Source organism: Dysgonomonas sp. 520 (genome assembly GCF_010501095.1).
Lineage (GTDB): Bacteria > Bacteroidota > Bacteroidia > Bacteroidales > Dysgonomonadaceae > QVMP01.
The window spans coordinates 1-57,671 of record NZ_QVMP01000016.1; the positions used below are offsets into that span (position 1 = coordinate 1).

General features: G+C 38.5%; 55 protein-coding genes (1 of these 55 running past the window's edge). 22 read left to right on the forward strand and 33 right to left on the reverse strand.

Features of this window, described 5'->3' with window-relative positions:
* Positions 1–147 precede the first annotated feature (147 nt).
* From D0T56_RS10395 to D0T56_RS10405, 3 genes are read left to right on the forward strand one after another with little or no spacing between them, the layout of a single operon-like run.
* Complete coding sequence (locus D0T56_RS10395; RefSeq protein ID WP_163320088.1) at positions 148–723, forward strand: hypothetical protein; 576 nt, start codon at positions 148–150, stop codon at positions 721–723.
* Positions 632–1,303: a hypothetical protein gene (locus D0T56_RS10400; RefSeq protein ID WP_163320089.1), complete on the forward strand. Its 672-nt coding sequence runs from the start codon at positions 632–634 to the stop codon at positions 1,301–1,303. Before D0T56_RS10395 ends, D0T56_RS10400 begins: the two co-directional genes overlap by 92 nt.
* Positions 1,304–1,324: 21 nt before the next feature.
* The gene (locus D0T56_RS10405; RefSeq protein ID WP_163320090.1) at positions 1,325–2,146 is read left to right on the forward strand and encodes a phosphatase PAP2 family protein; all 822 of its coding nucleotides are present in this window, start codon (positions 1,325–1,327) and stop codon (positions 2,144–2,146) included.
* 9 nt (positions 2,147–2,155) lie between these two features.
* Here the strand turns inward: D0T56_RS10405 and D0T56_RS10410 are convergent, their stop codons facing one another.
* Entirely contained in the window at positions 2,156–3,313 is a 1,158-nt protein-coding gene (locus tag D0T56_RS10410; RefSeq protein WP_163320091.1) for a hypothetical protein, read from the reverse strand.
* Between the two features lie 233 nt (positions 3,314–3,546).
* Between D0T56_RS10410 and D0T56_RS10415 the strand changes: the two genes are divergently transcribed.
* Complete coding sequence (locus tag D0T56_RS10415) at positions 3,547–4,680, forward strand: hypothetical protein (protein ID WP_163320092.1); 1,134 nt, start codon at positions 3,547–3,549, stop codon at positions 4,678–4,680.
* Between the two features lie 83 nt (positions 4,681–4,763).
* Here D0T56_RS10415 and D0T56_RS10420 read toward each other — a convergent pair whose 3' ends face one another.
* Together D0T56_RS10420 and D0T56_RS10425 are read right to left on the reverse strand one after the other, a co-directional pair.
* Positions 4,764–5,000 carry a hypothetical protein gene (locus tag D0T56_RS10420; RefSeq protein ID WP_163320093.1) on the reverse strand — a complete coding sequence of 79 codons (237 nt, stop codon included), beginning with the start codon at positions 4,998–5,000 and terminating at the stop codon, positions 4,764–4,766.
* A gap of 230 nt (positions 5,001–5,230) precedes the next feature.
* On the reverse strand, positions 5,231–5,581 hold the full coding sequence (locus D0T56_RS10425) for a hypothetical protein (RefSeq protein WP_163320094.1): 351 nt from the start codon (positions 5,579–5,581) through the stop codon (positions 5,231–5,233).
* Between the two features lie 354 nt (positions 5,582–5,935).
* Here D0T56_RS10425 and D0T56_RS10430 point away from each other — a divergent pair, with 354 nt between their 5' ends.
* The gene (locus D0T56_RS10430; RefSeq protein WP_163320095.1) at positions 5,936–6,187 is read left to right on the forward strand and encodes a hypothetical protein; all 252 of its coding nucleotides are present in this window, start codon (positions 5,936–5,938) and stop codon (positions 6,185–6,187) included.
* Between the two features lie 65 nt (positions 6,188–6,252).
* On the opposite strand, the gene D0T56_RS10435 is transcribed toward D0T56_RS10430, so the two are convergent.
* Positions 6,253–6,465 carry a hypothetical protein gene (locus D0T56_RS10435; protein WP_163320096.1) on the reverse strand — a complete coding sequence of 71 codons (213 nt, stop codon included), beginning with the start codon at positions 6,463–6,465 and terminating at the stop codon, positions 6,253–6,255.
* A 175-nt stretch (positions 6,466–6,640) separates the two neighbouring features.
* Between D0T56_RS10435 and D0T56_RS10440 the strand changes: the two genes are divergently transcribed.
* The 3 genes from D0T56_RS10440 to D0T56_RS10450 are packed head-to-tail and all read left to right on the forward strand — an operon-like array spanning position 6,641 to position 8,136.
* Complete coding sequence (locus D0T56_RS10440) at positions 6,641–7,348, forward strand: S24 family peptidase (RefSeq protein WP_163320097.1); 708 nt, start codon at positions 6,641–6,643, stop codon at positions 7,346–7,348.
* Positions 7,345–7,719 (forward strand): hypothetical protein, encoded by a 375-nt coding sequence (locus D0T56_RS10445; RefSeq protein WP_163320098.1) that lies wholly within the window; start codon positions 7,345–7,347, stop codon positions 7,717–7,719. Before D0T56_RS10440 ends, D0T56_RS10445 begins: the two co-directional genes overlap by 4 nt.
* Before the next feature lie 15 nt (positions 7,720–7,734).
* A complete protein-coding gene (locus D0T56_RS10450; protein WP_163320099.1) occupies positions 7,735–8,136 on the forward strand; it encodes a hypothetical protein in 402 nt (133 codons plus the stop codon).
* Between the two features lie 89 nt (positions 8,137–8,225).
* Here D0T56_RS10450 and D0T56_RS10455 read toward each other — a convergent pair whose 3' ends face one another.
* Positions 8,226–9,872, reverse strand: coding sequence for a DUF4139 domain-containing protein (locus D0T56_RS10455; RefSeq protein ID WP_163320100.1), 1,647 nt, complete (start codon positions 9,870–9,872; stop codon positions 8,226–8,228).
* A gap of 255 nt (positions 9,873–10,127) precedes the next feature.
* Here D0T56_RS10455 and D0T56_RS10460 point away from each other — a divergent pair, with 255 nt between their 5' ends.
* Positions 10,128–10,523 (forward strand): hypothetical protein, encoded by a 396-nt coding sequence (locus tag D0T56_RS10460; protein WP_163320101.1) that lies wholly within the window; start codon positions 10,128–10,130, stop codon positions 10,521–10,523.
* Between the two features lie 91 nt (positions 10,524–10,614).
* Here D0T56_RS10460 and D0T56_RS10465 read toward each other — a convergent pair whose 3' ends face one another.
* The 14 genes from D0T56_RS10465 to D0T56_RS10530 all read right to left on the reverse strand — a co-directional run bounded on the left by D0T56_RS10465 (position 10,615) and on the right by D0T56_RS10530 (position 25,069).
* A complete protein-coding gene (locus tag D0T56_RS10465) occupies positions 10,615–12,075 on the reverse strand; it encodes an MFS transporter (RefSeq protein WP_163320102.1) in 1,461 nt (486 codons plus the stop codon).
* Positions 12,076–12,096: 21 nt separating this feature from the next.
* Positions 12,097–12,765, reverse strand: coding sequence for a bifunctional 4-hydroxy-2-oxoglutarate aldolase/2-dehydro-3-deoxy-phosphogluconate aldolase (locus D0T56_RS10470; RefSeq protein ID WP_163320103.1), 669 nt, complete (start codon positions 12,763–12,765; stop codon positions 12,097–12,099).
* Positions 12,766–12,801: 36 nt separating this feature from the next.
* Positions 12,802–13,170, reverse strand: coding sequence for a four helix bundle protein (locus tag D0T56_RS10475; protein WP_163320104.1), 369 nt, complete (start codon positions 13,168–13,170; stop codon positions 12,802–12,804).
* 39 nt (positions 13,171–13,209) lie between these two features.
* Positions 13,210–14,001: a gluconate 5-dehydrogenase gene (locus tag D0T56_RS10480; protein ID WP_163320105.1), complete on the reverse strand. Its 792-nt coding sequence runs from the start codon at positions 13,999–14,001 to the stop codon at positions 13,210–13,212.
* Between the two features lie 80 nt (positions 14,002–14,081).
* Entirely contained in the window at positions 14,082–15,119 is a 1,038-nt protein-coding gene (locus tag D0T56_RS10485) for a sugar kinase (protein WP_163320106.1), read from the reverse strand.
* A 56-nt stretch (positions 15,120–15,175) separates the two neighbouring features.
* The gene (locus tag D0T56_RS10490) at positions 15,176–16,333 is read right to left on the reverse strand and encodes a DUF4861 family protein (protein WP_163320107.1); all 1,158 of its coding nucleotides are present in this window, start codon (positions 16,331–16,333) and stop codon (positions 15,176–15,178) included.
* 133 nt (positions 16,334–16,466) lie between these two features.
* Positions 16,467–17,309 (reverse strand): 5-dehydro-4-deoxy-D-glucuronate isomerase, encoded by an 843-nt coding sequence (gene kduI / locus D0T56_RS10495; RefSeq protein ID WP_163320108.1) that lies wholly within the window; start codon positions 17,307–17,309, stop codon positions 16,467–16,469.
* Positions 17,310–17,368: 59 nt separating this feature from the next.
* Positions 17,369–18,775: a glucuronate isomerase gene (uxaC, locus tag D0T56_RS10500; protein ID WP_163320109.1), complete on the reverse strand. Its 1,407-nt coding sequence runs from the start codon at positions 18,773–18,775 to the stop codon at positions 17,369–17,371.
* A gap of 127 nt (positions 18,776–18,902) precedes the next feature.
* A complete protein-coding gene (uxuA, locus tag D0T56_RS10505; RefSeq protein ID WP_163320110.1) occupies positions 18,903–20,075 on the reverse strand; it encodes a mannonate dehydratase in 1,173 nt (390 codons plus the stop codon).
* Between the two features lie 42 nt (positions 20,076–20,117).
* Positions 20,118–20,933 (reverse strand): SDR family oxidoreductase, encoded by an 816-nt coding sequence (locus tag D0T56_RS10510; RefSeq protein ID WP_163320111.1) that lies wholly within the window; start codon positions 20,931–20,933, stop codon positions 20,118–20,120.
* 8 nt (positions 20,934–20,941) lie between these two features.
* Positions 20,942–22,018, reverse strand: coding sequence for a substrate-binding domain-containing protein (locus D0T56_RS10515; protein ID WP_163320112.1), 1,077 nt, complete (start codon positions 22,016–22,018; stop codon positions 20,942–20,944).
* Positions 22,019–22,273: 255 nt separating this feature from the next.
* On the reverse strand, positions 22,274–22,576 hold the full coding sequence (locus D0T56_RS10520) for a hypothetical protein (protein WP_163320113.1): 303 nt from the start codon (positions 22,574–22,576) through the stop codon (positions 22,274–22,276).
* Positions 22,577–23,013: 437 nt separating this feature from the next.
* Positions 23,014–24,093, reverse strand: a complete 1,080-nt coding sequence (locus D0T56_RS10525) for a hypothetical protein (RefSeq protein ID WP_163320114.1) — start codon at positions 24,091–24,093, stop codon at positions 23,014–23,016.
* Between the two features lie 199 nt (positions 24,094–24,292).
* A complete protein-coding gene (locus tag D0T56_RS10530) occupies positions 24,293–25,069 on the reverse strand; it encodes a PEGA domain-containing protein (protein ID WP_163320115.1) in 777 nt (258 codons plus the stop codon).
* A gap of 314 nt (positions 25,070–25,383) precedes the next feature.
* Between D0T56_RS10530 and D0T56_RS10535 the strand changes: the two genes are divergently transcribed.
* Positions 25,384–25,605, forward strand: a complete 222-nt coding sequence (locus D0T56_RS10535; protein ID WP_163320116.1) for a helix-turn-helix domain-containing protein — start codon at positions 25,384–25,386, stop codon at positions 25,603–25,605.
* Positions 25,606–25,636: 31 nt separating this feature from the next.
* Entirely contained in the window at positions 25,637–26,860 is a 1,224-nt protein-coding gene (locus tag D0T56_RS10540) for a polymorphic toxin-type HINT domain-containing protein (RefSeq protein ID WP_163320117.1), read from the forward strand.
* A gap of 6 nt (positions 26,861–26,866) precedes the next feature.
* Here the strand turns inward: D0T56_RS10540 and dinB are convergent, their stop codons facing one another.
* The 7 genes from dinB to D0T56_RS10575 all read right to left on the reverse strand — a co-directional run bounded on the left by dinB (position 26,867) and on the right by D0T56_RS10575 (position 37,600).
* Positions 26,867–27,934 (reverse strand): DNA polymerase IV, encoded by a 1,068-nt coding sequence (gene dinB / locus D0T56_RS10545; protein ID WP_163320118.1) that lies wholly within the window; start codon positions 27,932–27,934, stop codon positions 26,867–26,869.
* 111 nt (positions 27,935–28,045) lie between these two features.
* Positions 28,046–28,933: a hypothetical protein gene (locus tag D0T56_RS10550; protein ID WP_255491154.1), complete on the reverse strand. Its 888-nt coding sequence runs from the start codon at positions 28,931–28,933 to the stop codon at positions 28,046–28,048.
* A 22-nt stretch (positions 28,934–28,955) separates the two neighbouring features.
* Entirely contained in the window at positions 28,956–30,626 is a 1,671-nt protein-coding gene (locus D0T56_RS10555) for a SusD/RagB family nutrient-binding outer membrane lipoprotein (protein WP_163320119.1), read from the reverse strand.
* A 12-nt stretch (positions 30,627–30,638) separates the two neighbouring features.
* Positions 30,639–33,818, reverse strand: coding sequence for a SusC/RagA family TonB-linked outer membrane protein (locus D0T56_RS10560; RefSeq protein WP_163320120.1), 3,180 nt, complete (start codon positions 33,816–33,818; stop codon positions 30,639–30,641).
* A 369-nt stretch (positions 33,819–34,187) separates the two neighbouring features.
* Positions 34,188–35,600, reverse strand: a complete 1,413-nt coding sequence (locus D0T56_RS10565; RefSeq protein ID WP_163320121.1) for a tetratricopeptide repeat protein — start codon at positions 35,598–35,600, stop codon at positions 34,188–34,190.
* Between the two features lie 15 nt (positions 35,601–35,615).
* The gene (locus D0T56_RS10570; RefSeq protein WP_163320122.1) at positions 35,616–37,310 is read right to left on the reverse strand and encodes a glutamine--tRNA ligase/YqeY domain fusion protein; all 1,695 of its coding nucleotides are present in this window, start codon (positions 37,308–37,310) and stop codon (positions 35,616–35,618) included.
* A gap of 23 nt (positions 37,311–37,333) precedes the next feature.
* Complete coding sequence (locus D0T56_RS10575; RefSeq protein WP_163320123.1) at positions 37,334–37,600, reverse strand: hypothetical protein; 267 nt, start codon at positions 37,598–37,600, stop codon at positions 37,334–37,336.
* 175 nt (positions 37,601–37,775) lie between these two features.
* Between D0T56_RS10575 and galE the strand changes: the two genes are divergently transcribed.
* A complete protein-coding gene (gene galE, locus D0T56_RS10580; RefSeq protein ID WP_163320124.1) occupies positions 37,776–38,810 on the forward strand; it encodes a UDP-glucose 4-epimerase GalE in 1,035 nt (344 codons plus the stop codon).
* Positions 38,811–38,900: 90 nt separating this feature from the next.
* Here galE and D0T56_RS10585 read toward each other — a convergent pair whose 3' ends face one another.
* From D0T56_RS10585 to D0T56_RS10595, 3 genes are all read right to left on the reverse strand, one after another.
* Positions 38,901–40,835, reverse strand: coding sequence for a nucleoside-diphosphate sugar epimerase/dehydratase (locus tag D0T56_RS10585; RefSeq protein ID WP_163320125.1), 1,935 nt, complete (start codon positions 40,833–40,835; stop codon positions 38,901–38,903).
* 425 nt (positions 40,836–41,260) lie between these two features.
* Complete coding sequence (locus D0T56_RS10590) at positions 41,261–41,818, reverse strand: C40 family peptidase (RefSeq protein ID WP_163320126.1); 558 nt, start codon at positions 41,816–41,818, stop codon at positions 41,261–41,263.
* 28 nt (positions 41,819–41,846) lie between these two features.
* Entirely contained in the window at positions 41,847–42,488 is a 642-nt protein-coding gene (locus D0T56_RS10595; RefSeq protein ID WP_163320127.1) for a C40 family peptidase, read from the reverse strand.
* A gap of 235 nt (positions 42,489–42,723) precedes the next feature.
* On the opposite strand from D0T56_RS10595, the gene D0T56_RS10600 reads away from it, so the two are divergent.
* From D0T56_RS10600 to D0T56_RS10635, 8 genes are all read left to right on the forward strand, one after another.
* Positions 42,724–43,077: a hypothetical protein gene (locus tag D0T56_RS10600; RefSeq protein WP_163320128.1), complete on the forward strand. Its 354-nt coding sequence runs from the start codon at positions 42,724–42,726 to the stop codon at positions 43,075–43,077.
* Positions 43,078–43,297: 220 nt separating this feature from the next.
* A complete protein-coding gene (gene tig / locus D0T56_RS10605) occupies positions 43,298–44,680 on the forward strand; it encodes a trigger factor (protein WP_163320129.1) in 1,383 nt (460 codons plus the stop codon).
* A 95-nt stretch (positions 44,681–44,775) separates the two neighbouring features.
* Positions 44,776–45,681 (forward strand): energy transducer TonB, encoded by a 906-nt coding sequence (locus tag D0T56_RS10610; protein WP_163320130.1) that lies wholly within the window; start codon positions 44,776–44,778, stop codon positions 45,679–45,681.
* Between the two features lie 202 nt (positions 45,682–45,883).
* A complete protein-coding gene (gene clpP, locus D0T56_RS10615; protein ID WP_163320131.1) occupies positions 45,884–46,552 on the forward strand; it encodes an ATP-dependent Clp endopeptidase proteolytic subunit ClpP in 669 nt (222 codons plus the stop codon).
* A 75-nt stretch (positions 46,553–46,627) separates the two neighbouring features.
* Positions 46,628–47,863, forward strand: coding sequence for an ATP-dependent Clp protease ATP-binding subunit ClpX (clpX, locus tag D0T56_RS10620; protein WP_163320132.1), 1,236 nt, complete (start codon positions 46,628–46,630; stop codon positions 47,861–47,863).
* 172 nt (positions 47,864–48,035) lie between these two features.
* Entirely contained in the window at positions 48,036–50,222 is a 2,187-nt protein-coding gene (gene recQ / locus D0T56_RS10625) for a DNA helicase RecQ (RefSeq protein WP_163320133.1), read from the forward strand.
* Between the two features lie 9 nt (positions 50,223–50,231).
* Entirely contained in the window at positions 50,232–50,690 is a 459-nt protein-coding gene (gene coaD / locus D0T56_RS10630) for a pantetheine-phosphate adenylyltransferase (protein WP_163320134.1), read from the forward strand.
* Between the two features lie 65 nt (positions 50,691–50,755).
* A complete protein-coding gene (locus tag D0T56_RS10635; protein ID WP_370458801.1) occupies positions 50,756–52,369 on the forward strand; it encodes a S41 family peptidase in 1,614 nt (537 codons plus the stop codon).
* Positions 52,370–52,428: 59 nt separating this feature from the next.
* Here the strand turns inward: D0T56_RS10635 and D0T56_RS10640 are convergent, their stop codons facing one another.
* The 3 genes from D0T56_RS10640 to D0T56_RS10650 form a co-directional block, all read right to left on the reverse strand.
* Complete coding sequence (locus tag D0T56_RS10640; RefSeq protein WP_163320135.1) at positions 52,429–52,908, reverse strand: hypothetical protein; 480 nt, start codon at positions 52,906–52,908, stop codon at positions 52,429–52,431.
* Positions 52,909–52,919: 11 nt separating this feature from the next.
* A complete protein-coding gene (locus D0T56_RS10645; RefSeq protein WP_163320136.1) occupies positions 52,920–53,066 on the reverse strand; it encodes a hypothetical protein in 147 nt (48 codons plus the stop codon).
* Positions 53,067–53,255: 189 nt separating this feature from the next.
* Entirely contained in the window at positions 53,256–55,934 is a 2,679-nt protein-coding gene (locus tag D0T56_RS10650; RefSeq protein ID WP_163320137.1) for a 4-alpha-glucanotransferase, read from the reverse strand.
* 218 nt (positions 55,935–56,152) lie between these two features.
* On the opposite strand from D0T56_RS10650, the gene queC reads away from it, so the two are divergent.
* Together queC and queF are read left to right on the forward strand one after the other, a co-directional pair.
* A complete protein-coding gene (gene queC / locus D0T56_RS10655) occupies positions 56,153–56,815 on the forward strand; it encodes a 7-cyano-7-deazaguanine synthase QueC (protein ID WP_163320138.1) in 663 nt (220 codons plus the stop codon).
* A 5-nt stretch (positions 56,816–56,820) separates the two neighbouring features.
* On the forward strand, positions 56,821–57,276 hold the full coding sequence (queF, locus tag D0T56_RS10660; RefSeq protein ID WP_163320139.1) for a preQ(1) synthase: 456 nt from the start codon (positions 56,821–56,823) through the stop codon (positions 57,274–57,276).
* 200 nt (positions 57,277–57,476) lie between these two features.
* On the opposite strand, the gene D0T56_RS10665 is transcribed toward queF, so the two are convergent.
* Positions 57,477–57,671 carry the 3' portion of an AraC family transcriptional regulator gene (locus D0T56_RS10665; protein ID WP_163320140.1) on the reverse strand. 621 nt of this gene lie beyond the right edge of the window, so only the last 195 of its 816 coding nucleotides appear in the window; its start codon lies off the right edge, out of view; it ends in the stop codon at positions 57,477–57,479.

Below are 57,671 nucleotides of genomic sequence, written 5' to 3' on the forward strand. Positions count from 1 at the left end.
TGGTTTTGACGATTTAGTCATGATTATTGCTTGCGGTCTGCATAATTTTAGAATTGCAAATTCATTGATTTTTAATCATATATAGTTTTATTGAATATAATGTCTATTGTATTTTATAAAAAATACAGAAAAAACGGAGACAAAATAATGAGAAAATTTCTTACTACTGTACTCTTGTTGATAGTTGCCATGTATATTTCGGCACAGATAGGCCTGCACGAAAGAATTGTGACGGTGAAACCTATGTGTACATCCGAAAATATAGAAATACCCGATGCGGAATCGGGTCAACTTATATCGGCTTCCGCAGAGCTGAAAGATGATTGTGTGAAGAGTAATTATACACCGGGAGGTGTGGACGATTTTCTACTGAAAAATGAAGATGATATATCGCAAAAAAAGAATAAGACTGCTCTGAAAAAACAAGTGGATTCCTTTGCTAAAGCAGTAGGGAAAGATTATAGGCAAGTGATGCCATATATATCGTCCGACTATGTGTCTCAGATTTCAGTGTCCGATTTCAATGATCTTGTGAATACTATCTCCGATAAAGCCAGAACAGATGTCGACAATCTTTTAAAAGACGGATATCCGTCTGAAATATGGGAAAAGTCCGATACAACTGTCTTCGATGGAAGATGTGAAAGAAAATCAGGCGCAGCCGTCTGTTGCTGTGATGATGACGCAAGAAGGAAAATATATACCCAGCGAATGGATTTTTGAACAAGGTGACTGGCGCATTAAGCAGTTGGCAGATGTAGGAGATAAAAACCTCGGCAAAAGAAAGGTAATTACACATCCTGATTATTCCAATTTGCTGCAATTAGATGTCAATATCCCGATTGGAAGCGACATAGAGGGTACTCAAATATCGGCAACATATAACCGAACTTTAAAAACGTTCTTCATATATGGGTTGAGATTGGGCGTGGGCAGCATGGACTTGCCGAAAGAAGTAATAACTGATAAGGGAGATTTCGGCGATCTTGTCAGTTCGAATAAAAAATATTTCTTTGCAGATGTTCAAGCCGGAGCGCAACTGCCACTCAAAATATCGTCTGTTTTCCTGATTCCGAATGCTAAAGGTATTTTCGGCGTGAATTGTGGCAATAAAACCAAGAGCCTGAACTGTGGTTTCTCGTTAGGTGCTCAGGTTGCATACAGGCTCAGCGGAAAAACTTACTTAATCGGAGGTATTGATTTCCAACGTAAATTCTTCTTGTCGCAAGACTATGACCTTTCCGATGATGACAAATTCCCTCCTTATAATATTTTAGGAATACATCTCGGTATAGCATGGTAAACAATATCAGCAAATTTTTCAATGCCTGTTAAAAAAGTAATATTATCTATATTTTTTGCCATCAGTACTTTTGCCTTTGCTATTGGGCAAAGCGACTCTCTTTGTTTGAAGGCTGATAGCATCGAAACACCTAACCTGATCAGTCGTTTAGGTTTAGACCGGTCTTTGCAGGGTGATGAACTCACGTCTTTCAAGGCAACACGGTTCATCGCTCCCGCTGCTCTTATAAGTTACGGCTTTGCATTGCATTATATTCCCGCCCTTAAAGATTTAGATAGGGATATAAGAAAAGGGGTTCAGAAAAATATTAATTTTAATACTCGTATAGATGATGTGTTGGTGCTGACTCCCGCAATGACGGTTTTTGCTCTCGATTGGTGTGGTGTACCTGCCCGACATAGCTTCAAAGATAGGGTTATTGTAACAGCATCTTCTTATGCTATGGGATTGACTTCTACTTTGTTGGCAAAAGAAATAACAGATCGTTGGCGTCCCGATATGAGTGAGGAAAACTCATTTCCTTCGGGTCATGCTATGTCGGTTTTTGCAGGAGCCCATTTGCTAATGAAAGAATATGGTCATATATCACCTTGGATCAGCGTATCAGGCTATGCGATGGCTTCGGGTGTGGGATTTCTTCGGATAGCCAATAATCGTCACTGGTTTAGCGATGTGATCGTGGGCGCCGGATTTGGTATTTTGAGCGTGGAACTCAGCTATTTGCTACTGCCTTATCTTTCAAAGACATTTACCATAAAACAGAAGAAAAAAATGTCGGAACTAACTGTCAATCCTGACTTTGGAAACAACTGGGCGGGAATGGGGTTCAGGTATTCTTTTTGAATTATCTGTTTACCACTCGTTAATCGCTTTCTTTATTAGTGTCCACTCACCATTCAGGCGAAGGAACACACCAAAACTGTAATCCGTTTTCTTTCTTTTCAGATCGGAATAGGATTCGGCGTGTATGCCAAACGCAAACATTCTTTTTAACTGGCGTTCGTATGCAAGTTTAAAAGTGACAACATTTCTGGTTGGCAGACGCTCTTCGGGGTGGAGGGGGTTGAACGATGCAAAAAGTTCTTCTCCTTCAAACGCATAGAATTTTCGGGCATGCCAATATCCGGCCATGAAATTAAGATATTTAGCTTCCATGTGAAACACGGGATATACGGCCCAGCCTTTGTCGTAAGGCCTTATTTCCGGATTCGGTTTTTTGTCATAATACCCTAAGCCATAAATGTTAAACCCTGCCGACTTGATGAACCCGTCTCCGATTTGGTAGTCAGAAACCAATCCGGTAGCAATGTTCCCAGCAACAACTAAAGGCGATTCACTTCGGTCTATTTGTCCGCCCTCATGATAAATAAGGGTTTGGAAAGGTATGGATAGTTGCAATCTTTTTTCGGGAGATGTCAGTTTTATAGAGCTAGACAAACCAAAGGTCAATACCTCCGGAACAGAGTCGCCCCGTTCTATATATCGTCTCCAATTGACCCATGTATCCACAAAAAAACGTTTGTTTTCGTAAGTTAGCTGTATTCCGCTTTCAGGCTTATTGGTCATGTGCAGCTCCCATCTGTAAAGCGGTTCTATCAGGCGATGGTTGACCCCTGCATAAAGATTGCCTAACACAAAATTAAGATTTGGCAAAGGCTGATATTGCAGACGTGCATGAACCCATTTGAAAAAATCCATCCCGTCTTTTTGCTGATCGCCCGAATAATAAAGACCTGTAGCTCCAATCTCTGCACTAAACTGGCTTCCAATCTGATATCTTAGTCGAGGGGTGAACATAGTGCCCGGAAATGTAGCACCTTTGGCAATAGGACTGGAATATTCATTGTTTTTGAAAAAACCGGTCATGTCTATTTTTAGCTGTAGTTTATCGCTGTTTTCACTCGATAGATGAGTAGACGATTTCAACCCGTCGGGCATCCATTGGGCATTTATTATTGAAGGGAATATAATAAAGATCAGGATAAACAGAGTCTTGTTTATTGGTTGCATCGGTTTCAAATTATAAAAAGGAATACAAATATATGATTTTTAGAGTATAATATCGCATTTGCCAAATGTTTTAAGCTAAAATTGCGGATAACTAATGTTCTTTTTTGTTTAAATGACCGATTTATGCTGCCGCATGATTGTCTATTCTAATGTAATCCGGTAGCCGTTTTGGTTGATTTTTCGAAAGCTATTTGTATATTTGTTTCAATATTTAACAATACACAACATACAAGATGAAACACAAATTGCTGCTTGTTGCGACTTTACTATTATTCGTTATTCCACAAACAATATTTGCACAAAAAAAATCGAAATACGATACAGATTCCGTTTACGTACTGAAAGCCGGAAGCGGTAAATATGAAGGTTATCTGAACGAAAAAGGACAAAGGCATGGACATGGCACGCTGTACCGAAAAGATGGGACAGAAATATATGACGGAAGATGGGTGAACGGGAAAAAGGATGGTCAAGGTACACTGTATAATGAAAAAGAAGAGCCTATTTATGATGGCGGGTGGAAAAACGACAAAAGGGATGGTGATGGTGTGTTATATTATAGCAACGGGGAGACTTGCTATGATGGTCATTGGAAAGAAAATAAGCGTCATGGCAGTGGGCAGCAATACGATTTAGACGGAGATGAAGTGTACGATGGCAACTGGATGAATGATAAACGTCATGGTCAGGGAACATCTTATAACAAAGATGGAGATGACGAATACGAAGGCAATTGGAAAAACGACAAGAAACATGGAATGGGCAAGTATTATTACGGAAAAGACCGTGACTATGAATATGAAGGAACATGGACGAATAGTAGACAAACCGGAACAGGAGAAATAAAACACAATGGTTATTTGATGTATAAGGGGATGGTGAAGAATGGTATTCCTCATGGCACAGGCATCAAATATGATCATGATAAAGATACAAGGTTTGTTGGTGTTTTCAGGAATGGAAAACTGAAAGGAAAAGGTTTTCTCTACAATGACGACGGTGAGATATTGGCAGAGGGGTATTGGGAAGATAGTATTTTGATAAAAGGCCGTGGAGTCCTTTTAAACGATAAGGAGGATATTGTTTACCGGGGAGAACTTTCTTTAGGAAAGAAAAATGGCAAAGGAGTTGAATATAACGAGTATGACGAAGTTGTGTATTATGGCGATTGGAAAGATGATAAAAGAGACGGCAAAGGTTCTCTGTGCGACGACGATGGTGAGGTTATAATCTACGAAGGCGATTGGAAAGATGGCAAACGACATGGTGAGGGTACTCTTTATGATGCAGACGGTCAGGGTATTATCCTTTATCAGGGGAAATGGGAAAACGATATGCCATTGGGGACAGTGAAAGAAATAGAATAATTTTTATCTGAAAAAAGATCCCCCTCCACTATCCTGCGTAAAGGAGAGAGTGGAAGGGGGAGAGCTTACAAGTAAAAAATGTGTTAAGAAAAAAAGTCTGACTCGTCTGTCATATAGTAGCGTTCCCGCCCTTGTTTTAAATTGTGGAGAACTTTCTTAATGTTTTTTCCTTCCGCAATTTCAACAGTCGTGTATTTGTTCACACGTACCCTGATCATTTTTGGCTGATTAGCCTTGATTTTATTTACCAGATCTTTCCATTGACGACGCAATTCCAGCATTTCCGATTCGCTTATATATTCGTATGTACCAGCACTCATATAGATTTATTTTTATTAGGTTTATAGTAATTGAAATAATATTGTCAAATGACATTTTGTATGTAATATTCATTCGTATTCAAAAGAACAAATACAGGAAGGGGCAACTCATCTTATACGACAAGGCAAAAGGTTTTCATTTCCATGACAACTGTTTAAATGTTAAATTATGGTTTTGTTATCGTTATTTTATGAATATATGTTAACTTTAGGGTATTTGATATGAATAGTTACGAAAATCGAAAATCGTTCTGGATTTGTCTTGATTGGCAGACTGATTCCGAAAGTAGTATTTCCATGTTTTCTAACTTTGATAATAATTCGTTATGTAATATATCTTCAAGATTATCAATGATATCAAGCTGTTTGTTTGTTATGTAAATATGATGTATATGTATTCCGTTTTCTCCTTTTTCGATACACAATTCGAAAAAAAGTCTCTGATCTTGAAACTCTATTGACTGAGTTGCACCATCCCAGCAATCGAGCGATGCTATTTCCGACTCGATGCGAGCCATTAAAGGCTCAAGGTATATGATACTATCAATCTCTTTAATATAAACAATATCAGTATTTTGCATGTTTATTTGGTTTCTGGTGTTGAAGAATCATAAACAACAAATTCGAAAAATTCCGTGTAATAAAGTTTCGGAAAAAGTGGCGGCAGTAAGCATAAAATGGCAAAAAGCGAACATTTAAGTTTATAAGTTATAATATAAATATTATTTAACACATAAATAGGTTTTAATCTATTGTGATTTCTCATATTTATCACTACCTTTACAATGTGAAGGTCATAAATAGGCCGGAATGGTCCCGAATCGAAGCGCAAGGCTTCGAAAGTCTCTAGGATATTTAATCAGCGATGTAATACTTAGTGATAAGTTTATATTCGCGTCGGTAAACATCTTCTAACTTATTTTAATAATACAATCATGAAACAACGTGTGATCACTCTGCTCACCGAATTGAGCACATCTGGTATTATTAGCATTAATAAAAAATATTTACCTGCGGGTTACAGAATCAAACAGATACTGTCAACACAACCCGAAACCAGTTGCGATATGAACGAAATGGGAAAAAAGAGGCGTTTTTTAACATCGTTGCTTATTGAACTGGATGACACAGATGACAATAAGGAAGATAGTAAAGAAATATCGATTCTATTCAACCCATATTATTAATTCAAAATTGCAGAACAGTAGCGTTTGAGGATATACCTCCGAGCGAATATTGATTGTTGTGTGTGTTAATATATATGTTCTACTTTGTGCGGGTAATGTATACCTTGAACGTCACTGTTCGAAAGCCTTGTCTGAGTACTATATAAGCGGTAATTTTTAGTTTTCTGGTCGTTCAAATAGACAATATCAAATGAACATTTATCGCTAATTGACAAGGCTTTCATTTTTTTCTCATATTTTCCTGCATAATTATCTTGCATAAAATCGTTTTTCTTCATAATTATTGTAATTTACAAGTATTTATACTAAATTTGCAGTCATCAACCTAACGAATGTCCCGGGTAGTTGAATATTTGATTAATGATTACAGAACAAAGATATATTCATTTGAACATATATACAAGTTTTTGAACATGTATTTTTCTGTTCATTTGAATATTTAACATTTATATTATGACCGAAGACCGAATTGTAGAGCGTATTTTGTTGATTAAAAAAGAATTAGGATATGATAGTGATGGTGCATTTGCAGACAGGCTGAATATCAACAGATCTAATTTTTCTCAAATGATGAGAGGCAACCGACCTATCGGTGAAAATATAATTAACAAAATAAGTATTCAAACGAACATAAATAAAGAGTGGTTGCTAACGGGGGAGGGAGAAATGTTTGTCCCGATACACAATACCGAACAGAGTACCTTTATATCAGATTCGAATATCAAATTTATACCTTTGGTTAGTCAGTATGCCTATGCCGGATACTTGAGCGGATATGCAGATAATGAATATCAGGAAACCTTGCCCAAAGTCCCGGTTTTGGTCGATCATGAATTGAAGGGCAGATATGTGATGTTTGAGGTAAAGGGCGATAGTATGAACGATGGGTCGGATCAAAGCATATTGGAAGGAGATAGGCTGCTGGGGCGGGAAATCCGTTCCGATCTTTGGAAATATAAATTGCATATCAACAAGTGGGATTTTATTATTGTGCACCGAACCGATGGAATCCTTGTAAAAAGAATAACGCATCACGATACCGAGCAATGTACAATAACCCTGCATTCACTCAACCCCGAATATGAAGACCGCATAGTGCATTTAAATGATGTAGCCCAGATATTTAATGTTATTGAAGTGCACAGAAACAGAAGAAGATGAAGCAAATATTTTACTTACTTATCTTTGTTGTTGCTATCGTAGTCTCTTTTTCGAGCTGCGGATTTGGCCGTGAAACAAAAAATTACGACCTCTCTCAAAGTTTCACCGACACCTTGATATATGAAGGGGATGGTAGTGTTTTCAAAATAGATGTATGTATGAAGGGGAAAATTGACGGTTCGGGGACTATTGAAATTCGCAACAATACTCATAACGGCGGAAATGTATCGTATCCGTCTACACTGAAAGAAAATTTCGATATATCGGTTAAAATAGACTGGTATTCTGATACTTGTATTATAAAATACACTCCATTAGAAGAAAATGTGACAGGAAATTTATCATTAACCTATAAATTCGGGAAAATTTAGAAAATATATTTCATCGTGAAGAAAAACAGACTTATACAGTTTACACTATTATCCGTCTTATTCATTTTTTTTGCAACAACCTGTAAAGAAGTGGGGGTGGATGGAAAATGTTCCGACAATATAAATCCAAAGAAAAGAAACGTAACTCTTTCTTCTTCTGAGGATTCGGTGGTGATAGAAACAAAGCGGCAGTTTTGGTGGATTGATGGAGTTAACTCTGAAGAAGAGTATTATTATACAAGAAATGAGAAGCGAGACACGGTTTACGGCGATTGGTTCGTTGTGACGAAAGAAAGCGATTACTCATTCAAAATAAAGGTTCGAGAAAACGACACAGAAGATGACCGGAAAATAAATGTAATATTACAAGCCGGAAATTGTTTCGATTATGTGACTGCTACACAGATAGGTAAATAAAAAATGGAAGAGTGCTTCCAATTTGAAAAAACAGGATTCTGTCTACGAACAAGAATCCTGTTTTCAGTTTATTATAATGGAAGTTTGTGTTATAGATTAATCGTTTTGTCTTTCGGATACTTTACGCTGTAGCTGATTTGATAGACTTTTGTTTCACCCGGTTTTAGATTATCTTCCCAGGTTACAACTCCCAGATCTTCCTTGTTGAAAGTAGGGGTAGTTGTATCTTTAGCAATCAATTCGGTTTTGATGTCCTTGTTGGTTGATTTCGGATATTGGTCTTTCAATACCATTTTTATTGTTCGGGTATTGTTGTTTTTGACAGTCAGCTTATACGTAAATACCTGTTCAATATCACCGCCAAAGGTTTTCTTGGAACTGTAATCTTTAACCAGTTCGCGCTTCACGCTTACACGTTTGTCGGCTCCGAGGGTAAGGCTGAGTTTTTCGCCAGTGGATGATGCATTGATATAAGTTTCGCCGATGTAGGTGCCGTCGTAAGTTACATTTGCTTTTCCACTTAGTAAATTAAGGTTCTCCCAATCAGAGATCTCGGCAAGCAGATAAGTCGCATTGTCAAGTTTAGGAGCACAATAGTATTGATAATCGGCAGAAGTTTCTTTCGTCAGCAGGTCTATACTCTGTTCTTTGCCATCGCCGGGAATGGTGTAGGGCAGATCTATACTGTATGTCAGGTTCAGGTCGTTTTGCTGTGTGGTGATATAATCGTCTATGCTCTTTTCTTCTACAACCATCACCTCTGATAAACTCTCCATATCCATTGAAATATCTTTTTTATCCATCCTGTTGGCGTAAGAATATGAGTTTTGCATCGCATAACCCGGAGATATGCTCGGTTGACGACTTATATATTGCAAGAACCAAGTATTGAACAGTGGGGCAACTTTTCCGCTGCTTGGTGAAGCTGTAGATAAGGTCAATTTCACATTGTTCCAATCCACGGTAGTGGTTTGGCTAACTTTAGCTTTAGCTACAATTTTTATAGGCCTGCTGATTGAGGTCGCATTTATGTCGTAATAGGGAGTCCATTGAGCCGAAGATGTGTAATACGAAACGGAGAAAGTAGTTGTTGAAGCGATGGGTGCTGCACACCTGAAGCGAAGGACTCCCGATTTTTCATATTCTCTGGTCGATTCGGTTTTGATACGCTGATTGAGGCCGGATATGCTTGCTTCCAGTTTTTTCTGCTTGTTACGGTTTGTGATCAGGCGGGTTTCTATTTCGGTTGATTTTGTCTGATAATATTCCATCGTTTTCATCAGGTCGTTTATGGTCAGAGTATCAGAGATGTTTTTGTCTATCCCTTTTTTCATCAACTGATTCAGCTCGCCATCTATTTTAATTTCGGCTTTCACTTTATCCAATTGTTCGACTATAAGTTCAATCGAATCTTTCATTGTTTTGATTTTTGTTTCGTTTGGGGTTGTGAGAGGAAAATCGTCTACCGAGAAATCGAAAGCCGAAACGATGGCTCCGTTCGTAGCTCTTATTTTCAGGCTGTTTCTGTCTATATTTGGACTTAAGCCTTCTATTTTCAACTCGTTGTCTCCTTTCGCAAGATTTGTGGTTGCTGTATGGGTTAGTTCTGCTCCTCGCAAGAAGACAGTTGCTTCGCTAAGTTTTGATTTTATCGTTTTAGCTGTCTCTTCGTTTTGAGCAAATGCCGCAGAAATGCAGAGCAGAAATAATGAAGTGAATAAGAATTTTGTTTTCATAAGTTATATGTGTTTAGGTTTATTCTTAACATCAAAAGTAATGTATAGAAAATTAGGAAATAGCCAAGAGTGGGTAAAACTTATTTTTGAATTGGTGAAATCGGCAAAGTAATTGTTGGCTGAAAGAATTACTCTTTATTAATGTCGATAGCGGAAAGTGAAATCGGCAAACAACCGGATTTAACCGACAGATAATCACTCGTTTTTAAACTTTTTTGTTTCGTGTGTGTTAATTTAAGTATAAGGAGATAGAATATGAAAAAAGTATTTGTTGTTGTGTTTCTTCTTGTTTTGTTGATGTCGTGTGATGAAAATTATGACGGAATTGACGAACGTGGCGAATATGTTAATATGGATAATGAAATTATTTCGGGAACCTGGGCTGTTGCGTTAGCAGTGGATTCTGTTGTGTGGGTTTTCGAGAACGATGTCTGGAAAGAGTATGTGTTTCAGAAAGGTACGAACATTATTCTGGATAGGGTGGAGCACGGAGAATATAGTCTCAGACGAAGCTATTATGATGAAGATGATACCTACATTGTTACTAATCTGAATAGAAATAATAGAAATCAGACTTATACACCATTCGTGCTTAATGAAAATCGACTATTCAGTAGGATAGAGGGGAGCTTCTCCCGTTTGTCCGATTAATTATATATAATTTTTGGTTATCAAGAAAAGAGGCTATCGCAAATTTATTTTGCGACAGCCTCTTTTGCTATGTTAAAAACCAATCGGATTACTAATCCATAATAGGTTTATATTTAGGAACAAGCGATTTCATTACCATCCAACCGATAAGGTAAGCAACAGCACAAATACAGAAAATGATGAAATATCCGGCAGGTTTACCTTCAAATCCCATGAATGACATATTTGTAGCTTCTGCAACGGTAAAGAGTTTTCCGGAGCCTTTATTGATAAGGAACGAACCTATACCGCCGGCCATACCGCCAATACCGGTAATGGTTGCAACGGCGTATTTGGGGAACATATCACTTACCGTAGAGAAAATATTGGCCGACCAAGATTGGTGAGCTGCACCGGCAATACCGATGATGATGACAGGGAACCAAGGCGAGTAGCCTCCAAGAGGTTGAGCAAACAACGCCAACAATGGGAAGAATGCGAAAATCAACATGGCACGCATACGGGCGGCGTAAGGGTCCATTCCCGTTTTGTTCATGATGATAGAAGGCAACTTCCCTCCATAAATAGCAAGCATGGTGATCGCATACAACACCGTAATCATAAGTATTCCTTGCGTGCTGGATGCTTTAATACCAAATACGGAGTCGATATACGAAGGTGTCCAGAATAGGAAGAACCACCATACACCGTCAGTCATAAATTTGCCGAAGGCGAAAGCCCATGTTTGTTTGTAACGGAAGGCTTCTTTAAACGACATTTTTTTGTCTTCTGTAACTGTTGCTGATACGTCCTCTTCTTCGTCGTCTTGCTCAATATATGCTAACTCGGCTTTATTTACATGTTTACTTTGCGATGGTTTGTCATACATGAAAACCCAAAATCCCATCCAAATAAAACCAAGACCACCAATAATGATAAATGCCATTTCCCAACCATTTCCGACACCCATTTCTTGGAAATACTTAGCCAGTGTTGGAATTGTGATAGGAGCCAACAGAGCACCTACCGTAGCACCTGCGTTGAAGATTGAAGTCGCAAATGCACGATCTCGTTTAGGAAAATACTCTGCAGTAACTTTAATTGCAGCAGGAAAGTTACCCGCTTCACCGATAGCCAATACGGCACGGGCAATCAGGAATGCATACATACTGACTGTTGCTACTGTAACTGCCATTGCTGAACCAACTTCTAATCCTCGTAGTGCAGCAGCATCAGGCAAACCTGTATACATTTCGGTAGCCAAACCGCAGCCGGCGTGCATAACGGCACCTACCGACCAAAGTCCGATAGCCCAAAGGTAACCTTTTTTGGTTCCCATGAAGTCTATAAATTTGCCTGCGAACAGCATGCTCACGGCATAAAGTATAGAGAAGAAAGCAGTAATTGTTCCGTAGTGGTCGTCTGTCCAATGGAATTCAGGTTTGATAAATTCCTCAAAGGTCAGCGATAACACTTGACGGTCGAGGTAGTTGACAGTAGTGGCAAAAAACAACATCGCACACATCGTCCAACGATAGTTTGTCATTTTTGCATTTTGATTTAATGAACTCATAGGTATTATTTTTTGGTTAAATTATTTTCTCACCTTTGCTATGATTGCAAAAGCATCTTTACACATCTGGGTTATTTTGCCCCAGTCTTTAGCCGCAATCACATCTTTAGGGAAAAGATTTGACCCCATACCAACACTTCCTACACCTGCTCCAAACCATTTCGATAGGTTTTCTTCGGTTGGTGTAACACCGCCTGTCACCATAATGTTAGACCAAGGCATTGGAGCTTTTACTCCTTTTACAAAAGCAGGACCGACAACATCGCCCGGGAAAATCTTAACAATTTCTGCTCCAAGTTCTTGTGCCAAACCAACTTCCGATACTGTTCCACATCCCGGAACATAAGCCACCTGACGACGGTTGCATACCTTGAATATCTCTGGATTCAGAAGCGGACCAACGATAAAGTTTGCTCCGAGCTGAAGGTAAAGTGATGCTGTGCCCGGATCAACAATGGAACCGATACCAAGAATCATTTCAGGGCATTCTTTCGCTGCCCATTTGTTCAACTCTCCAAAGATTTCATGCGCAAAGTCGCCTCTGTTTGTGAATTCGAAAGCTCTTACGCCTCCTTCATAACATGCCTTAACTACTTGTTTAGATACTTCAAGGTCGTTATGATAAAATACGGGAACCATCCCTGTTTCTGCCACTGTTTGGCATACTTTTATTCTGTTAAATCTTGCCATTTTTATAATTAAGAATTAAGAATTAAGAATGAAAAATTAGGAATTAAGAGTTGATTTCAGGGTTTTAATTGATGCAACAAGTAAAGATATTAACTCATTACAATCTACTTGCATAGATGTAAATTGATTTTTATCAATATATTCGGTATCATGCAATAAAGAAATCCAATAATCAGTTTCATTTGCCTCCTTCAATGCGATACTTAGCTTATGAATAAAATCCAATTTGCTTTGTCCAAATTCGGATTCTCTTATCAAAGCTCCTATTGCAGTTCCGCTGCGTAAGATTTGTTTAGAAAGGACATATTCCGACTTGTCTTTTTGTAAGAATTGCGATAATTTTACAATGCGAATAGCAAAAGCATAACTTTTAGTATTCAAAATAGAATTTGCACCTTTCCCCATTCTTAATTCTTAATTTTTCATTCTTAATTTAATTTATTTTTAAGGTTGTTTTCCGATATAAGCTAAAATACCGCCATCCACATAAAGAACATGACCGTTTACGAAATCCGAAGCATTAGATGCAAGGAAAACCGCAGGACCGGCTAAATCTTCGGGAGTTCCCCAGCGAGCAGCAGGAGTTTTGGCGATGATGAACGAATCGAATGGGTGAGGCGAACCGTCTGCTTGTTTCTCGCGAAGAGGTGCAGTTTGAGGAGTTGCGATATAACCCGGACCGATACCGTTACATTGAATGTTGTATTCGCCATATTCGGATGCGATGTTGCGAGTAAGCATTTTCAAGCCACCTTTTGCAGCTGCATAGGCAGATACGGTTTCGCGGCCAAGTTCACTCATCATTGAGCAAATGTTGATTATTTTACCTGCTCTTTTCTTCATCATGCTAGGAAGCACTGCTTTTGCAACGATAAAAGGTGCATTCAAATCCACATCAATCACTTGACGGAATTCTGCAGCTGCCATTTCGTGCATAGGAATACGTTTGATGATACCCGCATTATTCACAAGGATATCAATAACACCAACTTCGGCTTCTATTTGTTTAACCATTGCATTTACCTGGTCTTCGTTTGTTACGTCACAAACATAACCTTTTGCGTCGATACCGGCTTCTTTGTATGCTGCAAGTCCTTTATCCACAAATTCTTGCTTCAGGTCGTTGAATACAACTTTTGCTCCGGCAGCAGCCAACGCAGAAGCGATAGAGAAACCAATGCCGTAAGATGCACCTGTGATAAGGGCTATTTTTCCTTCTAATGAAAATTGATTCATAATTTTGTTATTGAATTAGTTAGTTCTTTTTTTGAAAAAGAAGCAGACGAAGTATCTTCTTCATCTGCTTGATGTTAATATTATCTGGAAACACGTCCCGAACCGTCACCTTTCATAAGGTTTTCTACCTCGGCAACAGTTACAAGGTTGAAGTCTCCGTAAACTGTATGTTTCAAACATGAAGCAGCAACAGCAAACTCAAGTGCTTTCTGATCGTCTGATGGATATGTGATCAGACCATAAATTAGTCCTCCCATGAATGAGTCGCCACCACCTACACGGTCAACGATATGGGTGATATCGTATCTCTTAGATTGGTACAGTTTGTCTGAGTAAAGACATCCGCCCCAAGTATTGTGGTTTGCGTTGATAGAACCACGAAGAGTAATAATTACTTTCTTTGCTCTTGGGAATTTCTTCATCATCTGAGTACAAACCGACTCAAACTCAGCAGCATTCACTTCACCTCCGGTATGAGCAACATCAAAACCTTCAGGTTTGATTCCGAATACTTTTTCTGCATCTTCTTCGTTTCCTAAGATAATGTCGCAACCTTCAACCAATGCAGGCATAACTTCAGATGCAGTTTTACCATATTTCCAAAGATTTTTGCGGTAGTTGAGGTCAGTTGAAACTGTAACTCCCATTTCGTTAGCAACTTTGATAGCTTCCAAACAAGCATCCGCAGCACCTTGCGAAAGAGCAGGTGTGATACCTGTCCAGTGGAACCACTGAGCATCTTTAAGCACTTCGCGCCAATTGACCATACCCGGTTTGATGTCTGCAATTGCAGAATTTGCACGGTCGTAAACAACTTTAGATGCACGTGCAACGGCACCTGTTTCAAGGAAATAGATACCTACACGATCTCCACCACGAAGAATATTGCTTACACCTACATTGTATTTTCTAAGATCCGAAATACACCATTCTGCTATATCATTCTGAGGAAGGCGAGTTACGAAATCCGTTGGTATGCCATAGTTTGACAACGAAACGGCAACGTTGGCTTCACCACCGCCAAACGTAGCATTAAGGTTTGTAGACTGAATAAATCTTTGATACCCGGGAGTTGCAAGACGCAACATGATTTCTCCGAATGTTACTACTTTTTTCATGTTTTTTTCTAAATAAATTTAATATGATTCTGTTTAATAAAATAATTTCTTCGAAATCAATATTTTATTATTAGTGGCTCTTTCAATGATTTGGCAAAACGCTCGGTATATTCTGCAAATTCGTCTTGATTGGCAAAACCAAACTTAGACCAACCATAGCCGGTATAATATACGAGCGGAGTGTTTGGCTGGTAAGTAGTGATACCCAACATGTGCGAGTAAGTATCTTTCACCGGTTTGCCATCAACTGTTTTGTCTACGGTGTATGTGTTAGATTCTACACCCTCCATTCCGTTAGGAAACAAAAGTCCGACAAATACATCTCCTGCTTTTGCACTGGCTTCGCGATAGATTACAAATTCATTATTTGCAATGGTCGATGTTGAGTCTGCCGGATTGCGGTCTGCTATACCTGCAGCCACTTTCATTGGCTCTGTTGTGCCATACTCTTGTGTCACTTTAGTGTACTGAGCATCGGCATCAATAGAAATTTGACGGCATTCGGCAAATGTTTTTCCGTTCACGGTAATGTCTTTGTACATAAAACGAACAGTTGTACGTAAAGGTCCGTTTTCCAACACTTCAGGTTTTCCCGTGAAATTTTCGTTCAGAATAAGTTTTCCATCAACGTAAGGAGCCATTGCTCCACCTCCCAAGCTACGACCAACTTTGTAGTCGTCAAGCCCCTCGCCATGATCTTCGTGATAAGACTGTCCGTTTTCAAGATCGCCTTTATACCATTTGTCGATAACAAGGTCTTCGGTACGTTTATACCAGATGTCGATACCATTGCTAGGGCCATCGGTTGCCATCAGAGCTTCACCGTAGATGCGAAAAGCCGTCCGGTTGTTTTCCCAAGCAAAATCATCTTTGCGTTCGGTGATGAGCCGTCCGTATGTTTTGGCAGGAAAGTCTTGTTTTGCTCCTGCCGCAATGGTGAACGTTCCCGATTGTTTTGCATCCAGACCCGATTGGAAGATAAGTTTATGATCGTATGTGAATTGCGAAGGAAGTACATTGCCTTGCGCATCTTTCACAACATAGGCTTCTCCATCTTTCAGGGAGATCGCTTCCAGTTTAGATGCGGGTATTTCCACCATGTCGCCGGCTCTGTTAAAATCGCTCGGATTTTCGACAGTAACCTTTACTTCAACGTTTGACGAGCAAGACGCAAAAAATGCTGCCACAAATAATAAATAAAATATTTTTTTCATTTTGTTTTCCATTTAGTTTAGTGAACTGTTTAAAAAATTAAGAATGAAGAATTAAGAATGAAAAATATATTCTCTCAATTTACCTCTTGTTCTTTGAAAAGAAATTCATCATTCTTAATTTTTTATTCTTAATTTATCTTAGCTTATCAGCTGTGAAAGTGTCCATATCGTCATAATCGAGGTTTTCGCCGCACATTGCCCAAATGAAAGTATAGTTGCTTGTGCCGGCAGCCGAGTGTATCGACCATGATGGTGAAATTACTGCTTGCTCGTTGCCCATAAAAATGTGACGGGTTTCCTGAGGCTCGCCCATGAAATGACAAACTGATTGTTGTTCAGGTATTTTGAAATAGAAGTATGCTTCCATACGACGCGAGTGTGTGTGTGGAGGCATTGTATTCCAAACGCTACCTTCTTTCAGTTCGGTCATACCCATTTGAAGCTGGCAACATGGAACTATCTCGCTCAATATAAGCTGATTCAGAAGACGCTCGTTCGATGTTTTAGGAGAACCTAAATCACGAGTGCGACGCATTTCTGATGTAATTTGAGCTGTTGGATATTCTTTATGTGCTGGAGAAGATGCGAAATAGAATTTCGCAGGTTTTGAAGTGTCTTTACTTTTAAAGATAACTTCTTTTGAACCACGACCCACATAAACTGCATCTTTAAATGCCATTTGATAATCTTTTCCGTCAACTGTTACAACTCCCTCACCTTCAATGCAGATGATGCCAAGCTCACGTCTTTCGCAGAAATACTCGGAACGAATCAGGTCAACTGTTTCCAGTTTCAATGCTTCTTTCACAGGCAATGCACCACCGATAATAAGGCGGTCGTTGTGTGTGTAAGTCATTAACACGCTATCAGCTTCGAAAAGTTTTTCTACAAGGAACTCTTTGCGAAGTTGAGTCGTATCGTAATTTTTTACATCGTTGGGGTGTGTTCCCCAACGCTCTTCTATTGTTGTTTTCATTTCAATAAATATTTTAATATTTGTAGTTTAATTTTCCCATTCATAAAAGGCTTTCAACCTTAAAATTTAAAGAATTGTTTTGCATTATAGTAAGAAACATCTTCAACGATCTTACCTATAAATTTCATTTCGGAAGCAGGAAGCAAACCTTGCTCAACGTCGTTGCCCAACAGGTTGCAAAGTATTCTTCTGAAATACTCGTGACGAGGATATGACAAGAAACTGCGTGAGTCTGTCAACATACCTACAAAACGGCTCAAAAGTCCCAATACTGATAATGAGTTCATTTGTGCTTCCATTCCTGTTTTTTGATCGAGGAACCACCATCCCGAACCAAACTGTATTTTACCGGCAACCGAACCGTCTTGGAAATTACCTATCATTGTTGCTATAAGGTCATTATCCCTTGGGTTGAGGTTGTAGATAATTGTTTTAGCCAACTTGTTGTCAGTATCTAAACGATTCAGGAATTTAGACATCGCTTTAGCCACGGTGAAGTCTCCTATTGAATCGAATCCTGTATCCGGACCTAGTTGCTTGAACAAGCGAGTGTTGTTGTTGCGGATAGCACCATAGTGGAACTGTTGTGTCCAACCTTTTTCCCAATCCATGATAGCTCCTTCGACAAGCATAGCCGATTTGAACTTAATGATCTCTTCTTGAGTAAGTTCTTTGCCTCCGTATACTTTATTAAAGATTGCTTCGATTTCTGCATCTGTATAGTCTTCGGCATAAAATTCTTCGATACCGTGATCGGAAAGTTTACAACCAACACTTGCAAAGAAATCGTGACGATTGCGAAGCGCTACTATCAAATCGCTGAACTTGCTGATAGACACACCCGAAACATTTGATAGTTGCTCCACATAAGCACGGAAATTGGCGGGAACTTCTACTGCCATAGCCTTATCAGGACGCCATGTTGGCAATACTTTGATCGAGAAACCTTCTTTCTTCAACGCCAAATGGTATTCCAAACTGTCAACAGGATCGTCTGTCGTACATACCGCTTCCACATTGTAGTGCTTCATCAAACCACGAGCCGAGTATTCGGGAGTTTGAAGTTTTGCGGTACATTCTTCATAAATTTCACGAGCAGTTGATGGATTCAAGATTTTATCTACACCAAAAGCAGTTTTCAACTCCAAATGTGTCCAGTGGTAAAGAGGGTTACGCATTGTGTACGGAACGGTTTCGGCCCACTTTTCAAATTTTTCCCAGTCTGTTGTGTCTTTACCTGTACAGAAACGCTCGTCAATACCATTGGTACGCATTGCGCGCCATTTGTAGTGGTCGCCTCCCAACCATATTTCACTCAAATTGGTGAACTTGTGGTCTTCTGCAATCATCTTAGGATCGAGATGGCAGTGGTAGTCGATAATTGGCAATCCTTTAGAATGCTCGTGATAGAGTTTTTGAGCAGTTTCGGTTTGTAATACGAAATTGTCGTCAAGAAATTGTTTCATGCTTGTATTTTTTTTATATATATTAATATTGATATTAATTCCCCAAAAATATTTTCAGTTAACAAGATACGACGTGCGAGATACAAGCATTTGCTCGTCAATTCGTCTACTTGTAACTCGTAACTGCTTATTTATAAAGTGTCTTCGCAATACCCATTTCCAGACCTCTTAATTCGGCAAGACCACGCAGACGACCTATACAAGAATATCCCGGATTGGTTTTCTTCTTCAAATCGTCAATCATCTGATGCCCATGATCGGGGCGGAAAGGAATTGATATGTTTCTTCTTTGCTGTATTTCCAAAAACTCCTTCATTACGTTGTACATGTCAACATCTCCCTCAAGATGGTTGGCTTCGAAGAAGTTGCCTTCCGCATCACGTTGTGTTGAACGCAAGTGAACGAAATTTACTCTGTCACCAAAAGTTCTGATGATTTTTGGCAGGTCGTTGTCGGCGCGCACTCCGAATGAACCTGTACAGAAACAAAGTCCGTTCGACTCATTTGGCACGGCATCAATCAATTTCTGGAAATCGTCTCCTGTACTCAGAATGCGAGGCAAACCAAGTATAGCATAAGGAGGATCGTCAGGGTGAATAGCCAGTTTCACGCCAACTTCGTCGGCAACAGGCGCTATTTCTTTCAAGAAGTCGATCAGGTTCTGGCGAAGCCTTTCTGCCGAAATGTCGTTATATCTATCAAGTTGTTTTTGGAATTCCTCCAAAGTAAAGCTTTCCTCTGCTCCGGGAAGTCCTGCAATCATATTGCGTACAAGCAAATCTTTGTCTGCCTGGCTCATACTTTCGTAACGGGCTTTTGCTTTTGCAATATCTTCTGCGCTGTATTCTTTTTCTGCTCCCGGGCGTTTAAGGATAAACAGTTCGAAAGCCATGAAAGCCGCACGTTCGAAGCGTAACGCTTTTGAACCGTCGGGCATAGTGTAGGCAAGGTCAGTGCGTGTCCAGTCGAGCACCGGCATGAAGTTGTAAGTAACAATCATTACCCCGCACTTAGCCAGGTTTCGGATACTTTCTTTATAATTTTCGATGTATTTTTTGTAGTCGCCTTCTTGAGTCTTGATATGCTCGTGAACGGGAATACTTTCCACTACCGACCAAGTCAAACCGGCATCTTCAATTTCTTTCTTGCGCTTTTCTATTTCTTCAACAGTCCACACTTCACCGTTTTTGATATGGTGCAGTGCTGTTACTATCCCTGTTGCTCCTGCCTGAGCTATATCTGCTAATATGATTGGATCATTTGGTCCGTACCAACGCCATGTTTGTTCACTTAAAACCATGATTGTTAATTTGAAAAATTAAAAATAAACTAATGAGCTAAATCAAATTGAAAATGCGTCAAAACCGCCATCAACAACAAGCAATGTGCCTGTAACGAATTTCGAAGCATCGCTGATGAGGTAATGAACCGAACCCAAAAGCTCGTCTGCATCGCCAAATCGTCCGAACGGAGTATGAGCCAGAATCGTTTTAGAACGGTCTGTATACGAGCCATCGGGGTTGATTAACAAGTCACGGTTCTGATTTGTTACAAAAAATCCCGGAACAAGAGCGTTTACTCTGTAATCTCCTTCAAATTTTTGGCTCAATTCGCCAGCCAGATATTTTGTGAAACTGGCTACGGCAGCTTTAGCAGCACCATATCCGGCAACGCGTGTAAGCGGGCGAAGCGCCGATTCGGAAGCAAAATTGATGATGTTTCCTTTTCCGTTATCAACCATTGCTTTTGCGAATACCATTGTCGGGATCACTGTTCCAAACAGGTTCAGGTCAACAACTTTTTTGAAGTCGTCGATATTCAAATCAAAAATATTTTTATCGGGTGGAATTGTGGCTCCCGGCATATTTCCTCCTGCTGCATTGATAAGGACATCTATTTTATTGTATGCCTTAAGAATTGCGGTACGATTTTCTTCCAATACCTCTTTCTTCAAAACATCTGTCATCAAGAACATTGCGTCTCCGCCGTCAGCTTTGATTTTAGCAACCAACTCGTCTCCTTTTTCCTGAATACGGTCAAGGATAACTATTTTACAACCTTCTTTTGCCAGATATTGGGCGATGTCAGATCCTAGAACCCCACATCCTCCGGTAATCACGATTACCTTTCCTTCGATACTAAATAAATTGTTTTTCATTGTTGTTTTTATAATTTGTAATTGTTGTAGTAATCAACGTTTTCTTTCAACAGGATATCTATCGGCATATAGTTTTCCTTGTTGGGTGTTTGCTTAAACAGGAAATAATTTCCCAAGGCTTTCACAGCGTCATACCCTTGCAAATCGGGGCGTTGCGAAAGCAGGAACATAATCTGTCCGTTTTTTAAGGCATCCACATTGCCCTCGATGGCATCGTGACCAATAAGCATGATGTTTGTTTTCAGCTTATTGTTAATCTTATTCAACAGGTTTATGAGTTCGTAAATACGTGAGTTGAAAACGATTCCGCCTATCAGGTTCTGATTTTTTTCGAGTAAAGCGGTCAATTGATTGAGGCTCTGCGTATGATCGTCAGGATCAATTTCTATGTGATGGATTGTTCCCTTATATTTTATAGTGTTGAGATAATCCATGAAACCCATTTCACGGGTTTTCATCTGAACGGAAACCTCTGTGTGTTTGAATTTTACGTGAGTGAAAAATATGTCGGAATCTTGTCCTATTGCCCCTGTCAACAGTTTTGCGGCTATTGTTCCGCTCACAAAAGAGTTTCCTCCGAAGTATGCCAGATGATTTTGACCCGGAATGTCGGAATCTATGTATATGTATGGAATCTCCATTTCATCCAGCTGTTTGGATAGTGTTATGACCGGACCTTCGAAAAGGGTGGCGATAACTACACCGTCAAACTTGCTGTTGAGCAGTGCTTTGGCTGATTCCTGAAAAGAATTTCTGTCATATTGGTCGAAATGGAAATATTCGACATTGATATTAAATTTACGCATCTCGGCAGATGCTCTGTTTATTCCTTCACAAGCCAGTTCCCAGTAACTTCCTTTTGTATAGAATGGAACAATTGCAGCGAAAGTATAAGTCCGCTTCGAAGCCAAAAAGCGGGCAACCATGTTGGGTTCGTAGTTTATTTCTTTAAGAACTTTTTCTACTCGTTCCCTTTTTTCTTCCGAAACGTGCCCTCTGTTATGCAAAACACGGTCGACCGTACCTATGGAAACTTCGGCCATCCGTGCTATATCAACGATGCGTATATTTGATTTTGACTTCATCCTTAAGCGTTATTTCTTAAAAGTGGACACAAACTATAACCGATTAAAGTGTGTGCGCACACAAAAAAAATTGAAAATCATTTATGAATGGTTACAAATATACAATTATTTTGTTTTAAATGGATGTGTGTGCGCACACAAAAAATATGTTAAATATGTTATGTTGTTGATATTTAATTGAATATGTGGGTGTGTCTTGTGGTGATATGTTATCAAACATAGAATGTCACTTTTCTTGGGTTGAGAAAGTGAATATCACCCTAGAGGATTAAACAAGTAATTCACTATCATGGCTGCAATTATTAGAAGTGAGTTGGCATTGCCTCTTGTTGTTTTTTTCTTGTAATAGAGATAAATGGCTTCCCCAATCAGGAAAAAGAAAATAAAGTAAGCTACGGCTATTGCAAAAATAATACATCCTAAGCCAACATCACCTTTGGGTTTGTCTGGCGTTGATTGTGGAACAGAGTAAAGCGATACGATTAGTGTGGCTATGGGAACACCTATTAAAATTGCTAACCGGACAAGCAATTGTTTTATATCTACGTACTTTTGCATTGTGATTTTTTTGTCACAAAAATAGGATATGTTTTCCGTTTTGTTCTACTTTTAGCAAATGAAAAAACCGCCAAGGAATGTATCCTCAACGGCTTCATGTTTTTTTTCTGATTCCTGTTCTGTTAATCTCAGTCGGATAATAATGCGTGCGTACACAATCTTTTTTCAAATAAACTAACTAATCTATCACTACAAATATACTCTGAATGGGATTTGTGTGTACGCACACATGTCATGAGTAGCCACTAAACTATTGGTTCTGCAAATATACAAGCATTTTTTTTATCTGCAAATATGTGTGCGTACACATATTCTTTTGTGTTTGATTATAATGTTGAAAATCAGGGATTTGTTATATTTGTGTTTTTGTTAAATATGTTTTCTAACATAAAAATAGCCTTGTTTTGTGTTCTTTGGTTGGCAAAATATTGATAATTTTACCCCTCCTCTTTATAATTTGATTGATAATTGACAGGTCGATATGACAAAAAGCTATCGTTTTGGTTGGACGAAAAACTGTTGTTGTATCCTAATGTATTGTCTTCTAGTGTTTTGATCTGTTCTGCCGTGAAATATACTATTGTTTCTCCTTTCATGCGTGCATCGCTGATGATGGATAATATATCGGACGGAATGAATGTACCTTTGGTTTTGTCTTCTATTTCCGCAATAGATAGGCCAACTTTTCCTTTAGTTGTGTTGCTCGTATTCTTCTCTTCAACAGCGGGTTGGGGGATTATGGGGTCTTCCCGTTTTATATAATCCTGAATCTCTGGTTTTGCAGAATTTACAGGCTTGGATAGTTCCGGCTCGGATTTTTTTCTGCGTTCAATGTTAGCTATAACTTCCGATAGGTTTATGCTTCTCGGGTTTTCCGGTTGGCTTGCTTCGGGTTTTGGAGTTGTTGTGTTTTCTACGGGTTTTGCTTGATTGGCCGATTGTGGTTTTTGCGAAGTGCTCTTCTGTAATACCTTGTTTATTTGCTCTTTAATGATCCCTGTGATTTGACGGCATTGAGCCAATTCTTCTTCATATATAGTTTTTAGCATCAATTGGTTTTTGATGGGTGTCTGGGCTCTGTTGATTAGTTTGTTAGCATTGAAAAATTCTATTTGAACAAAGGGACTGCTGTGTTGTTTTCTCTTGATATTTAAATAAATACATGTGTCTATGTTTATAATATTCATGTTTTCTTCAGGTTTTTTTCTGACTGCAATCTCAAGCGATTCTATATCTTGAGGCTGCAATATTGTCACAGCCAAATCGCAGTTGACGAATGCCATTTTTCCGGAAGATGATTCTATGCCGAAAGCATAAAATGCTTGTTTACTTTCTATTATCCTGTTGGCCTTGAATCCGGAAATATTTTTTAATATATCAAGAAGAGCTTGTTTCGACGGCATTTCCATCCACTTTTCACCATCGCTGTTTGGTCTTTGAACTTGTTTGTTTGGGTTTTTTAAGTTGCTGAAATATAAGATACTTCCAATAATTAGTATGACAATCCAAAATTCCATATAGCATTAATTGTTAAGTGTTCTTGTTTACAAATATACAGAATTCGGGCGATGACGACAATCTTAAATTAAATGAATAATGGGTAATTCTTTACAGAGCTACCCATTTATAAATGAAAAAAAAGATTTATGTAGTCGCATATCAGCTTTTTTGTGATATGGCACGTTTATTATGCTTTTATAATGAAGTTGTATTTGTTTATCTATTCTCAACAAGTTCAAAGAAGCCACTAATCTCTTGTTGGTCTATTGCCTGGCGAACATTATACCGTTTTACCTGATCCATATAACCTTTTTTTGTGACCTTTATTTCTATTGTGACATCTCGTGAATTTTCATAAGTTAATCCTAAAATATTAAATGAACGAGTTTCTTCATAAGGTGTGTTAGTCAAATAAGTTTCATTTGTGTTTTTTACATGATCGGGAATACTAGAAATAACTCGCCAAAAGATACGACCTCCACGAGGATCAGAGTCGAAATTCCAACGAATAATAGTCCGTTCTAAAGCTGTGCCGCCAGGATTGTCTCGTGTAACCATATTCTTAGCCTCTCCGGCACGAATTGTAGGGTCTTCGATAGGTACTTTTTTTGCATTACCTTGTGTGAAGTCGTAGAAAATATTTGAATCCGAGTACTTATACCATGCACCTGTACCTAAATCTACAAGCGCACCGGGAATAGCACCAAAGGCAATATTTGCTATTACAGTGGGGTTGAAAGAACCTTCTTTTTTTACTTGACCATCTTCATATCCGTTTTTTTGGAGTGAAACGGTTACTGATTTCTTACGAGGGATTTTCACTTCGGCAGGAGTAATTATTTGCATGTCTTTTCCATCTACAAATACTCTTGCACCAGGAGGATTTGTTGATACGTGCATTTTTTGTTTTGTTCCTGATAATATTGATGCGCAAGAAGTTAATAAAGTTGTGGTTATAATAATGAAGGCAAAAAGATTTATTGTATTTCTCATATTTTACTTAATGTTACATTTTCTACTCTTATCGTTTTTCGATACCACGCCCTGCTCTTTTACAAGGTTCACAAGGTTTATTCCTTTTTCTCGTATTCTTTACAAATACAGTTGTTCATACTGATAGTCATAGGTTCATCATAGTCTAAAAAGTTTTGATTGTTTGTGCTTACTCTGTTGTTTGATAGGATTTTCAGCTGTCTCCTTTATTAATATGCATATTCACAATGGAACACAAAAATAAGAATTATTTTATTCTAATGACATATTTGTCAGTGAAAAGTTTCCAGATAAATGACATTTTTGTAAGTGAAATGAGAAAACAAAGGTGTAATCAGGAATTACTTACTAAAATTGCTAGGAAAATAAAGCAATTAAGAGAAGAAAAAGGTATCTCGCAAGACACCTTTTATATTGACACTGACATACACATTGCTCGTATCGAATTGGGTAAGGTCAATATTACGGTGAGTACATTGAAGGATATATGTGATTATTTTTCTATAAACTTGTCCGATTTCTTTAAGGATATTTGATATTTCTTCCAAACTTTATGCAAACACAGCAATGAAAAATAATCTTATACTACTTTCAATCTTGTTTTTGTCTGTCAATTTTATTTCGGCACAAAATGTACCTACTATAAATGCCACTATTGTGAATGGAAGTTATCCGGATGATACACAATTTAAGGAGTGGGAGCGTTACGACAAAATATACCGTTCTATGTTTGATAGCGACTGGAGGAAGATTAAAACGCTTGAAGGTTTATCTGCGGAAGACAGACGGTATATGGATATGATGTCCTCTAAATTTGACGGAGATTTGGAGGAGTATCCTTGGGCTGTTATCGGTCCCGGTTGCAGTTGGTATTGCGGAGCGTCTTATGAGATGAAGGCTTCTTCCATTTTGCCCGATGCAGGAAAAAATACGTATAAGGTTGAGAATCTTTTGGATGACGATGTGCGTACAGCCTGGGTTGAGGGTGTGAAAGGATACGGGATAGGGGAGAGTGTCTCTTTTATTTTCGCCGAAGGGGCCGCACGCGCCACCTCGTGCAGTTTGGTGACAGGATATTCGAAAGATGAGCGCACATGGAAAAATAATTCGAGGGTAAAGGCATTTAATATTTATGAAAATGAAAAGTTGGTTGCTGCCGTTAATCTGAAAGATACAAGGTGTATTCAATCTTTTGAACTGAAAAATCATCGTCGAAATAAGGAGGCTATGACCCTCAAGTTTGTTATTACTGAAGTTTATAAAGGTGACAAGTATGATGATACAGCTTTCAGTGAAATTGTTTTCGATGGAGAAGATGTGCATTGTTTGGCGGCGGGCACAAACATCACAATGGCAGACGGATCCTTAAAAAAGATTGAGGACGTTGCGGTCGGAGATTCGGTTCTTTCGTATGATGAGCAAACGAACTCGGCTTTTGCAAATAAAGTGAAAAAACTACATTCGGCTATACATCAGAATATTGTAAAGATAACTTTGTCGAGCGGAATAACCCAAAAGACAATTTATACTACGGACGATCACCCATTTTGGTCGGGAGAAGATTGGGTGTCGTACAATCCTGAAAAAACGAGCAGATGCAAACATTATGAAACTATTGGTAGGTATGATATAGGGAAGCCTCTACTGGTTTTGTATTGGGGAAAGGGTGCAGTGCCTACGCAAATAACAAATATAGAAGTGTTGTCGGGCAAATTCCAAACCTACACATTGGAGTTGGAAAATGGAGACGGCTGTTTTATAGCAAATTCTTTTGTAGTAGGGCAGGAGTGATTTTGTCTAGTCTTTAAATGGTAATTTTAGTTGGATGGCAAACTGATCGCTTTCGTCATCCATATTTTTTATACTTAACCCGATCAGGCGAACCCTGGGAGACAAGTCTACTTGCCTGAGCAGATCAAATCCTATTTCGAATAGGGTGTGGAAACTGGTGACGGGTAATGCCACCGTTTTGCTGCGGGTGATGACTTTAAAGTCTGCGAACTTCAATTTCAGGGTTACGGTTCTGCCCAGAAAGTCACGTTTGCCTATTCGTTCTATTACGTCTTGGGCAACTTCACTAAGTTTTGTGCCCAATTCGGCTATGTCGTCTATGTCTGTGGAAAATGTTATTTCCGCTCCGATGGATTTTCTGATGCGGTTGGGTTCAACCGGGCGGTCGTCAATAGCCCTTGCATTCTGATAGTATATATGTCCGGCTTTGCCAAATATGGTCATTAGCTGAACTTCGGTTCGTCTTTTCAAATCGGCTCCGGTTTCTATACCCATTTGGTGCATTTTCATTGCGGTTACTTTTCCCACTCCAAAGAACCGTTCTATGGGAAGGCTTTCCACAAATTGTTCGGCTACTTTAGGCTTAATGATAAACAGTCCGTCTGGCTTATTGTAATCGGAAGCTATCTTTGCCAGAAATTTGTTGAATGATACTCCTGCGGATGCCGTTAGTCCGGTTTCTTCCTTTATTCGTTTCTTTATTTCCTGAGCTATCTGTGTGGCAGAGGCTATACCTTTATGGTTGTCTGTGACATCCAAAAAGGCTTCGTCGAGCGATAAAGGTTCTACAAGATCGGTATATTCAAGGAAAATATCCCTTATTTGTCTCGAAACTTCTCTGTATACGTCGAAGCGTGCTGGTACGAATATAAGTTGAGGGCATTTTCTTTTGGCTGTTTTGGATGCCATTGCCGAATGCACACCAAACTGTCGGGCCTCGTAACTGGCAGCGGCTACTACACCCCGATCGCCAGAGTAACCTACCGCAACAGGTTTGCCCCGGTATTCAGGATTGTCTCTTTGCTCGATGGAAGCATAAAAGGCGTCCATGTCTATATGGATAATTTTACGCATACTTCTTATTGCAAAGTTAGAAAATCATTGAAGTATTATTCATAAAAAAAGAGTTGTTAACTTTTGTGCTAACAACTCTTCCTCTTTCTATTATAAGATGGTCATAATTGACTAATCCATACTAATTTCCCACTTGAATGAGCCAAAACTTCCCTGATCAACAGTCAGTGGACCTACAAATTCCAACTTTCTGTTACAAGCATCTATGTCTCCCGATGCTGCAACTGCAAAATTAGAGTAAGGTCCGTATACCGGATATATTATAGTCTTAGGTATAGACAATGTATGTGTTGCCGGATCAAATTTTATATGTACAGGAACATCATCTTCCAAGAATCCGATCATAATTAGCTCTGTGTCTGATGCTTTAGTTGTAGTGATTTGGTATTCTGCACCATCATCGCTACCGTCAATGACAGTTGCTTTACCAACAAAATCATCAATAATGAGTGGGCAAACAACAGGATAGCGTACACGAACCGAATATTTTCTGTCTCCTACTTCCCATCCGGCCTGAGCATTATTGTTAAATCCTGTTTCCGGAGTCCAGCCATAGACAACGTAACCATCTTTCAATACAGCATTTGTTGTTATTTGAACCAACTCTCCACTTTGAGGCAAACCGGTTGTTCCAAATAGTTGATACATCTCACCCATATCTAGGCTTATTTCATTTTCAAAATCAGAGGGTTTGATGTTGTCTTTTACTATTTTTGTTGTAACTTTTTTATCTAAATCAGTAAAAACACCGACCAATTGAACATAGTCGAGATGAGAATAATCTCCTTGTTGCCAAGGTATGGATATCTTAACTTTATACGTTCCGTTAACATCTCCATCTTCAATCACACCATCCGTATCTGCAACTCTATAGATGTCAACTACAACACCTTTCTTTACGTCGTCAATAGGATAGGGTAAGTCCCTGTCACATCCCGTAGCAAAAAGCATCACTAGGGCGACAATAATATATGATCTGAATATATTGAAATATTTCATAGTTCTTTTGTTTTTATAAGATTTATTTGTCCCAGAAAATAATTTTTGAAGAGAGGTCTCTTCCTTCATTTGTAACATTAGGATTTCTACTAACCTCAGAATCAGGATACCATAATGCTCTAGGATAATTGTTTATACCTTTCAATGGAATAGTTTCGGGGCCTATAGTAGGCTCTTTGTCCGGTTTGTACGGAGATATAGCTTCGCGTGTTTCTTTTGAGATAAGTGTTGGATATCCTGTACGACGGTAGTCTGTGTATGCTTCAACCGGATTGAAGAAATTGGCAATCCATTTTTGAGTCATTACAATTCTAAGTTTTTCGTCATTTGTTGTTGCTTTGTCGTATACAGTCAATATTTTCTCTACAAATTCATTTATATCTTTCTTTTCAATAACAGGAGCAGTTCCTTTTGCTGCCTGAGATACAGTATTCACGTGCTCTATTGAAGATCTTATTCCTTCGTCCAGCATTGCTCTTGCGTCACCGCTAGCATCACCTGTCAGGTATAGCTCAGCTTTTAAGAAAGGAACAGAATATGCCTGAAGCAGTTTTTCAGGGGCAATACCCGTACCCACTCCTTTATCGCATTTTCCACCTTTGCCATCGTCGTATTTTCCTCCACAAGGGTAGATCCCTATAAATGAGGATGAAGAGCGTTGATCGCTACCTGCATACGATGAATTTGATGCAAAGAATATTGATACGAATCCGCCGTCACGGTAATCAGTCATATTTTGTGCAATACTGTCTGCCGTACATTGGTTTACCCAATAGTATGGAACACGAATATCTTTGATGTTTACGAATGGATTGTCTTTTACGTTGTAAGTCAAACCTGACATTGTTTCATAAATCCAAGGACTGATATAATAAGTACTTTGACCTCCAAGATACTCACTTACATAGGCTTGATTACGTTCGTCCGGATTATCTTTATCTGTATGCTTAAATTCAAAATCTTCACCATCTTCTAAAAAGTTATTTTCGCTAAGAAGGCTTGATAATTTTGAATCCCAATTGGTAATGTCGGATTTTGCCTTTCTCGAATTTACAAGAAGTTTCAATTTCAGAGTGTTACCCATTTTTATCCACAAATCAATATCTCCTCCATAGAAAAGATCATCTTTGCCCGGTGTAAATTTGTTGGTCGATTCTTCATTTTCCAAATCTGCAATAGCTTCATCTATCAAAACAAACAAATCATTATAGATTTCTTTGTCTTTGTCTAATTTAGGGAAGAACAATTTATACACATTTGCTTCGCTGTATGGAACATCTCCCCATAAGTCAACCAAATTAGTATACAGATATGCTTTTAGCAATTTTCCAATCCCGGCATATTGAGAATTGTCGGTTTCCTCAGCCATTTCGATAACTGCGTCAATGTTTTTTACCCCATAGGTATATACTCGTAACCAAGTGTTACCCATTGTTACGTACGTAGAGGAAATACTAAAGTTATCCACTTCTCTGGTTGATAAATGGAATACATAAGAAGGTAAACTCGTCCCTAAAAAGTCGCCCGTAGCAAAAGAATTAGCTATTTCATATTGTGCTCCGGGAAGTAATGATGCTAATGTTGCGGTAGTCGGTTTGTTTGGATTGTTATTTACATCCAGATAGTCGTCACAACTAACGGTAAGCAATGCGACAGAACCAACTATATAATAAATTAAATTTTTAATTTTCATATTAAGTGATTTTTAGAATGTTAATCTCAAATTAAAAGCAAAACGTCTGGTGTTTGGAGCCGATGTATAGTCAATACCTTGCATATTAGAGCCTCCGTAAGAGCCAGCCATTGTCGGATCATAATTTGAGTGTTTTGGTACATTAGGTGCATGGAACCATAGGTTACGAGCCACGAAAGACACGTTTGCCGATCCGATGAATGTGTTTTGTAGCCATTTCTTTGGCAAGTCATATCCTAACGATATTTCTCTTAATCTTAATGTTGTTGCATCATAAGTCATCACTTCATCTACACCATTGCTTGCGAATGAAGTCACAGACGATGTGGCAGCAAACCAAAGATCTGATTCTGTCATTTGTATGTTGTTGGGAATTTTATTTCCATTCGCATCCAGTATTGGCTGTTGTGTTGACGCATCTGCTAAAACACCGGGCATAATACGTCCGCCATAACGGTTTTCAGTATCTTTAGTTACCCCACGTCCAAGAAGATCAGATACATATGTGGTGTAGATATTTCCTCCAACTTGAAGATCGAACATAACGCCAAGAGATATACCTTTGTATGTAAATGTATTGGAAAGGCTTGCTTTGTATTTCGGTGCAGGGTCACCTAAATAAGTAGGTTCATTATTTCTTAGGTAAAAACCTGAATTTGCATCAATAAGCATATTGCCTTCGTCGTCACGAGCGATAGTGCTACCATACAAAGCACCGTATGGCTTACCTTTTACCATTCTCAGTTTAGGTTCTGTAAAGTCTGTATACATGTCAACAGCATCCACTCCATTTGTCAACTCTTTTACTTCACTTTTGTTTTTTGTGTAAGTTGCATATAGATCCCATTTGAAGTCATTTGTTGCAATCGGAATAAGATTCAATCCTATTTCTACCCCTTTGTTATTAATCTTACCAAAGTTTGTCCAGTAACTTCCATATCCTGAAGAATAAGGGAGGGTAAGTGGTGCAATTTGGTCTGTTGTATTCCTGTTGTAGTAAGTGAAATCAATATTAACACGTCTATTAACTAATTGCAACTCTGCGCCAAACTCTATTTCTGTTGTAAATTCCGGTTTCAGTTTATCATCAAATAATTCATCATTAAGCGTTAACTTAGGAACTCCATTGTATGGCCTGCCTATTGTGTAGAAGCCATTTTTGTAATATGGATCAGCATCGTTACCTACTTTAGCCCAACTCAAACGCACCTTACCGAAGTTCAGCATATCATTTTCCAACCCGAAAGCATCTGTAAATACTAACGATCCTGAAACAGAAGGATAGAAGTAGCTCCTTTTGTTTTTTGGTAGCGTTGACGAAAGGTCGTTACGTCCGGTAAGTGTAATAAACGCATAGTTTTTATAATCTACTGTTACATCACCAAAAAAACCAACCAGACGTTGTTCTCTTTTTTCTGCTAAAGCTATTTGAGATTCTGTATTTAGTACATTTTTTACACCTTTAGACATAATGTTCTTACCCGTTATCGTATTGTCGTTCGATGTACGTTGGTTCACGCTTTGCCCCAGGTGGGCTATGATTCCATAGTCTTGTTTGATTCTGGTTTTATATTCAAGTATCAAATTTGACTCTATTTCTTGAAAATTATAATCAATATCTTTGATGCGCCCTTTTCCTCCTAAAGCTCTTGATCCAAGATTCAGTATTTCTTGACGCTTCATTTTATAATCGTTGATACCTATGGTGTAGGTAGCAGAAAATTCTTTTGAAAACTCATAAGCTGCATTGAAATTTGCCACTATTCTGTCCATCTTTGTATTGATGGTGTTATATTTCCAAGACCAAAGTGGGTTATCTGCTTGATCTCCAACATAGAATAAAGAATTTCCATCAGGAGTTTCGTATGGAAGCGACATATCCCAGTTACGACCAAGAATTAAAGCTCTGGCCAGAGACGATGCTCCGATACCACTCGATTGGTTGTTTCCGTACATCGCACCATTTTGCGTACTGCTCGAAAAAGATAATTTTCCACCAACTGTAAGTCCGTTAGTTAACTTCTGGTTACCTCCTACACTTATTCCATATCTGCTGAAATCTGAATGAGGTATATAGCTGTCCTGATCCATTTTAGATAATGTAGCACTGAAGTTACCTTTATCGTTATAGCTTGAGATATTTGCAGAAATATCATAGATTCCACCTGTTTCGAAAAGATCTTTCACATTGTTTTTATATGCCTTGTAAGGAACTACGTCCGGAAGATCCGGATAATATTTTCCATATCCCGCAGAGCTAAAGACATCACTGAGAGAGATTTCTTTTATGTCTCCGCCAAATGGCGCTCCCCAAGATCCGTTAGCACTAGTTGGAATGAAGTTGTTACCACCTCCAAATTTATTTTGATAGTTAGGTAGTGCGGTTACTTCTTCTATTGTATATGAGGCATTTATAGTTACTTCTGTGCCTTTGCCTGCATTTTTTCTGTTTCTCGATCCAGATTTTGTAGTTATAAGTATTACCCCGTTTGCAGCTCTTGAGCCATACAGAGAAGCCGCAGCCGCACCTTTAAGAACGCTCATCGACTCTATATCATTTGGGTCGAGAGTTGATATTCCGGTACCATATGCACCTCCGGCTTCACCCGCCTGATCTTGGCCACTAGTGCTCTCGTTGCTATATGGCATACCATCTACAACATACAATGGTTCGTTGTTTCCGAAGAAAGAAGAATTTCCTCGAATAGTGACTCTGGTTGCCGATCCTGCCGATCCTGATGCTCCGTTAATACTAACTCCCGGAATTTTACCATCAAGCGAACGCAACATATCAGGTTCTGCTTTTTGCATAGCTTCGTTTGCATCAACTATCGACATGCCATACCCTAACGAGCGGCTTGCCCTTTCGATACCGATAGCAGTGACTACCAGTTCGTCTAAACTTGTGTTAGATTTCAGAATTACTCTCACATTTGGTGTTATAGCTACCTCTTTTGTGTCCATACCAACGTATGAAACTACTAATGTTTTGCTATCGGCAGGAACATTCAAGGTGAACTTTCCGTCTACGTCAGTAGCATCCCCTACATTTGTACCTTTAACAATAACTGATGCGCCAATTATAGCTTCGCCGGTATCATCTACAACGATTCCGGTTACTTGCTTTGTCTGAGCCATCGTAACCCCGATGCTTAAGAATAAGCATGATAAGACAAATAACAATCTTTTCATAAATTAAAATTTAGTTAAACCCAATTACGACTTAATAATAATTATCTTCTTTTAAGTAGTCTAAACGCACAAACATACGTATAAGTTCATTAACATACAAAAACTAATTTGTTAAAATAGTGATAAATTGTCTCTGTGTCTCATAAATAGTCGGTTTTTATCCTTGTAAAATATCTTTTTTTTTGATATTTTAGTGTAGATAATGACAAAATGATAGTGTGATGGCGAATTTCGTAAGTATATTCTGTCTGTATGATGTTAGCAAATGATAAATCTATTGAAAAGATAGTCGTTTTTACTTATTCTAAGAATAAAATGTTATTTCTTAAAAACAAATTTTATAAAAAATGAACGTTTCTAGAGTATGTGTCAGAGGTTGTTGTAGAGTTGTCTGTTCTCGTTTAGCTCCAATAGACGGGATATGAGGTCGTGACGGTCTTGCCCGAACGAATCTACTTGAAGTGGTGTGAAAAATGATAGAAGAAGCTCCTCTAATTCATTTACAGAGAGTGTGTTGATGATTTCTTCGAAGCTTTCGGAATCTCCCGATTCAAAATATACAAGAGCCAATCTGTGTTTGGCTTCGGAGGTATCTTCCTGAATGTTTATCATCTCGGAAAGATATTTTATGGCTTTCTTGTAATTTTCGTCTTCAATGGCAATTGTGGCAAGTTTATCTAGCAGGTATATGTTTCCTGCCTTTTCTATCAAAGCCTTCTCTAAAAAGTACATAGCTTGCTTGAAGTTGCCTTGTTGATGACGTAGTTCGCCGGCTATTATGAAAATGTCGGTAGAATTTTCGTCAAGTTCAAATCCTCTTTTCACACATTCTTCGGCTTTGTCGAACATTTCTTGCTGAATATAAAGAAATGCTTTTTTTGCATATAATTCAGGATTGTCCGGCTCCAAGGTTGATGCTTTGTTGATGCAAATCATCGCTTTTTCGTAGTCTTCTACGGAAACATAGCATTCTGTTAGCGATAAAAGAGTGGAAACATTATCGGGTTCAACTTGCAGGCTTTCCTCAAACTTATCGATGGCTTCGTCCGTCCTGTCACAAAGTGAAAGGTAATGGCCCATAAGTTTGAGAAGATTGATATCCGTATTGTTTATTGTGAGTGCAAAATCGAATGCGTCTATTGCTTTCACATAATCTTCCTGCATCGAGTATAGTTTCCCGATATTGACCCACGCTTCGTAAAAGTATGGGTCAATATCAAGTATCCTATTGTTTATTTCGATGGCAATATCGTATTGTTTTGTCATTTCATAGCAGAAAGACAAGTCGCTCAAGGCTTCGATATTGTTGGGGTTGTATTCGAGGCTTTTGCTGAGGAAATAGATGGCTTCTTTAAACAAATCGGCCTCTACGTACAAGAATCCGAGTTCGAGAAAAGTGCTTTCTTTATTATCTTCTTCTCGAATCAGTTTTTCAGCGTAATATGTGGCTTCGGCAGTCAATCCTAGTTGCAGATAACATTCCACTTTAAGCAGATAAAGATCGAAGTCGTATTCATTCAGATAAATATCCAGATAATCGAGCGCCTCTTTGTAAAATCCTTCGAAGGCAAGCATTTTTCCTCTTTTCAACATCAGCAATTGATTATTCGGATGAATGGATAAGGCTAATTCTAAAACCGATTTAGCTTTCTCCCAGTCGTCGCTAGAGTCGTAATAATCAATTAGTTCTTCAAATTCGTCTGCATCAAGGTACAGGCTCTTTCCTAGGAGTAGAGAGTCTTCGTACCGTTGAACCAAATTTGAGATGTTTCTTTTTGCCATCGAATATAGTTGTCTTTATTTGTTTTTTTCTTTAGCCCAAGAATCTTTAAGTGAAACTGTCCGGTTAAAGATTAATTCAGATTCACTTGAATCAGGGTCTACATTGAAATAACCAATCCGTTGAAATTGAAAACTATCTAACGGTTTTGCCGTTTTTACGAATGGTTCGATCTTACAATTTTTCAATGTTTTGAGCGAATCGGGATTCATCATTTCCCTGAAATCACGGTCTTTATCTTCCAAGGTGTCTTCAACGTTGAACAGGCGGTCATACAAACGAACTGTCATGTCTATGGCGTCGTTGCAAGATACCCAATGAATGGTTCCTTTTACCTTGCGACTGCTTTCCGACATTCCGCTTTTTGTGAGAGGATCGTATTCTGCATATACTTCTACAACCTCACCATCATCATTTTTTTTGCATCCTGTACATTTTACGATGTAAGCGTTTTTCAAACGAACCTCTTGTCCGGGAGTGAGCCTGAAATATTTTTTCGGAGCATCTTCCATGAAGTCGTCCCTCTCGATAAATAATTCTCTTGAAAACATTACTTCATGCGATCCTGCGTTTTCATCTTCAGGATTATTTTGAGCTGTCAGGCTTTCTGTTTTATCTTCTTGATAATTAGTTATTATCAGTTTGATAGGGTCGATAACGGCAGACACCCGGGTTGCCTTCTTGTTGAGGTCTTCCCTTACCGAATATTCTAGCAACGCTACATCTATAAGTCCGTCGACCTTGGTATATCCTATTTTATCAATAAAATTACGGATAGATTCAGGTGTATACCCTCTTCTCCGGTATCCGCAGATTGTGGGCATACGTGGGTCGTCCCATCCGCTAACGAGATTTTCCTTCACCAGTTGCAATAGTTTACGCTTGCTCATAACTGTGTAGGTCAGGTTCAATCTGTTAAATTCATACTGATGAGGGCGATAGCTATCTGTTGCAAGTTGATCTATAAACCAATCGTAAAGAGGGCGGTGCGGCACAAACTCAAGAGTACATATCGAGTGTGTAACACCTTCGAAATAATCACTTTGTCCGTGAGCAAAATCATACATCGGATAGGCTTGCCATGTTGTGCCCGTTCTGTGATGAGGATGTTTTACAATCCGGTAGATAATAGGATCACGGAAGTGCATGTTGGATGAAGCCATGTCTATCTTGGCACGAAGAACGGCCGAACCTTCTTCCAGTTCGCCGATTCTCATTTTTTCGAACAAATCGAGGTTTTCCTCTATTGGCCTGTCTCTGTATGGACTATTTACCCCTGCTTGTGTAGGAGTTCCTTTTTGCTTTGCTATTTCTTCTGCCGATTGCTCGTCAATGTATGCTTTTCCTTCTTTTATCAGTTTCACCGCAAAATCCCACAGTTGGGTGAAATAGTCGGATGCATAAAATACATTCTCCCAGTCGAAACCAAGCCATTTTATATCTTCCATGATCGAGTCAACATATTCTACGTCTTCTTTCACGGGGTTGGTGTCATCGAAACGGAGATTGCAAATGCCTCCATATTTTTTTGCTAAACCGAAATCTATGCAGATGGCTTTGGCATGTCCGATGTGCAGGTAACCATTTGGCTCCGGCGGGAAACGGGTCTGAATTTTTTTGTCGTTTATTCCTTCCTTCAAATCGTTTTCCACAATCACCTCAATAAAATTGAGGCTTTTCTTTTCTGACGTATTTTCAGCATTTTCCATCATTATGTCTGTTCTTTATATTACGTTTATTGTTTCTCAGTAGTCAAATTTTCGTCTAAATATTTTTTGTATAAAGATTCAAATTTAATAGAATCTTCTTTTAATTTGTATCTGTCCATTATTTCTTTTGCTTGTAAAAAAGTCATTTCTGAACTGTCTAAATCCAATTTCTTCGAATATTCTAATGACAACTTTGTCAATCCGGCAGCTTCTTTCGCTTCTTCTTCCACCGATTTTCCACACGATGCAGCCGCTACTAAAAATAACAGGTATACAAGCAATTTGTTGACCATTACATGAAAATTTGGACAAAGGTAAGCAAAATTCATATACATACATATCGGCTCTATAATATATGGAACAAAGTTTTTGATTCAATAATAATCTGTGTTTATGTTATTCTATATTTAGTTAAATTTTAATACATTTGTAGTTAACTTAATCACATAAATATATTACTGAAAGAACATGAAAAAGAAAATTCTAGTAACAGGGGGAGCCGGATACATTGGTTCTCATACTACGGTAGAGCTGCAAAATGCAGGATATGAGGTTGTTATTATTGATGATCTTTCCAATTCTACGATTGATTCTATCGACGGTATCGAGAAAATAACAGGGGTAAGACCTCATTTCGAGCAGATAGACTGTAATGATCTGCCCGCCTTGAAAGAACTTGTGAAGAAACACGGCGATATTCAGGGGATTATACATTTTGCGGCAAGTAAGGCTGTGGGCGAATCGGTACAGAAGCCATTGCTTTACTACAGAAACAACATAGATTCACTTATTAATATGTTGGAGATAATGCCTGAAAATAAAATTAAAGGTATTGTTTTCTCTTCTTCTTGTACGGTATACGGAGAGCCGGACAACAACCCGATCGACGAAACAGCACCTATCAAACCGGCAACGTCTCCTTATGGAAACACAAAGCAAATAAACGAGGAAATTATTCAGGATTATATTCGTTCGGGTGCTCCTATCAAGAGCATTATCCTTCGCTACTTCAATCCGATAGGTGCTCATCCATCTGCCGAAATTGGCGAGTTACCTAATGGAGTACCTCAAAATCTTATACCATTCATCACTCAAACGGCAATTGGTGTGAGAGAGTGTTTGAGCGTATTTGGTGATGATTATAATACACCTGATGGTTCTTGCATCCGCGACTTTATCAATGTTGTAGACTTAGCCAAAGCACACGTGATTGCAATGGACAGGATGTTGGAAGATAAATCGGACGAAAAAGTTGAAATTTTTAATCTGGGAACAGGAAACGGCGTTTCTGTATTGGAACTGATTAATGGTTTTGAACGAGTGAACGATGTGAAGCTGAACTATAAGATCGTAGCTCGTAGGGGGGGCGATATTGAGAAGATTTGGGCTGAACCGACAAGAGCTAATAAAGTATTGGGTTGGAAAGCTGTGGAAACTTTGGATGATACGCTTAAGTCTGCCTGGTTGTGGCAATTGAAGTTGAGAGAAAAAGGAATTATGTAATACCGTCTCACACAGTTTTAGATAAATGAAAACCTCCTTGAAATTTCAGGGAGGTTTTTATTTGGGTTTATGTTTTACTGTTATCTTTCGTTAGTCTTCAAGTACCTTGTCAAATTCGCAGAACTTTGAGTTTTTACTGATAAACTCAGGCACTAACTCCTTCATTAGTTTTACTGTCTGTTTAATATCTACTCTTCTCGAATTTAATACAAGCTCGTCAATCAAATCTATTATTTCAAAATACTCGTATTCCCTAACCTTGGCTATCAATATCTTCTCGTGATCGGTCGGAATCACTTGTTCCGAGTCGTTAAGTAATTCTTCATATAGCTTTTCACCGGGGCGTAGACCCGAAAACTCAATTTTTATATCTATGCCGGGACGCAATCCTGCCAATTCTATCATCTTTGTAGCTAAATCCAGTATTTTTACAGGCTTGCCCATGTCAAATACATATATATATCCTGTATGACCTATTGCAGATGCTTCCAAAACCAATCGGCAAGCCTCTGGGATAGTCATGAAGTAGCGGGTAATTTCCGGATCGGTCACAGTTAGAGGTCCGCCGGCGTCAATTTGTTTTTTAAACAATGGTATCACTGATCCATTGCTGCCCAGTACATTGCCGAAACGTGTTGTGACAAACTTTATGTTTTGCCTTAAATCTTTCCGCATAGCAAGACTTTGTACGTATATCTCGGCTATACGTTTCGACGCACCCATAATGTTTGTTGGATTCACGGCCTTGTCTGTGGATACCATAACAAACATTTCTACGTTGTTTTTTATCGCAAAATCAGCAACAAGGCTTGTTCCGTATACGTTGGTCATGATGGCTTCACATGGGTTGTTTTCCATCATGGGCACATGTTTGTATGCGGCGGCATGATAAACGATATCGGGTTTATGTCTGGAGAAAACCATGTTTAGCCTTTCCTGATTCCTTACATCTCCGATAACGGATACAAAATTCAGTTTTTTGTATTTTTCTTTCAGTTCAATGTCCAAATCATTCAGAGGAGTTTCGGCTATATCCAGACACACAACCAATTGAGGTCCGAAGTTGGCCAATTGTCTTACGATTTCACTTCCGATAGAACCAGCGGCTCCTGTTACCAGTACCGTTTTTCCTTTTATATTGTCTTCTATTATTCCGGTACTGATTTTTATTTCTTTTCTTCCTAATAGGTCTTCAATCTGAACGGGGCGTATTTGTTTGTGCAGTTCTTCTTGTACATCTCTTATTTTAGGGAGTACGAACGATTTAATCCCTTCATTTAACAGTTTTTCAACAAGATCTTTTTCTTGCATCAAGATTTCTTCATCCGGGAAAAGGATCGTTTTGACCGTATATTTTTTCAGTTCGTTCAAATTCTTTCTTTCAACATATATTATGGGCGTACTTTCGATTCTTTTTGAATTTCCATTCTTTTCCACAGATAAAAATCCGGCTACCTTATAACGTGTCTGAGAAACATGTAATGCTTCTTTCAGAGAAACGCTTTGAGGTGATGTGCCATATACGTATATAGGAATCATGTTGCTGCAGGAGTGTGTTATGGCTAAATATCGGCGATATCCGAATACAATGAAAAGCCTTATCCCCAAAATAGAAAATAAAGATGTGGTTAGAGCTATTATTGTATATGCCAGTAGAACGCTTCCCGATACACCTCCGATTGCGAAATAAACAATGCCGAATATTGTTACATGAGAAACCACTAAGCAAAACAATATGAGCTGCATTTCGTAGATTGTGGAGTATCGTATGATGCCTTGATATGTTCTGAATAGAAGAAAATAGGTCAGAAAGGTGGACAAGGAAACAAATAGAAGCCACCTGAAATCGGGAAAGTTGACATTTAGGCTTTGATAAACTTGCTGAACAATGGAGTAGGATATAACCACTGAAAAAAGAATGAGGAAGAGGTCAATTAGAAGTACAAACCATTTGTTTAGAAATTTACTTTCGAAAAAAGCAATATATGAATTATATAGAAACTTGTATATAAAAGATTCACTCATAACCTAATTAATTTTTTTAATAAAAAGTCTATTTCAGATTTCCGTGTACATTTAAAAAACAATTCATTTTTATCCGCGAGCAATCCTGCGAACGAAAGAAATATAGAATATTTAACACAATTCATCTTTTATTTGTTCAAAATAAACACACAAAAAGTATTTTATTCTAAATTCTGATAATATAAATTAATCATCTACTGAGTAACCACCTCGTTATTTGATGGAAATCCAAGTATTATATTGTGATTGGTGAAAGTAAATAAGTTTACTTTCATTTTCTCACTAAATTTAAGTATAGTTTTGTTACAGCTATACAAAATTACAAAGAATATCTAAATAAACAGTAAATAAGTATACTTTATTCTGTTTTTTGTATGTAAATGGACCTGAAATCCTGTGGGGAAGCGGAATTCCATTTTTTTTTTCTAGTTATACCGACCTCCCATTCTCCATGCTTTTTTGTAAAAACCTTCGAATAATGTACTTACTAAGACCTTTTTGCGAGCTGATGATGCATGTACAAAAAAACCGTCTTTAAGATATATTCCTACATGGTTTATTTTGCTATGCTTTTTTGATGTGGCAAAGAATACCATGTCTCCCGGCTTCAATTTTTCGGGTGATGATATTTTTACGGGCACGCTTTTCGACAGGGAGTTGCTATTGTGGTCTATTTCTTTTCCGAAAAGCATATTGTAGAGTACTCTTGTGAAGCCGGAGCAATCTACACCTTCCTTTCTGCTGTTGCCTCCCCAAGTGTATTTTACATCCAGCCAATCGGCGGCAGTTTCATACAATGGCATATGTGTTGTATCCGACTCGCATATTTCAAATCCGAGTCTGTTTGATAGTTCTTTCGTTTTTTTACTTTCTATAGCAGGGGGTGTTTCAGCCATGCCTTGCTTTTTCTGTGCGCTGAGCGTTGAACAGATGGAGACGATAAGAATTGTTAGTGTGAAAAAAAACTTTTTCGGTGTATTCATTTTATAGTGGTTGTATATGCTTATTCATTCAATTCAGGAGATTGCTCGTCGCAATGTCTTTTTCCAAAAGGCTTGTCTCTGAGAGTAAGAGGGTTTCTGAGGTCAGGTCGGGTATTGGCATAAATCGAATAGGATATTGGCCGAGGTTTACTCTCCCTCCTTTCTTCCATGCTCTCTGATAGTATGCTTCATCTAAACTGCTGACGATAACCCCTCTGCTGCACGATGCGTGTACGAATTTGTTGTCTTTCAGGTAGATACCTACATGGTTTATTCCCTTCTTTCGTCCTCCGGTTGCAAAAAATACCATGTCGCCGGGTTGCAAGTCTTCTTTTTTTACATCAGCCAGAAGATTGTTTGCAATATCTATACTTCTTCTGTTCAGTATTTTATCGTATACTGCCCTGTATATGCTTCCGGTCAACCCCGAACAATCTATGCCCGAAAAAGACATGCCTCCACGCCTGTATCGTGTGCCAAGCCATTTTGCAGCCTCTCTATATAATGGTATGTTGGTAGAATGTTCACTAATATCTATTCCTAGTCTTTTCGATAAATTGCCGATGTCGAAAGATTGTCGCTTTTGAGCCGATACCAGACTTGTGGAGGAGGTAGCAAAAAGTAATAATATGAGTAATAAAGATGTTAAATGTCTGTTATTTGGCTTCATTAGTGAAACTTTTTTCCGTTTAGATATTAGATGCAATGCACGAATGACAAAATTAAATAATTAATTAAAGAAACCAATACTTTATTGACATTATGAATAATGCTTTGCTTTCTATTGATAAATATTATATTGGTTGTTGTTTTGATTATTTCTTTCAGAGAAGAATCTTTCTGTTTTTTTAGGAAATAGGAGTTTAAGCGCTTATTTTTGCCCTAAAAATTACAAAATAGCAGATATGAGACAGGCTAAGTATTCAATATTGTATTATTTCACAAGTGATGAAATGTCTATTGTGGAGATAAAGAGAAACATTGTAAGCGTTACCGATAAAAGAGATGTGAATTTCTGGTTGCTTTATGATAAGAAGAACGATTCGCTGAATCCGTTGAGTTTTGTGTCTATGGACAAGAAAGATGGCAAAGAATATCGCACGTTTGAAGATAGCCGGTTGGAGTTTGATGGCAATATGGCAAAATTTAATGATGGGAAAAAGGAATTTGTTTTGAAAGCCGTTTCTAAAAAGGAAGAATTGCCATTGGCGTTGAAAGATTCTATTGATGATTACATCCTGTTATTGTCTTTTCGTTAGTTTTTCATTTTCGTCACATTTGCCTATCTAAATGAAAACTAAAGAGGTGGGATGAAAATAAAAAATAAAAATTAAGTTTGAATATTTGGATATTAAGACTATTTTTGCAAGCTGAAAAAATGGTCTGATTGACTTTCCGGCTATTATTGTGTGCCTGGACTTATGGGCGCATTTCGTAAAAGATTGAATATAAATTACATAAAAAAGCAGATTAACAAACATGAATGTATCGCTTACCAATGTTGATAGCGTAAATGCTATCTTAAAGATCGAAGTAGAGAAAAATGATTATCAAGAGAAAGTAGATCAGGCTCTTAAAAATTTCAGAAGAAAAGCTAATGTACCGGGGTTTCGTCCGGGCACGGTGCCTGTTGGCATGGTGAAAAAAATGTATGGAAAATCAATCCTTGCGGAAGAAGTGAATAAGTTGGTAGGGGAAAACCTATATAAATATATTACGGAAAACAAGCTGAATGTTTTGGGCGAACCTCTTACTAACGAAGAAAAGCAACAGCCTATTGACTTTGCAACGGAAGGTAATTTCGAGTTTTTCTTCGACTTGGGTTTTGCTCCCGAAATTAAACTGGAATTGAGCAAAAAAGATAAGGTTGAATACTACAAAATTTCTGTTGATGAAGAATTGGTAGATCAACAAATAGCTTCTTTCAGAGCTAACTATGGTAAGTATGAGTCGGTTGACGGAGAAGCTAAAGATACTGATATGCTGAAAGGTATTGTCAGAGAATTGGACGAAAACAAGCAACCAAAAGAAGACGGCATTGTTGTGGAAGACGGCGTGTTGATGGCTTCTTATATGAAAAATGAAGAAGAAAAAGCGAAATTCGCAGGGGTGAAAAAAGGAGATATTGTAATAATAAATCCGGCGAAAGCGTATGATGGAAACGAAGCCGAAATAGCATCATTCCTTCATTTGCAAAAAGAAGAAGTGGAGTCTATTGCACCTGAATTTTCGTTCGAAGTATTAGACATTACCAGATACGAAGAGGCTGAAATGAATCAGGAACTTTTCGATAAAATCTTTGGAGAAGGAGTTGTAACCACTGAGGCTGATTTCAGAGCAAAAGTGAAAGAAAATATTGCTCAACAACTTGAGCCGGATAGCGATTATAAATTCTTGCTTGATGCGAAGAAAATGTTGGAAAGCAAAGCCGGTGAGCTTCAATTTCCCGATGCTTTCTTGAAAAGATGGTTGATGGTGACAGGCAAAGACAGAACTGAAGAGTCGTTGGAAACAGACTATCCGAAAATTATAGAGGATTTGAAATTCCATCTTATAAAGGAGGAGATTGCAAAAACTGCAGAAATAAAAATAGACGAAAACGAATTGAAGGCTGCGGCAATAGCCTCAACCAGAGCGCAATTTGCTCAGTATGGTATGGCTAACCTTCCTGACGATATTCTTGAAAATTATGCAATGGAAACATTGAAAAAAGAAGATCAAAGGAGAAATTTGGTTGACAGGGTAATGGAACAAAAGATAATCGGATACTTGAAATCTACTCTAGGATTGAAAGAAAAATCGGTGACTCTTGACGAGTTCAAAAAATTCTTTGAACCGGCAGAAGCAGAATCGGCTGAATAAGAATTCTCGAAAATGTATTTAAATTTGTGAGCCATGGTATTTTTATCATGGCTCCTTTTTTATTATAAGGAATAACCTTAATACAAGCTAATGGTATGCGTAACATTCTTTTATTGATCACTGTGGTGATATGCTTCGGGTCACAAGTAGCGAAATCACAAGAGATCAGTTTGTCTGACGGCATTCCTCAACTTTCTGATGATGAAATGAAGACGGTGTTTTTTAGCTACGAAAGAGACACCCTCGGATTCTGCGTTTTGACATCCGAAACCTCTCTTGATAAATATAAGGGCAAGAAGAATCGTCATATTATGCGCACAATGAAAAGCATAAAAAGAACGGTGGATCACTACTGTATTTATAACGAAATTGCAGGAGTACGTATTTCATCATTTCTGGAAAAAGGAAAACCATGGGGCGGTACGCATTCTTTGTCTTATCCGAAATATAAAATAATGGAAAAAGGTATTGTGCTTGTAGGAGAGAGAAAATATATTGCGCCGTGGAATGATATTGTTGCCGATTGGAAAACATTGGACTACTATTTTATCGGATTTGACAAAAGTGTGGATCTTGTACGTTCTGTGCATATAGATCTGCGACCTAAGATACGCCCAATAGGATTGATAGAGTTTTCACCCGAATCCATAATATACAATTACCTCGATAGTATATCGAAAGACTCGACGATGAAATGTATTCCTCCTATTTTTCCGGGAGGCGTGGAGGAATTACGCAAATTTATACTGGCGGAAATCCGGTATCCGGAATCTGCTATTGAAAGTGGTATTGTGGGAAAGGTTGTTGTTGGTTTCATTGTTGATACAGATAAAAGCATTGCAAGGATAAGAATACTCAGAGGCGTTGACCCGGTATTGAATGAAGAGGTGATACGTATCGTGAAGAAAATGAACGGATGGTGGTGGAAGGCCGGAACAATTGACGGAAAAGAAATACCTGTTGAGCTTATTTTGCCTGTTACATTTAAATTCAGAGATTAGCGCAACAAGTGTCTGATTGAAAAAAAATAATTGGGAGTTAATGCAACTTTATTTGCACCTTTCTCGTTTTTATTTATAAATTTGTTTGCTCCTACGAAAATGAAAAGGTGAAAAAATATATGTCACATTTCTACACCGGAAATGAATAGGCATAGTATTTGTAGGGCAACTATTGATAATTAAATTAAAACAATAGAACATTATGAACAATGATTTTAGAAAATACGCAACCAAACATCTGGGAATGAATGGTCTGGCTCTTGATAAATATGTAGATATAACTAGTAGCTATATTTCGCCAACCATCATAGAAGAGCGTCAGTTGAATGTTGCACAGATGGATGTGTTTTCACGCTTGATGATGGATCGTATCATTTTTCTGGGTACACAGATAGACGATTATACAGCCAATGTTATTCAGGCTCAATTACTTTACCTCGATTCTGCCGATTCGGGAAAAGATATATCAATATATATCAATTCTCCGGGCGGATCAGTTTATGCAGGTTATGGAATATACGATACAATGCAATTTATAAGTAGCGACGTGTCAACAATTTGTACAGGTATGGCTGCATCTATGGCAGCAGTATTGCTTGTTGCCGGACAAAAAGGCAAGCGTTTCGGCCTGAAACATTCGCGTGTGATGATTCACCAACCTCTTGGCGGCGCACAAGGCCAAGCCTCAGATATCGAGATTACGGCTCGTGAAATCGGTAAAGTGAAGCAAGAATTGTACACAATCATATCCGAACATTCGGGGCAACCTATCGAAAAAGTAGCACAGGATTCAGATCGTGACTATTGGATGACTTCGGGTGAAGCCAAAGAATATGGTATGATTGATGAAGTATTGATGAGAAATAAATGATTCTTATAAAAAAGTAATTATATATTGAAAAGAGTTTATCCTGAGGTAGGGTAGACTCTTTATTTGATAAAACTTATGACTAAAAACACAACCAACGACTACTGTAGCTTTTGTGGAAGAAGCGACAACGATGTGAACCTGCTGATAGCAGGTATTTCGGGGCATATTTGTGATAGCTGTACTGAACAGGCATACCAGATTGTCATGGAGTCTGTCAAAGCAAAGTCCGGTAGTTTTGATTTTGGCAAAGAAAAATTGCCAACCCCGCAGCAGATCAAAGATTATCTTGATTCGTATATTGTTGGGCAGGAAGATGCAAAACGATTCTTATCCGTTGCGGTATACAATCACTATAAACGATTGATTCAGGACAAGGAAGATGATGGTGTAGAAATAGAAAAATCAAACATAATACTGGTTGGTCCAACCGGTACGGGCAAAACATTGTTGGCACGTACCATAGCCAAACTATTGCATGTGCCGTTTGCTATTGTGGACGCAACCGTTCTTACCGAAGCCGGATATGTGGGAGAAGACATCGAAAGTATACTTACACGTTTGTTGCAGGATGCGGACTACGATGTGGCGGCTGCCGAAAGAGGGGTTGTGTTTATTGACGAAATTGATAAAATTGCAAGAAAAGGCGATAATCCTTCCATCACCAGAGATGTGAGCGGGGAAGGTGTGCAGCAAGGCTTGTTGAAATTGCTGGAAGGTTCTACTGTGCTTGTACCGCCACAAGGAGGCAGGAAGCATCCCGATCAGAAAATGATTGCTGTGGATACGAAAAATATATTGTTTGTTTGCGGAGGGGCGTTTGACGGAATAGAACGAAAAATAGCACAACGGCTTAATACCCAGGTGGTAGGTTATGCAAATGCCAGCAAGCGTGAAGGTATAGACCGTCACAATTTGTTGAAATACATAACACATCAGGATTTAAAAGCATTCGGGTTGATTCCCGAAATCATCGGGCGTTTGCCTATCCTTGCCCATCTGGATGTGTTGAACAGAGAAACATTGCGCAGGATATTGACAGAACCCAAAAACTCTATCATCAAACAATATGTCAAACTGTTTGCAATGGATGGGGTGAAACTGACTTTCGATGAAGAAGTGTTCGACTATATTGTAGATAAAGCTATTGAATATAAATTAGGAGCCAGAGGCTTGCGGTCTATCGTAGAAACAATAATGATGGATGTGATGTTTTCAGTACCATCTACAACGAAGAAAAAGGTGAAAATAACGTTGGAATATGCAAAAGAGCACCTCGAAAAATCGCGTCTGGATAGGCTGAAAGAGGAATAGTCATTTTTTATGATAAAAAAAACGATTTTCGTTGTAGGTTTCATTGTTGCGTCTTATCTTCGTGTTGAGATTAAAACGGAAGATAAGTGTTAAAGAGTAAATTTTTTTTCCGATTAAAAAATATATATATTACATTAACGGATAATTTACTTGACTATACTTAAAACATAGTATGCCTACAAACAACGATATATTACACGAAAAACTGAAAGAACACTTTGGGTTTGATAAATTTAAGGGTACCCAAAAAAATATTATTCAGAATGTATTGGCAGAAAGTGACACTTTCGTCTTGATGCCTACGGGCGGAGGTAAGTCGCTGTGTTATCAGTTGCCGGCGTTGCTGATGAACGGAACGGCGATTATAATCTCACCCCTCATTGCACTGATGAAAAATCAGGTGGATGCGATGAGAAATTTCAGCGAGGAAGATGGTATCGCCCATTTCCTGAATTCGTCACTGAATAAGGCCGCTATCGATCAGGTGAAAGCAGATGTTGTTTCTGGCAAAACGAAGCTGCTTTATGTTGCTCCCGAATCGTTGACAAAGGAGGATAATATAGAGTTTTTGCGTCAGATACATGTTTCGTTTTATGCCATAGACGAAGCTCATTGTATATCAGAGTGGGGGCACGATTTCAGACCGGAATACAGACGCATAAAGCCAATAATAGAAGAGATAGGGAAGCGTCCGTTAATAGCACTGACTGCTACTGCTACACCCAAAGTGCAGCACGATATTCAAAAAAATCTGGGAATGATGAATGCCAAGGTGTTCAAGTCTTCATTCAACAGAGAAAATTTGTATTACGAAGTAAGGACAAAAACATCTAACAGAGATAAGGATATAATAAAGTATATCCGTACACAAGCCGGGAAATCGGGCATTATATATTGCCTTAGCCGGAAAAAAGTGGAAGAATTTGCCGAAATACTTCGTGCAAATAACATTAATGCCTTGGCGTATCATGCCGGATTGGATGCAGCGACACGCTCGTGCAATCAGGATGCGTTTCTGATGGAAAAGGTAGATGTGATAGTGGCGACTATCGCATTCGGAATGGGAATTGATAAACCCGACGTGCGTTATGTGATTCATTACGACGTGCCGAAAAGCCTCGAAGGCTATTATCAGGAAACAGGCCGTGCCGGAAGGGATGGCGGAGAAGGCAGATGTATAGCCTTTTATTCGTATAAAGACTTGCAGAAATTAGAAAAATTTATGCAAGGTAAACCCATAGCCGAACAAGAAATCGGAAAACAGTTGTTGTTGGAAACAGCAGCTTACGCCGAAACGGCTTTGTGCAGAAGAAAAGTTTTACTCCATTATTTTGGAGAAGATTATAATATAGATAACTGTGGTAATTGTGACAATTGTTTAAATCCTAAAAAACAGGTGGAAGCTCAAGATTTATTATTAACTGCTATCGAAGCAGTAATCGCATTGAAAGAAAAATTTAAGATTGAATATGTTATTAACATTTTACGTGGCAAGGAAACATCCGAAATAGAAACCTACGGGCATCAGGAGCTTGAAGTATTCGGGTCGGGAGACGAAGCTGACGAAGATACATGGAATGCTATCATTCGTCAGGCCATTGTAGCAGGTTATTTTGATAAAGACATAGAAAACTATGGTTTGCTGAAAGTAACCAAAAAAGGAAAAGACTTCTTGAAAAAGCCTGTATCTTTCAAAATAATGAAAGATGAAGAGGTGGACGATGACGATACGGAAGACATTGTGGTGAAAAGCGGAGGTGGCAGTTCGGCCGTAGATCCTGTCCTTTTCTCGATCATGAAAGATCTGAGAAAGAAAATGTCGAAGAAATTGAATGTGCCTCCGTATGTTATATTTCAAGATCCTTCGCTGGAGGCAATGGCTACGATCTATCCTGTAACGATGGACGAATTGCAGAACATTCCCGGAGTTGGAGCAGGCAAGGCAAAAAGGTATGGTCAGGAATTCTTGGAGATTATAAAAAAACATGTTGAAGAAAACGAAATAGAACGTCCCGAGGATTTGAGGGTGAGAACAGTTGCCAATAAATCGAAAATGAAAGTGGCTATTGTTCAGGCTATTGATAGGAAAGTAGCGTTGGATGACCTGGCAGAATCGAAAGGAATAGAATTTCCCGAATTGTTGGCTGAAGTAGAAGCCATTGTTTATTCGGGAACAAAAATAAATATAGATTATTTTCTGGAAGAAGTGATAGACGAAGATCACATTGCAGATATATTCGACTATTTTCAGGAAGCTGAGTCGGACGATTTGGAAGAAGCGATAAAAGAATTGGGAATGTATGGCGAAGATGAAATTCGTCTGGTGCGGGTGAAGTTCATATCTGATATGGCGAACTAAGGGAGAAGGATGAATAAAAAAGCAATTTTCCCCGGAACGTTCGACCCATTCACTATCGGGCATCAATCTTTAGTTGACAGGGCTTTAAACTTGTTCGATGAGATAGTTATAGCTATCGGTGTTAATGAAACAAAGAAAAACTATTTTTCTTTAGATAAACGGATTGAGATGATTCGGGACTTGTTTAAAGAAGACAAAAGGATATCTGTAGAAAAATACGATTGTTTGACAGTCGATTTTGCACAACAAGTGGGCGCGGATTTTATTTTGCGTGGAGTGAGAACGGTTGGCGATTTCGAATACGAGAAAACGATTGCCGATATGAACCGTAAAATTTCGGGGGTCGAGACTTATGTATTGTTTACAGAGCCTGAGTTAACTCACATTAGTTCAACTATTGTGCGGGAATTGCTTCGTTATGGGCACGACATATCGGACCTTGTACCTAAAGGGCTAAAGATAGATTGAGAAAATATAATATAAAGATTAATGGATAGTCAAGCATACACTTGGCTATTCTCATATTTAACAAGATGGATATAAAGATGAAATATTTTCAGAAGTTGTTGATTTTAATCGCTGTTGCAGTTTCTAGCTTAAATATGTATGCTCAGTTTGGAGAGACTCAGGCAATCCGTAAGATGAAAACAACGATGCACCGAATAAGTACAGAGTATGTTGACAAAGTGGATGAAGACAAGTTGGCAGAAGATGCGGTAAAGGCTCTTCTTGAAAAATTAGACCCACATTCTACATATATTTCTGCTGATGAGGTGAAGGAAATGAACGAACCTTTAGAAGGAAATTTCGATGGTATCGGGGTTTCGTTCAATATGTTGACAGATACGCTTTATATCGTCGAAACTATATCGGGTGGTCCATCCGAAAAAGTGGGAATAAGAGCCGGAGACAGGATTATAAATGTAAACGACACTTTGATAGCTGGGGTGAAAATGTCGAACAGAGACATTATGAAGCGGTTGAGGGGTCCAAAAGGTACTACGGTCAGAGTGCAGGTGCTGAGACGAGGCGAGCCAGAACTGATAGATTTTAAAATTACCCGAGACAAAATTCCTATTTACAGTTTGGATGCGTCTTATATGATTGATAAAAAGACCGGATATATACGTTTAAGCAGGTTTGGAGCCACCACCATAAATGAGTTTAAAAAGGCTTTGAGCGGATTGCAGGCGCAGGGAATGTCTAATCTTATTCTCGATTTACAATATAATGGAGGTGGGTATTTATCTGCCGCAACGGGTATTGTGAATGAATTTTTGGGAAAAGACAAACTGATTGTATATACGGAAGGCGAGCATCAGCGAAGATATAGCGATGTGTCGAATGCAAAAGGAAATTTTGAAAAAGGAAAACTCGTAGTACTGGTAAATGAAAGTTCAGCATCGGCCAGTGAAATTGTATCGGGAGCCGTTCAGGATTGGGATAGGGGACTGATTGTCGGTCGTCGAACTTTTGGAAAGGGACTTGTGCAAAGACAATTTTCATTGGCTGACGGGTCTATGATTCGTCTTACTGTGGCTCGTTACTATACGCCTAGTGGACGTAGTATTCAGAAACCGTACGAAAATGGAGCCAAGGGCGATTATGAACAAGATCTAATTGAACGCTTCAATCATGGTGAAATGGTGAGTGCTGATAGTATACATTTTCCTGATTCTTTGAAGTTTAAGACTTTGGTGAAAGGACGGACGGTTTATGGTGGAGGGGGCATTATGCCCGACGAATTTGTGCCGCTCGATACTGCTCGTTATACGGATTATCACATGAAGCTGAACAGCAAGGGGTTGATTAATAAAATTGTTCTTGGTATATTGGATAATGAGCGGGAAAAACTATTGGCGCAATACCCGACAATTGAAGAATATAAGGCAGAATATAAAGTCCCGAAATCGGCATTTGAAACACTTAAGAAATACGCAGAAGAAGAAAAAATAGAATTCAAAGAAGATCAATACAGCCAATCGAAAGAAGACATAACGATCGCAATAAAAGCTCTGGTAGCTCGGGATATTTACAATGCAGCTGCATATTACAGGATAATAAATGATCATTCGGATGTTTTCAAGCGAGGATTGGAGATTATTAATAATGATAAATTGTATAATCAGCTGCTTGGTGGAGGATGAGGCTGTAAGAAAAAATACCTATAACAGGAAAACGACAAGTTGAGTGGCTTGTCGTTTTTTTATGGGTTTTTAAACTCAAGATAAGAGTTTTCTATATTTTCAATCACGTGTATGTCTTTCTTTTCACAGATAAAATGGTTGTATAAATCATCTTCATCCGTTTCAATAACAAAACGAAAGTGGCGGTAGTCTTTCTTTCCTGTTTTTGATATTCTATTAAATAATGTGGTAAAAAGTCTGCTACGATATGCTTGTGGACTGATTGCCTTTTTTGTGTTGAAAATAATATCATCGGAAGGACTGCAATAAAAATATAGGATGACATTGTTGTTGTCTATAAAATCTAAAATGATTTTTGCAATTCTGTTCAATGTAGAAACATTGTTTGTTTTAGTTACACCATTTTTCAGAGCGAGCGTAATATTATAAATACAGACATCTTCTTTTTGAGGAATACCAAAAATATCAAGAGATTGTTCAGATAGGTGAATTATATATTTGTGTCCTTCTTTTGATTCAATAGGGAAAGAAAAATCCATTGTTCAAAAAGTTATTTTGAACTTTCAACAAAAAAAGTATCCATTTTGGCGTACAGATCTTTTCTGGTTTCTTCTTTCTTTTTTTCAATACTTTTCATCAAATCGATTAACCTTTGGGATGGCTTTTTGATGCGTATTGTTTTTGATTTATTTTCCATACATACATGTTTACATTGCAAATGTAATAAATTTTCTAATTCTAATAATCGTTTTAATGATAATATATATGTTATTGTTACTGAATATGATACTTTTATTGTTAAATACAATTTTTCTGAAATCTTATAGCTTGGTCTAATATAAGAATAAAAAAGAATAAAGACAAGTCGAAAGATTACGACTATTCATTATCCTCTTCCGGTGTCTTCTATCATTGATTTTATTTCAAGGTTAAAATCATCGGCTTTCAGTAATTCTTCCAAGGTGAGGTGCATACGGTATCTCCAATAATGCCGTGGTTCTGAGGGGATGTTGATACGTTCCTCATCCTCATTCTTCCTTCGAAGTTGCCCTGATGTAGATAGCCAGTCCTGAAGAGGTAGAATGGCAAGCATCGCGGGTGAGTTTAGATGATTTCTGACTATCTGGTTGCAAATATCGAGGTTACATTCATCTGGAGCCATGCCATGTTGACACAATACATCGTTGTAGTATTTCTGTCTGTAGTCTTTGCTTTCTTCTTTCCACCATCCTCTGATAGGAGCCATATCGTGTGTAGAAGTTGTGCAAACAGATAAGTAGGGTAGGGAGGCAAGAGGCTCGAACATAACGCCTCCGGTCTTTGGCATCCGTTCTATCTCCAGGCTTAATATTTGCAATTCATTCATAACAGATGGCACACATTCGGGAATCATACCCAGGTCTTCGCCACAAACAAGCATTGAAGTAGACGAAATAAGCGCAGGAAGTTTCTTCATAGCCTCATTTCTCCAAAAGTGCGAATGACGGCGATAGAAAAAGTCATTATAAAGATTGTTGAATGCGTTTTTCTGTATGTCATCCAAGTATTGGAACGAAAAGCTATGTTGTGCCGTAATACGGGGATGATATTTATCAGGTTCGCGTTTGTCTCTGATAAACAGCACCTCATTACAAAGGCTATACAGTCCATCACGAATACTGTTGCTATCAGGTATTTCCTTAAATATTTCCCTGATTTTTGCTTGAGTATTACATTCTTCATTCAGTTCAAAGAGTTCGGAAGACGTTGGGTGCAGGTATTTCCTTTTCACTTCATCTTTTAATTTTCCGAAAATCTTGTCTAGTGACTCATCTGTGATATAGGGACTTGTCATACGCTGATCGTCAAGCCATAAACCGGCATCGTGTATTTCCTCCAAAGAAAGTGGAAGTGCCGGATTGAAATAGCCTAACAAACCTTGAACCGATGTAAGAGGAATTTCCCAAATCCTGAAAAAACCGAGTATGTGGTCTATACGATAGGCATCGAAATAGTCGGCCATCTTACGAAAACGCTTTGTCCACCAGAGATAACCGTCTTTCGCCATTTCTTCCCAATTGTAAGTGGGAAAACCCCAATTTTGCCCGTTAATTGAGAAGTCGTCGGGTGGCGCACCTGTTTGAGTATCAAGATTAAACAAATGAGGCTCTGTCCATGCCTCAACACTATTGCGGCTGATTCCGATCGGAACATCACCTTTAAGAATCACATTGTTCTGATGGGCATATTCTTTAACCTCAGCCAATTGCTTATCTAGCAGATATTGGATGAAAAAACTTTTCTCAACCTTTTCTTTAAACTTTGGATTAGAGCTGATTGCCGCTTTCAAAGATTCTCTATCGTATCTGTTGTGTGATTGCCATTGTTTATAATCGGCTGTGTTATTTTCATCCCTGAGGAATGAAAAACAAGCATAAGGGAATAGCCATTCTTCATTTTTCTGATAGAACCTTACATACTCTTCACTCATCATAGTTTTCCGACCTGTTTCATCGAAAAGCTCTTGGAAGTATCTGTTTTTCATATCCATTACATTAGAGTAATCCAAGTCTGGAAGAAGGTTTAATGCTCTGGCTTCATTTTCGTATGCGGTCATCTTTTCATTGTTTCTCAACGGAAATTCTTTAACTCCCAGATATATCGGATGAAGTGCATAGATTGAAATGGCATTGTAAGGATAAGAATCTGTCCATGAATATGTGATAGTGGTATCGTTGATAGGTAATATTTGTATAACTTTCTGATTTGTAGCTGCTGCCCAATCTACCATCTTTTTCAGGTCAGAAAATTCTCCTATGCCAAAACTGTCTTCCGAACGCAGCGAGAAAACCGGAATAGCCACTCCGGCGGCTTTCCATTTTATTGAAGGGTAGAGATATACGAGATTTTCTATCCTCACCGATTCCCGATCTTTATTCCAAACCGGAGGATGCAATGTCCGATTGCTTCCTTCTTCCCAATGGATGATTCTGTTTTCCGTTCTATCGAAGATGGCTAGTTTATATTGCAGAGGTCTTTCATTTGCAGAAGCGTCTAAAGATAATTGCCATTTGGCGTAACTTGTTGTGATGAACCGTGGTGCATTGTCGGCGTTCCAATCTCCCAGCAAAGGAGATTCGCCACAGAGAATAAGCTCTTGATTCTTATTGATGTAAGGACAGAAAACGGTCAGTGCAATTGAGTCTCGATAATTTGTTCCGGGTAGCGTTTGAAACGGTTGGCGGAAAAAACTGTCTGAAAATCCCGATGTCAGCAGATAATTCTGTGTGGGTTTATCAGACCAAAGATCGAAAACAGTTATGTCTTTTGCGCTTTGAATTTCTATTACGTGTAACTTACCCCATTCTCTTCTGATTGTCTCATTGCCTTGCCTGATTAAATAACCGTACTCAATCTTTTTTACATCCGAATCGACGTTGAGTTCAATTACCCATTGAGAAGTGTTGATGCAAGTCATTGGTTGCGCATCATTTTCATTCATGTTTCCCAATTCGGGCAATGAACCATACACACAAACTGTTTGTCCCCAAACAGCATAATAGTCAAGAATCAGTTTTATTTTCATAACAGGCATATCTAAGTCTGTGCGAATTTATAAAAACTTATTCATTATAACTCTCTTTTGACGAAACATGTTCTGTCGTTTTTTATGGTATATTTTTGTTACGGTAAAACCAACTACTGATTTGCGATTCTTTTATTATCTTTGTTCTTCAATGAAAGATATGTATATCTTTCCGTGTAGCTTAGGATTAACCACGTAAAAAACAAAGATTAAACGAAATGAAATCAGAAGAATCTGCTCTCGTCCTTTTTTCAGGAGGACAGGACTCTACAACTTGCCTGTATTGGGCTTTAAACAATTTTGCATCGGTGCGCACGCTTTGCTTTACCTATGGTCAGCGTCACTCGAAAGAGGTGGAAGTAGCGCAAAAAATTGCTGAAAAAGCGGGTGTTCCCTTTCAACTTTTAGATGCTTCCATCATCGGACAGATATCTGTAAATTCGCTAACGGCTGATATTGAGATGGATAAAGAAAAACCGGAAGACTCTTTTCCAAACACTTTTGTACCGGGACGGAACATGTTTTTTCTTACGTTTGCGGCTGTTGTTGCCCGCAATCATGGGATAAGACACATTGTGACAGGTGTTTCGGAGGCCGATTATAGCGGTTATCCCGATTGCCGTGATACGTTTATCTATTCGTTGAATGCTACCCTCAATTTGGCTATGGATGAGCATTTTAAAGTCCATACACCGTTGATGAATCTGGATAAGGCTAATACTTGGAAATTGGCCGACGATTTGGGGGTGTTCGACATTGTTCGTAACGAAACTCTGACTTGCTATAACGGGATAATGGCAGATGGTTGCGGCGAATGTCCTTCGTGCACTTTGAGGAAAAAAGGATTGAATAAATATCTGAAAATGAAAGAAAACAAATAAATGATATGGAAATAGAAGGATTGAGCCACTTAGGTGGAAAAACTGAATATAAGGACGATTATGCCCCGGAAGTTTTGGAGGCATTCAACAACAAGCACCCCGAAAATGACTATTGGGTAACGTTTAACTGCCCCGAATTTACGAGTTTGTGCCCTATTACAGGGCAACCTGACTTTGCCACCATTCATATCAACTATCTGCCCGACGAAAAGATGGTGGAAAGTAAAAGCCTGAAATTGTATCTTTTCAGTTTCAGGAATCATGGCGCCTTTCATGAAGATTGCGTAAATATTATAATGAAAGACTTGATAAAACTGATGAATCCTAAATATATTGAAGTGATCGGCATATTTACGCCCAGAGGAGGGATAAGTATCTATCCTTATTGTAATTATGGGCGTTTGGGTACACAATACGAGGAGTTGGCAAAGCACAGGCTGATGAATCGTAATTTGCAGTAGGGTAATATTCTTGTTATTGTTTTTTAACAAAAAAAGAAGCAGATCTAATATTGAAATTACGTATACTTGTACTCTTGTTATAAATAATAGTAAAGTTCTGTCACTTTAGCAGTGACAGAGCTTTGTTTTTTCAGAGGTTTTATACAGTGCAAATTTATGGCAAAATATGTGTCGTTCACTCCCTGTAATATTCCTTAAACTTATGTATTTTGCTTCCTGTATCTTTTACTCCTGATTTGTCGGGGTGAAGCACCCAATATTTTGTGGCAAAACTCATTGAAATGAGACAGAGTTGCGAATTTGTTATCGGTCGATATCTGTTTCAGGCTCTTGTCCGTATGATAAATTTCATGATAAACTGCACTTGCCCTTCGTTGCCTGAGCCATGAATAGGC

Excerpts from the sequence above, each read along its gene's own strand:
- D0T56_RS10395 (WP_163320088.1), top strand. The coding sequence starts at position 148 with ATGAGAAAATTTCTTACTACTGTACTCTTGTTGATAGTTGCCATGTAT.
- D0T56_RS10400 (WP_163320089.1), top strand. The coding sequence starts at position 632 with ATGGAAGATGTGAAAGAAAATCAGGCGCAGCCGTCTGTTGCTGTGATG.
- D0T56_RS10405 (WP_163320090.1), top strand. The coding sequence starts at position 1,325 with ATGCCTGTTAAAAAAGTAATATTATCTATATTTTTTGCCATCAGTACT.
- D0T56_RS10410 (WP_163320091.1), bottom strand. The coding sequence starts at position 3,313 with ATGCAACCAATAAACAAGACTCTGTTTATCCTGATCTTTATTATATTC.
- D0T56_RS10415 (WP_163320092.1), top strand. The coding sequence starts at position 3,547 with ATGAAACACAAATTGCTGCTTGTTGCGACTTTACTATTATTCGTTATT.
- D0T56_RS10420 (WP_163320093.1), bottom strand. The coding sequence starts at position 5,000 with ATGAGTGCTGGTACATACGAATATATAAGCGAATCGGAAATGCTGGAA.
- D0T56_RS10425 (WP_163320094.1), bottom strand. The coding sequence starts at position 5,581 with ATGCAAAATACTGATATTGTTTATATTAAAGAGATTGATAGTATCATA.
- D0T56_RS10430 (WP_163320095.1), top strand. The coding sequence starts at position 5,936 with ATGAAACAACGTGTGATCACTCTGCTCACCGAATTGAGCACATCTGGT.
- D0T56_RS10435 (WP_163320096.1), bottom strand. The coding sequence starts at position 6,465 with ATGAAGAAAAACGATTTTATGCAAGATAATTATGCAGGAAAATATGAG.
- D0T56_RS10440 (WP_163320097.1), top strand. The coding sequence starts at position 6,641 with ATGACCGAAGACCGAATTGTAGAGCGTATTTTGTTGATTAAAAAAGAA.
- D0T56_RS10445 (WP_163320098.1), top strand. The coding sequence starts at position 7,345 with ATGAAGCAAATATTTTACTTACTTATCTTTGTTGTTGCTATCGTAGTC.
- D0T56_RS10455 (WP_163320100.1), bottom strand. The coding sequence starts at position 9,872 with ATGAAAACAAAATTCTTATTCACTTCATTATTTCTGCTCTGCATTTCT.
- D0T56_RS10460 (WP_163320101.1), top strand. The coding sequence starts at position 10,128 with ATGAAAAAAGTATTTGTTGTTGTGTTTCTTCTTGTTTTGTTGATGTCG.
- D0T56_RS10465 (WP_163320102.1), bottom strand. The coding sequence starts at position 12,075 with ATGAGTTCATTAAATCAAAATGCAAAAATGACAAACTATCGTTGGACG.
- D0T56_RS10470 (WP_163320103.1), bottom strand. The coding sequence starts at position 12,765 with ATGGCAAGATTTAACAGAATAAAAGTATGCCAAACAGTGGCAGAAACA.
- D0T56_RS10475 (WP_163320104.1), bottom strand. The coding sequence starts at position 13,170 with ATGGGGAAAGGTGCAAATTCTATTTTGAATACTAAAAGTTATGCTTTT.
- D0T56_RS10480 (WP_163320105.1), bottom strand. The coding sequence starts at position 14,001 with ATGAATCAATTTTCATTAGAAGGAAAAATAGCCCTTATCACAGGTGCA.
- D0T56_RS10485 (WP_163320106.1), bottom strand. The coding sequence starts at position 15,119 with ATGAAAAAAGTAGTAACATTCGGAGAAATCATGTTGCGTCTTGCAACT.
- D0T56_RS10490 (WP_163320107.1), bottom strand. The coding sequence starts at position 16,333 with ATGAAAAAAATATTTTATTTATTATTTGTGGCAGCATTTTTTGCGTCT.
- kduI (WP_163320108.1), bottom strand. The coding sequence starts at position 17,309 with ATGAAAACAACAATAGAAGAGCGTTGGGGAACACACCCCAACGATGTA.
- uxaC (WP_163320109.1), bottom strand. The coding sequence starts at position 18,775 with ATGAAACAATTTCTTGACGACAATTTCGTATTACAAACCGAAACTGCT.
- uxuA (WP_163320110.1), bottom strand. The coding sequence starts at position 20,075 with ATGGTTTTAAGTGAACAAACATGGCGTTGGTACGGACCAAATGATCCA.
- D0T56_RS10510 (WP_163320111.1), bottom strand. The coding sequence starts at position 20,933 with ATGAAAAACAATTTATTTAGTATCGAAGGAAAGGTAATCGTGATTACC.
- D0T56_RS10515 (WP_163320112.1), bottom strand. The coding sequence starts at position 22,018 with ATGAAGTCAAAATCAAATATACGCATCGTTGATATAGCACGGATGGCC.
- D0T56_RS10520 (WP_163320113.1), bottom strand. The coding sequence starts at position 22,576 with ATGCAAAAGTACGTAGATATAAAACAATTGCTTGTCCGGTTAGCAATT.
- D0T56_RS10525 (WP_163320114.1), bottom strand. The coding sequence starts at position 24,093 with ATGGAATTTTGGATTGTCATACTAATTATTGGAAGTATCTTATATTTC.
- D0T56_RS10530 (WP_163320115.1), bottom strand. The coding sequence starts at position 25,069 with ATGAGAAATACAATAAATCTTTTTGCCTTCATTATTATAACCACAACT.
- D0T56_RS10535 (WP_163320116.1), top strand. The coding sequence starts at position 25,384 with ATGAGAAAACAAAGGTGTAATCAGGAATTACTTACTAAAATTGCTAGG.
- D0T56_RS10540 (WP_163320117.1), top strand. The coding sequence starts at position 25,637 with ATGAAAAATAATCTTATACTACTTTCAATCTTGTTTTTGTCTGTCAAT.
- dinB (WP_163320118.1), bottom strand. The coding sequence starts at position 27,934 with ATGCGTAAAATTATCCATATAGACATGGACGCCTTTTATGCTTCCATC.
- D0T56_RS10550 (WP_255491154.1), bottom strand. The coding sequence starts at position 28,933 with ATGAAATATTTCAATATATTCAGATCATATATTATTGTCGCCCTAGTG.
- D0T56_RS10555 (WP_163320119.1), bottom strand. The coding sequence starts at position 30,626 with ATGAAAATTAAAAATTTAATTTATTATATAGTTGGTTCTGTCGCATTG.
- D0T56_RS10560 (WP_163320120.1), bottom strand. The coding sequence starts at position 33,818 with ATGAAAAGATTGTTATTTGTCTTATCATGCTTATTCTTAAGCATCGGG.
- D0T56_RS10565 (WP_163320121.1), bottom strand. The coding sequence starts at position 35,600 with ATGGCAAAAAGAAACATCTCAAATTTGGTTCAACGGTACGAAGACTCT.
- D0T56_RS10570 (WP_163320122.1), bottom strand. The coding sequence starts at position 37,310 with ATGATGGAAAATGCTGAAAATACGTCAGAAAAGAAAAGCCTCAATTTT.
- D0T56_RS10575 (WP_163320123.1), bottom strand. The coding sequence starts at position 37,600 with ATGGTCAACAAATTGCTTGTATACCTGTTATTTTTAGTAGCGGCTGCA.
- galE (WP_163320124.1), top strand. The coding sequence starts at position 37,776 with ATGAAAAAGAAAATTCTAGTAACAGGGGGAGCCGGATACATTGGTTCT.
- D0T56_RS10585 (WP_163320125.1), bottom strand. The coding sequence starts at position 40,835 with ATGAGTGAATCTTTTATATACAAGTTTCTATATAATTCATATATTGCT.
- D0T56_RS10590 (WP_163320126.1), bottom strand. The coding sequence starts at position 41,818 with ATGAATACACCGAAAAAGTTTTTTTTCACACTAACAATTCTTATCGTC.
- D0T56_RS10595 (WP_163320127.1), bottom strand. The coding sequence starts at position 42,488 with ATGAAGCCAAATAACAGACATTTAACATCTTTATTACTCATATTATTA.
- D0T56_RS10600 (WP_163320128.1), top strand. The coding sequence starts at position 42,724 with ATGAGACAGGCTAAGTATTCAATATTGTATTATTTCACAAGTGATGAA.
- tig (WP_163320129.1), top strand. The coding sequence starts at position 43,298 with ATGAATGTATCGCTTACCAATGTTGATAGCGTAAATGCTATCTTAAAG.
- D0T56_RS10610 (WP_163320130.1), top strand. The coding sequence starts at position 44,776 with ATGCGTAACATTCTTTTATTGATCACTGTGGTGATATGCTTCGGGTCA.
- clpP (WP_163320131.1), top strand. The coding sequence starts at position 45,884 with ATGAACAATGATTTTAGAAAATACGCAACCAAACATCTGGGAATGAAT.
- clpX (WP_163320132.1), top strand. The coding sequence starts at position 46,628 with ATGACTAAAAACACAACCAACGACTACTGTAGCTTTTGTGGAAGAAGC.
- recQ (WP_163320133.1), top strand. The coding sequence starts at position 48,036 with ATGCCTACAAACAACGATATATTACACGAAAAACTGAAAGAACACTTT.
- coaD (WP_163320134.1), top strand. The coding sequence starts at position 50,232 with ATGAATAAAAAAGCAATTTTCCCCGGAACGTTCGACCCATTCACTATC.
- D0T56_RS10635 (WP_370458801.1), top strand. The coding sequence starts at position 50,756 with ATGGATATAAAGATGAAATATTTTCAGAAGTTGTTGATTTTAATCGCT.
- D0T56_RS10640 (WP_163320135.1), bottom strand. The coding sequence starts at position 52,908 with ATGGATTTTTCTTTCCCTATTGAATCAAAAGAAGGACACAAATATATA.
- D0T56_RS10645 (WP_163320136.1), bottom strand. The coding sequence starts at position 53,066 with ATGGAAAATAAATCAAAAACAATACGCATCAAAAAGCCATCCCAAAGG.
- D0T56_RS10650 (WP_163320137.1), bottom strand. The coding sequence starts at position 55,934 with ATGAAAATAAAACTGATTCTTGACTATTATGCTGTTTGGGGACAAACA.
- queC (WP_163320138.1), top strand. The coding sequence starts at position 56,153 with ATGAAATCAGAAGAATCTGCTCTCGTCCTTTTTTCAGGAGGACAGGAC.
- queF (WP_163320139.1), top strand. The coding sequence starts at position 56,821 with ATGGAAATAGAAGGATTGAGCCACTTAGGTGGAAAAACTGAATATAAG.